Here is a 57,671-nt window from a genome sequence, read left to right as displayed (position 1 = left end):
TTCTACTGTACTACGCGCATGCATCGCACCGATATCAACGAACGCAGTTTTCTCTAATACATCAACAAATACAGGGGAAATATTTTCTAGGCTTAATGCCCCAACACCAAAACCACCATGTCCATCTGTTGAGTCATTCTTCACGATATTAAAACCGATTTTTTTCTTTTTCTCTGTCATATGTAAATTCCTCCTCGCTTAATAATTATAGGAGCCCGAAAATAGGCGCAATGATACTTTGTAAAAACACTAATACATATGGAATAACAACATTGAAAATAGGTTGAATTGTGTAATTGCTAAGCGGTGTAATAACAAGAATTAATAACGCAATTGCTCCATACTTTTCATACTGTGTCATTTTCGCACGAATATTTGCTGGTGCTAAATCTTCCACAACGCGATAACCATCAAGTGGCGGGATTGGTAATAAGTTAAATACAAGTAAAACAATATTAAGCATAATAAAAATCTGGAAGAATTGACCCAGCGTATCTGCTACTGCAGGTGGAATCGCATCTAACACACCAAACGTTATTAAGCTATACCAAATTATTAAACCAATTGCACTTAAAATTAAATTACTTATCGGTCCCGCAATAGAAACTAATATTCCCGCCAGACGCGGTCTTTTAAAGTTATACGGATTAACAGGTACTGGTCTTGCCCAACCGAATCCGAGAATTAATACAGCAATCATACCGATAGGATCTAAATGAGCCATCGGTGATAACGTTAAACGTCCTTGTTTTTTTGCTGTATCGTCTCCAAATTTATATGCAACATACGCATGTGCAAATTCATGCACAGATAATGCAATAATAATCGCCATTGCTACCAATGGAATTTGTTGCAACGGATATCTAAATAACTGATCCATAACTCAACTCCTCTTCAATATGTCAAAAAAAGAAATTATTTGTTTTTTCGATTGTTCTTCCCCATAATCCGCTATAATAAGAGTGTAACTTACATAAAAGGAGCGATTGTACATGCCATACGTAACAGTGAAAATGCTAGAAGGACGCACAGAAGAACAAAAGAAAGCTCTTGCTGAGAAAGTAACAGCAGCAGTAAGCGAAACAACTGGTGCTCCTGAAGAAAACATCGTTGTTTTCATCGAAGAAATGTCTAAAAACCATTATGCAGTTGGCGGAAAACGCTTAAGCGACAAATAATCTCAAATTTTTTCATAAGAAGCAGCTCTTAGCTGCTTCTTATTTCTTTCCCTCTAACAACTCGATAATTCTCTCTTTATATTTTCCTCTTCTTCCATCTTCATAGATTAAATCATGCGGATAGAATAGTTTTTGATCCGTTCGCTTCTTACCTGTAATCGCCTCAACAATATCCGATTCACGCGAAAGCTCTCTAAGTTCCCCATTCGGCATAAGAAGTAAGATTGGTAGACGTTCTTCTTCTTCTCCTGCACGATAAAAGTCATACGGTAAGTCTGATGTTGAATCAACAACTAAATAATACTCTGGATCGAGTCCAATCTTTTTAAATAAGCTACTTAATTCCATCCAATTATCTAAACCGTGCTTATCAGTAAACTCTACATATTTAAATAGATTTCTGTTCATAAAGCGGCGGCATAAGTCACTTAAAATCGGATCTTCTTCGTCTTGCCATACTTGGAAGTAATAATACATTACGTTCTCGTCTAACTTTAAATAATCCTCTACTGTTACCTCTTCTTCAAATAAAGAATAGAAATGAACAGGATGATTTTTAAACGCATAATACTTCTCATGCAGTGATTTAGCTCGGTGTAAAATCTTCGTTAAAATAACTTCTGCACTACGTGTTACCGGATGGAAATATACTTGCCAATACATTTGATAACGGCTCATAATATAATGCTCTACAGCATGCATACCACTATTTTTAATGACAACTTGATTACCGTATGGGCGCATGACACGCAGTATACGTTCCATATCAAAGTTCCCGTACTTTACACCAGTAAAATATGCATCTCTTAATAAATAATCCATACGATCAGCATCAATCTGGCTTGAAATCATACTAATCGCTAATTTATTAGTAGATGTTTTCGCAATGACATCTGCTACCTTTTGCGGGAAATCCTTATCAACACGGCTTAACACACGATTAATTTCCGTATCACCAACGATAATCTTTTGGGTAAATTTCTCATGGTCTAACGAAAATACTTTTTCAAACGAGTGAGAAAATGGACCGTGACCGACATCATGAAGTAATGCCGCACATAAACATAATAATCTATCTTCAGCATTCCAGTTCGGTCTGCCATCAAACACATCATCAATCATACGACGAATAATTTCATATACACCTAACGAATGAGTAAAGCGACTATGCTCTGCACCGTGAAATGTAAAAAATGTCGTTCCAAGCTGCTTTATACGGCGCAAGCGTTGAAATTCTTTCGTTCCGATTAAATCCCAAATAACGCGATCGCGCACATGCACATATTTATGTACTGGGTCTTTAAACACTTTTGTTTCGCTGAGTTTGTCGTTTAAATATACCACCTTCCGACATCCCCCTTCCTTTACTACATTCTTACTTTATATTATAAACGAAATAAGAAACAGAAAGAAATGAAAGACTATATTAATTCCTGTTATATAAAGAAAAATCACTCTTACCGACGTAAAAGTGATTTTTCTTTATATATTATTTTCCTAAAACAAACTCAGCAACTTCGTCTAAGATCATTTCTTTACCTAGTGGGAAGTATCCTTTGTTTAGGTCTTCATTGCTAATTGTGAATACGTGATTGTTTTTAACAGCGTTCATATTTTTCCAAATTGATTCTTCTTGGAATTCTTTTAGACGCTGAGAACCGTCACCAGTTGTAAATACGAATAAGTAATCTGGGTTGTAATCGATTAAAGCTTCTTTTTGTACTTGTACTAGCGGTTTATCAGTTGGTGTACCTTTAACTGCTGGTAACTTTAAGTCATTAAAGATTACGCTACCGTAACCGTAGTCACCGTATACGCGGAAAGCATTTGGATATGCAGCCATTTTCATGAATGTTGCATCACCAGTTTTAGCGATGATTTTGTCATGTAATTTGCTTGCTTTTTCATCGTACTGTTTGAACCATTCTTTTGTTTCTTTCTCTTTACCGAAGATTTGACCTACTTCTTCGAATTTTGGACGCCATTGGTCTAATGGAGTTTTTAACATAACTGTTGGTGCAATTTTAGATAATTGATCATAAATCTTTTCTTGACGATTGTTTACAAGAATTAAGTCTGGTTTTGCGGCAGCTACTGCTTCGATGTTAATTTTATCGCCCCAAGCAGAACCTACTGGTTTCACACCTTCTAATTTCTTTGCAATATGTCCATCAATTTTTTCTTGTGTTGTATTTGCAGTAATAATCGGTTTCATACCGAAAATTAATAATTCTTCTGTTGAACCACTAAGGTCAGCAATTTTCTTTGGATTTGCAGGAATTTTAATTTCCCCTTTTGCATGCTGTACAGTGCGCTCTTCAACCTTCGCATCTGCTTTCTTCTCTTCTTCTTTGTTAGAACAAGCTGCAAATAGTACAGAAGTAACAACTAGTACCATTGCTAATAGTGCCATTTTAAAACTCTTCATATTCCCACTCCTTCTAGCTGTATTTCTCTTATAATTTGCATGTAACTATAAGAAACGAAAACAACATTTAATTAATATATATTTATTAATTGCTGTTTATAGCCCGTTCTAACGGGCGTTCAACTTCTCACCTATCAATAAGAAGCTCAACGTCCATTAGAAGTCCCCCTCTTTAAGAGGGGGCTACTTATGCTTTTTTACGCAATTGATTATTAATCATCGCTAAATCATATGTTAAGCAAATTGGTTTACAATTTACTGGGCATGGAACGATTTGCGCTTCAATCTCAAATACGTTACGAAGTGTTTCACTCGTCATAACTTCATCTGGCGTTCCTTGTTTCATTAACTTACCTGCTTTTAATGCAATCATATGATCAGAGAAACGAGAAGCATGATTTAAATCGTGAATAACCATCACAATCGTTCTGCCTTCTTCTTTGTTTAACTTCTTCAGTAAGTTTAATACCTCAAGTTGATGAGCCATATCTAAGTATGTTGTTGGTTCATCTAACACAAGTAAATCTGTTCCTTGTGCAAGAGCCATCGCAATCCATACACGTTGACGCTGCCCACCTGATAAAGCTTCTGCTGGACGATTTGCGAATTCTGTCATCCCCGTCACTTCAAGTGCCCAATGAATGTAGCGATAATCCTCTTCTTTCAATGTTCCAAATCCTTTTTGATGAGGAAAACGTCCATATGAAACAAGTTCAAACACAGTAAGGCCTGTTGGCACTTCTGCAGTTTGTGGTAAAATCGCCATTTTCTTTGCGATTTCTTTCGTTGGCTGTTTCTCAATTGCTTTTCCATCAAGATAAACAGTACCTCGTTTTGCTTTCAAAATACGAGAAGCCGTTTTTAATAATGTAGATTTCCCACAACCATTTGGTCCAATAATCGTTGTAATTTGCCCTTCCGGAATTTCAACTGTTAATCCATCTATAATTAACCCTTCATTATAGCCAACAGATACCGCATCAACTGCTAAAGTTGCCATACAAAAAGCCTCCCTTTATTTTGTCCTCATAAGTAAATATATGAAATATGGTGCGCCAATTACAGAAATAACAAGTCCGACCGGTATTTCTGAAGTTGGTAACACACTTCTTGAAATTACATCTGCAAATAAAAGTAAGAACGTTCCTATTAATGCAGCCGTTGGTAACATAATTTGATGTTTACCACCAACAAGGCGTCTCGCTAAATGAGGAGCCATTAAACCGATAAAACCGATTCCGCCCGCCACTGCAACAGATGCACCAGCTAAACAAACTGCAATAAATAATAATTTACGTCTTTCCTTTTCTACATTTACACCAAGGCCAACTGCTGTAGAGTCGCCTAAATTCATTACATTTAATATGTGCGCTTTACTAATGGCAAGTGGTAAGAAAATAAGCATCCATGGGAGTACACTTAATACGAACTTCCAATCTGTTCCCCATAAACTTCCTGCCAACCAAATCGTTGCAAAACGGAAGTCGTTAGATGTCATCTTCATAGAAAAAATTAAACTAACAGCACCAAATCCGGCTGCAACAGCGATACCAACAAGAATTAATCGAGTTGATGAAACGCCGTCTTTCCATGCTAGTAAATAAATAATAACCGCTGCCAATATCGCCCCAACTAGTGCGAAGAATGGAAGGATAAATACAGATAAAAGTGTACCTGTTCCAACTTTTCCGAAGAAAAAGTAGACGAATACAACAACTGTTAATCCCGCTCCAGCGTTAATACCAATAATACCTGGATCAGCAAGTGGGTTTCGTGATAACCCTTGCAAAATTGCACCTGACATAGCTAGTGCAGAACCAACTAATATAGCAATAACCATACGTGGCATACGAAATTCAAATAAAATAACAGATTGATCTTCTGCACCTAATCCAACCAATGACTTTAATACATCCATCGGAGGTATTTTAAATGTTCCTGTATTTAAGCTTACTAAAAATACAGCAACGATTAATCCTACTAAAATCGTTAAAATAGAAACGTTCTTTTTTGTTAAGACGCTCGTCCTCACATTTTCCCTCTCCCTTCGTTACGTGCTAAGTAGAGGAAGAATGGAACTCCAATTAGCGCTGTAATTGCTCCAATTGGCGTTTCAAATGGTGGATTAATAACGCGAGATAACATATCTGCACATTCAATTAACAATCCACCTAAGACCGCAGAACATGGAATAACCCATCTATAATCTGAGCCTACAAGGAAACGAGTCATGTGTGGAATTACAAGACCAACAAATCCAACCGATCCTGCCATAGAAACCGCAGAACCCGTTAATACAAGAACAAGTACTGTTCCAATGAATTTAATTAATGTAGTATTTTGACCTAGCCCAATCGCAATTTCTTCACCAAAGCTTAAAATGGTAATATATCTCGACATCATAATTGCTATAATGAGACAAACAAGACCAATCGGTACTAACATATTAATACTTTGCCATTTCACTCCGGCAACGCCGCCTGCATTCCACATACTCACCTCTTGGGCAAGATTGAAGTACAATGCAATTCCAGATGAAATTGCCCCTAATAAAGCACTAATTGCAGCTCCAGCTAAAGCTAATTTCACAGGTGTTAATCCACCTGGTGAAGAAGACCCAATACCATATACAATGCTTGCTCCAAACGCAGCTCCAATAAAAGATGCGATAACAAACATTAAATAAGGTGAATTAGGGAAGAATGCATACATAATTGCAATCCCGAATACAGCACCATCTGTAATCCCCATTAACGATGGTGATGCAAGTGGATTCCGTGTCATCCCTTGCATAATTGCTCCTGATACCGCTAAAAAGGCACCTGCAACTACGCCCCCTATCGCCCTAGGCATGCGAAGTTCTTGAATTACGTTATGATGCGTTATAGACCCATCAAACTGAAATACAGCTTGCCAAACGGTCTTTAAACTAATATCTGCAGCACCAAACGAAATAGAAACTGCCATGCTTAAAGCTAACAAAATTGTGCCTGCTATTAAAATAATAGAGGCAACGAGCGGTCTGCTCTTAATCTCTTTAACATTCACATCTTGCTGTTCTATACTCCTTGCGCTCGCTTCCATCCCTCAACCATCCTAGCCAACAACATATATTTAATAAAATGAAATTTATTCTCAAATAGTAATAAAAAAATTAGATGAATTGATATTTTCCTGATAATGATTCTCAGAATCAGACACTTTCTATTTTACCTACCGCTTCAAAAGGCTGTCAACCATTATTTTGAAATACGAATCCATACAAAGCGCTATCTTATGGACATAAAAAAGAAGAGTAATCTATTCACTCTTCTTCTTCTTACTTATTTAACTTTGCTTCAATTTTTACAATTAATTCGTCTTCTGTTGGAGCCGCAACTGGACGATTATTTACAAACGCGAATGATTTTTTACGACCAGGGCCACAGTAAGACTGACATGCAACCTCAATCGTTGCACATGAATCTACTTTTTTTAACTTCGGAATCAGCGTTTTAACGTTCGTCGCCTGACAATCATCGCACACACGAAATTCGTTTCCCATTATATATAACACTTCCTCTATTTTAAACTTTTCACAAGTACATTTAAAAATAAACACTAAATGGTATTTTACCGCTCTTTGAAGCTTGTTGCAAGTCTCCGAACATAGCTCTATTCCTATATAAGGCTACATATTATTTATATTTTCTCCTTCAAAAGCTTCCACCATTCATAGCAAAAATTTCTTCTCTTCATCGAAATCTACCATATTTTTAAAAGCTTTGTATAAAAGCTTTTTTTTTTGCCCATTATAAAAATAGGAAGTTCATAAAAAGAAAGGGAGTTGAATCTATGAAAGTAAGACAAGATGCTTGGACAGACGAGGACGATTTATTACTTGCTGAAACGGTGCTTCGCCATGTTCGAGAAGGAAGTACCCAATTGAATGCATTTGAAGAAGTAGGAGATCAGTTAAACCGCACATCCGCTGCTTGTGGTTTCCGCTGGAACGCTGTCGTTCGTTATAGTTATGAGCAGGCTCTTCAACTAGCAAAAAAACATCGTAAAGATAAAATGCGTGCTGCAAGCGGCGAACAGGCAAAAAAACGCCTACTTTATACACCACCAGCTTCAGAAGCGGTAGATGATTATGAAGAACTAGTACCATACGAAACAGCTGTTCAATATAAAGAAGCTATTCCATATCAAGAGCCGACTGTCCCTGCTCCAAAAAGCTCAATAACAATGCAAGATGTTATTTACTTTTTACAAACAGTTGGATCTTCAAATATAAAAATAACAGCTCTTGAAAACGAGAATACGAGATTGAAACAAGAAATTAAAGCGCAAATCTTGCGAAATGAAGAACTAGAAAAGAAACTAGAAAAATTAGAACAACAATCTCATACTGTACAAGAAGATTACGAAACACTTATGAATATTATGAACCGAGCTCGTAAATTGGCAGTAATGGATGATGAGGAACGTCCCCAAACCTCTTTCCGAATGGATCGAAACGGTAATTTAGAAAAAATTGCAGAATAAAAAGGATGCATGCAATGCATCCTTTTTATTCTTTCACTTCAAAATCCCCCTTTATCCTGCTATTTGTGGGCAGTAAAACTCCTTTTTTTATTTTTTGCTATAATAGAGATTGTCATTTTAAAGATAAGGGGTTAGTTATATGAGCAATTCCCGTTCGATTTTATCTCAGCCAGAGTGGCGTATTGTGGATCAGTCTAGTTTAGGACCAACATTCCATGCACTTCAGTCATTCGCAATGGATGACACTTTATGTACAAGCATCGGAAAAGGTCAATCCGCTGCAACAATGCGTTCTTGGGTTCATCACAATACAATTGTTCTTGGCATTCAAGATTCGCGCCTACCACATTTAGAAGAAGGTATTTCCTTTTTAAAAGAAAACAACTTCAATGTTATCGTTCGTAATTCCGGCGGACTTGCGGTCGGACTTGATGAAGGTGTTTTAAACGTATCACTTTTATTCCAAGAAACAGAAAAAGGTATCGATATTGATCTTGGGTACGATACGATGTGGCATTTAATTAAGGAAATGTTAAAAGATTACGATGTTACTATCGAGGCAAAAGAAATTGTTGGTTCTTACTGTCCTGGTAGCTATGATTTAAGTATTCGTAATCAAAAATTCGCTGGTATTTCACAGCGCCGTATTCGCGGTGGCGTTGCTGTACAAATTTACTTATGTGCGACAGGAAGCGGTTCTGAGCGTGCCGCACTCGTTCGTGATTTCTACAACGTAGCAATTCAAAGAGAAGAAACGCGATTTACGTACCCTGAAATTGTACCGAGTACGATGGCTTCACTCTCTGAATTACTTGGCGAAACAATTACAGTACAAGATTTAATGATGCGCCTTTTAAAAACGCTGCAACAATTCGCTCCAAAGTTAACACCATCTCAACTAACAGTAGATGAAATTCCTTTATACGAGACGAATTTACAACGTATTATTGATCGCAACAATAAGGCACTTGGTTTAGAAAAATAAAAAAGACCACCCACATTTCAAAAGAAATAGGGTGGTCTTTTTTCATACTAATTCATTACAGAATTAAAGTGCTTGAGCTGCCGTAATTAAAGCTAACTTGTACACTTCTTCTTCGTTACATCCACGAGATAGGTCATTTACAGGCATGTTTAAACCTTGTAAGATTGGTCCTACTGCTTCGAAGTTACCTAAGCGTTGAGCGATTTTGTAGCCAATATTACCAGCTTCTAGGCTTGGGAATACGAATACGTTAGCATCACCTTTAATTGTAGAACCTGGAGCTTTCTTCTCAGCTACAGATGGTACGAATGCAGCATCGAATTGGAATTCTCCATCTAAAGTTAATTCAGGAGCCATTTCTTTCGCAATGCGAGTTGCTTCTACAACTTTTTCTGTTTCTGGAGATTTCGCAGAACCTTTTGTAGAGAAGCTTAACATAGCAACGCGTGGGTCAATGCCGAATAGTTCAGCAGTTTTCGCACTTTCGATACCAATTTCAGCTAAATCTTGGCTGTTTGGTGCAATGTTAATTGCGCAATCAGCGAATACATACTTCTCTTCTTCACGTACCATGATGAATACGCCTGAAGTTTTTGTAACGCCTGGTTTTGTTTTAATAATTTGAAGTGCTGGACGAACTGTATCAGCTGTAGAGTGAGCTGCACCACTTACTAAACCTTGTGCTTTGCCCATGTATACAAGCATTGTACCGAAGTAGTTTTCGTCTTTAAGGACTTTGCGAGCATCTTCTTCTGTTGCTTTACCTTTACGGCGTTCAACGAAAGATGCTACCATTGCATCCATTTCTTCATATGTAGCTGGGTCATAAATATCAACGCCTGCTAATGTTAAATTCATGCTAGCAGCTTTTGCGCTAATTTCTTCTTTATTACCAACTAAGATTGGTTTTACTAACTCTTCTTTTGCTAAACGCTCTGCAGCGCCTAAAATTCTTTCATCAGTTCCTTCAGGAAGTACGATAGAAATGCCTTTTCCTTGAACTTTTTCTTTTACTGTTGTAAATAAGTTGCTCACGAATAAACCCTCCTACATATGTTAAAAAAACTCTATCTTTAAGAATACTGCTTTTCTTCTATATTTTAAACTTATAGCTCCCAAAAAATAGATAAAATAAAAATGATTATATTTTCATAAAATTCAGCCGAAAAATATGTCCTACTTAAGCCTTATTTTCTCCCGTTTTCTAATAAATATAAATGTGACATTTTTATGTGCCGAAACTTTATATAGATGATTTTAAAACTATATATGCTATAGTTAACGTGTAAAATATCATTAACTGAGGTGAATAGAATGAGTGAAGCAACAACAACGTTAGATGGCTGGTATTGTTTACATGATTTACGTTCTATTGATTGGGCAGCATGGAAAACATTATCTAGTGACGAACGCGGACAAGCAGTGTCTGAATTTTTAAATGTCATTGAAAAATGGAACGAAGTAGCTGCTGCGAAAAAAGGCAGTCATGCAATGTATACAGTTGTTGGTCAAAAAGCAGATATTATGCTGATGATCTTACGTCCAACAATGGAAGAATTAAATGAAATCGAAACAGAATTAAATAAAACAACATTAGCTGAATATTTAGTTCCTGCATATTCTTACGTATCTGTTGTTGAACTAAGCAACTACCTTCCAGCTGATGAAGATCCATACCAAAACCCACAAATCTTAGCTCGCTTATATCCTGAGTTACCAAAAGCAAATCATATTTGCTTCTATCCAATGGATAAGCGTCGCCAAGGTAATGACAACTGGTACATGCTTCCTATGGAAGAACGTAAAAAAATGATGTACAGTCACAGTAAAATCGGTCGCCAATACGCAGGGAAAGTACGCCAAGTAATTTCAGGATCAGTCGGATTCGACGATTTCGAGTGGGGCGTAACATTATTCGCTGACGATGTTCTTCAATTTAAGAAGCTTATATATGAAATGCGCTTCGATGAAGTAAGTGCTCGTTACGGTGAATTCGGTACATTCTTCGTTGGGAACATTTTACCAGACGAAAAAGTAGAGAAATTTTTACACATATAATAATGAAAAAGGAACGAATTTCGTTCCTTTTTTTATTATCCTCTATATTTCTTCTCAAAAAACTCCTTTTCTCTGCAAATTTGAACAAAAATCGACAAATTCTTTTCAAATTTCTTGTAAGATTGTAACCTTTTCACATCCAAATTTATGCTAAAATGGTACGAGCTATATGCTAATAACGATGCGAAGGTGATAATGTATATGAAGAAAATCTTGTCTATTTTACTAGTGTTTCTATTGTCAATTTCTTCCTTAGGAGTAACAACATCCCATGCGGAAGAAAAAATACATATAGAGGCAGCTGCTGCACTTCTATTTGATGCAGATACAGGAAAAATACTGCATGAACAAAATCCAGATGAATTACTAGCTATCGCTAGTATGTCAAAATTAATTGTTGTTTATGCCGTATTAGAAGCAATTAAAGAAGGAAAAATCACTTGGGATACGAAAGTAAACATTTCTGATTACGCTTATGAAGTTTCACGTAATAATGAATTCTCTAACGTACCGTTCGAAAAGGGACGCCAATATACTGTAAGAGAATTATATCATTCTATCGTTATCTTCTCTGCGAATGGATCTAGTATTGCTTTAGCAGAATTACTTGCAGGCAGTGAGAAAAACTTCTTAAATCTTGCAAATGAACATGCAAAAAAACTAGGGTTAAAGAAATATAAATTTGTAAACGCTACTGGGTTGAATAACGCTGATTTAAAAGGGAAACATCCTGAAGGAACTGATCCGAATGGAGAAAACTCTATGTCAGCTCGCGATATGGGTATTCTTTCAAAAACAATTATTACAAAGTATCCAGAAATGCTAGAGGATACAAAACAAAGATTTAGAAACTTCCCAGATAATCATCCGAAACCAATTCGTATGGAAAACTGGAACTGGATGTTACCAGGTGCTGCTTTCGCTTATGAAGGAGCAGATGGTTTAAAAACAGGAAGTTCTGATACTGCTGGATATGGATTCACTATTACAGCAAAACGTGGTGATTTACGCCTTATTTCAGTTATTATTAAAACAAAATCAATGGATGAGCGTTTCACAGAATCTCGTGCATTAATTGAATATGGGTTTAATAGCTTCGAAAAACAGAAATTAAAAATAGATAAAAATAACAAAATTTCTGTAGTAAAAGGTAAAGAAGACTACGTAACAGTTACACCAGAAAAAGAAGTGACAGTAGTTACCGCAAAAGGTAGCAAAGCACCTTACAAAATTTCTACCGAAGCGGATAAGTCACTCGCTGAAGATGGACATTTAGTTGCTCCTATTAAGAAAGATGCAAAGGTCGGTTCCATCGTTTTAGAACCAACTGATAAATACGGATTTTTAGATGGAACTAAAAGTATGAAAGTTGCTGCAAAAACGACAGAAGAAGTAGCAAAAGCAAATTGGTTCGTATTAACAATGCGTTCCGTTGGTGATTTCTTCTCAAACTTATGGTCCAAAATATTTTAATGATAAAAAGCTAGCACACGCTAGCTTTTTTATTTTCCTCTCTCAATGTAAAACTTCGTTTGGTTGTCATATCCGAGTCCTTTTTCTCATACGTATGAACTAGTAATTGTTCCACACTTCATCTAGAAAAAACCTCTTCCCAAAGGGTATTCCAAAAAGAGAGGTGACACATAATGGGTGTTATTGCTTATAACGAAGAAGATGTAAAGTTATTAGCTAGACTGATGCGTGCTGAAGCCGAAGGAGAAGGGCAACAAGGAATGTTAATGGTCGGAAACGTTGGGGTAAATCGTGTCCGCGGAAATTGTTTAGATTTTAAAAAAATACGTAATTTACGTCAAATGGTTTATCAAAATCCTGGTGGTTTTGAGGCAACTCAAAAAGGGTATTTTTATCAGCGAGCGAGAGAGCAAGATATCGCATTAGCAAGACGGACCATTCAAGGACAACGTTTTTGGCCCGCCAATTTTGCCTTATGGTTCTTTAGACCTGAAGGTCCTTGCCCGCCAACTTGGTATGACCAACAAAATTCTGGACGTTTTAAAAAGCATTGCTTCTTTCAACCATCTGGAGAAGATTGTCCTGGCGTATATTAAGGAATGAAAATGAGGAGGGATTTTTGAATGGCACAGCAACAAAACCCATACTACGGAACAGGTTTTTATCAACCATCTGGAACTTATGTACAACCGCAACAAATGACTGCACAACAACAGCAACAGCAGCAAGCGATGCAACAACAAGCTGCTCAGGCTCAACTTGCAGTTTCTCAAGGTATGTTACCACTAGAGCAATCGTATATTGAAAACATCCTTCGTTTAAACAAAGGCAAGCCGGCTACAGTTGTAATGACTTATGAACGTGGTAGTTCGCTTGGTACACAATCTTATACAGGGATCATCGAGGCAGCTGGCCGTGATCATATCGTAATTAGTGAGCCGAAATCTGGAAAGCGCTATTTGCTACTAATGATTTACTTAGATTATGTAGAATTCCCAGGAGAAATTGCGTATTTACCTAGCCAACAAGCAACTTATGCTCCAAGACCATAAAAAAAAGCTGGCAAATGCCAGCTTTTGTTTTTTATAACCCTTTTACAACTGCAGTTCCGACTAAAATCCACGCCACAATAAACGCTACACCACCGAGAGGTGTAATTGGGCCAAAGAATTTAATACCTGTTGTACTTAATGCATAAAGACTGCCTGAGAACATAATAATCCCAGCTACCATAAACCAACCCGCAGCGCTTAAAAGTGATGATTGCATTTTGTCCATTAATAAAGCAACTACAAATAAGCCCCCTGCATGAAACATTTGATATGTAACGCCCGTCTTCCACACTTCTAACATTTTTGCAGAAATTTTATTTTCTAAACCATGTGCTCCAAAAGCCCCTAATGCAACGGATAATCCCGCTGCAATGCAACCTAGTAAAAAGAAAATTTTCATCTTAATTCCCCTTTTTTACTTTTATCATAAGCAATTTTTTCATATAAGCCAAACGATTGTGCTTTTAAAAGTCCAATAAAGAGTTACCGTTTGCATCATCTTCTTTTATATATACTGGCTCTCCAGAAATCGGCATCACCGGCTGAACTGTTGTCATAGGCTGAGATCCGATTATTTGTGATTGAACTTGTGGTTCTCTATAAGTATGGGATTCAACTTGTTCATCTAATAATAAATCACATAATGCTCGCACAACTAATAAATGTTCTTTAGACTTTTGCCCTTCACTACTTTTTGCCTTTGCAATTTCATTCGCCATTTTATTTAAAATCTTGTCGCTAGATATTTGCATTCCTTATCACCTCGTACTTTGTAATTCTTTCTCAAATTGCCCCAGTTTCTCTACTGAACCAAATACTATTATCATATCACGTTCTTGCAGTTTTTCCTGCCCCGTTGGATTATGAATAATATTTCCATCCCTTAAAATAGCCAAAATTGTTACATCAAATTGATTTCTCACATCACTTTCTAGTAACGATTTATTGACTAAGATAGAATCGTTTCCGACTGAAATTTCTTCAATTACAAATGATTGTTCTATTCCATACAGTACTGTATCAATATAATGAACTGTTAGCGGATTCGCAATACCTTTTGCAATATGAATTCCTGCCATACTAGATGGATTAATGACCTTATTTGCACCAGCGCGTCGTAATTTCTCTTCTGTTTCTGGCTTTTCAGCTCTTGCTACAATTTTAATTGCATCGTTCAGTCCCCTTGCTGTTAATGTAATAAATACATTTTCAGCATCGTTTGCTACGATAGCAACTAGACCCGCTGCCTTCGAAATTCCAGCGTTATGTAACACTTGATCTTCCGTTGCATCCCCGTGTACATATAAAAGTTTTTCCTGCTCCAATATACTTTCATCTTTATCCACAACTACAAATGGCATTTTCTTTTCCTGCAATTCATGTACAACTTGAAGCCCTACTCTACCGCATCCACACACTATAATATGATTTTCTAACTGTGCTATTTGTTTATCCATCTTCTTCCTCCGCACTGCATGAAATAAATTCCCTTCAATAAGCATAGCTGCTACTACCCCAATTGCATACGTAACGATACCGACGCCAATAGGTATAATAAGAAGAGCAAAAACTTTTCCCGCCTGCGTTACAGGAACCGCATCTCCATATCCAACAGTTAATACAGTAATCATCGTCATCCAAAATGCTTGAAATAAACTAATCTCTTCAATTGTCATAAATCCTAGCGTTCCTAGAATTACAACAAAGGTCATACATACAACTGCTATCCATAATTGCTTACGTGCATTCATATTATGTTTCAACTCTTTTCTCTATCTACAATCTTTGCCAGAGGAAATGAAATACGTATATACTAGAAACGGAATCTATGAAAGAGGTCGATATAATGAAGATATTTCTTTCTGCCTTGCAATGGGCACTATTTATTTTAGCTGGAAGTCTTATTGTACCAATTAGTGTCGCAACTAGTTACGGTCTTGATGGCGCTGAAGCCATCGCATTTGTACAAAGAACATTATTTGTTCTCGGATTTGCTGGTCTCTTGCAAGCTATATTTGGGCATAAACTTCCTATTCAAGAAGGTCCTGCAGGCCTTTGGTGGGGAATTTTCTCCCTTTATGCAAGTTTAGGCGTCGTATTATTTGGATCAAGCAATGAAACGCTTAAGGTCCTCCAGTACGCTTTCCTATTAAGCGGAATCATTTGTATTATTCTTAGTGTTTTTGGACTTATCGATAAACTAGTTCGTTACTTTACACCGACAGTAATTGGAACATATTTATTCCTTCTCGTCGCACAACTTAGTGGTTCCTTCTTAAAAGGCATGTTTGGTCTTGATGGACAACACACAGAAGTACAGGCTAACGTATTTATTCTTTCACTCATTGTTATTTTACTATCTTTTTTCATTATGAAGCTACCTATTATTGGACAATATTCCGTTCTTTTCAGTATCGTCTTCGGCTGGATATTATTCGCATGCTTCGGATTATCTAATCCAGTAACACCTGTGACAGATATAATTCGTCTTCCATCTCTATTTGTTTTCGGAATGCCTCGCATTGAATGGAACATGGCAATTACAGTAGTTTTCGTCACACTACTACTTCTAACAAATATGTTAGCAAGCATTCGCGTTGTACAAAAGGTTGTTTCTAAATATGAAAAAGATTCCGCTCCAAATCGCTTCAAACAAGCTGGCATTATAACAGGAATAAATCAATTACTAGGTGGTCTATTTTCAGCCATTGGTCCTGTTGCCATTTCTGGATCAGCAGGATTTATCGCAACGACAAATATTTATAAACGCCTTCCATTTATGTTAGGATCAAGTTTTATCATTCTTGTTAGTATATTCCCAAAGATTACTTCATTCTTTGCAGCAATCCCCGTTGCAGTTGGGTATGCTGCGATTTACCCTGTATTTGCAAGCATGATTGGTCTCGCTTTTCGCGAATATAACACTGTACAAAATAAAGAACAATTATTTAAAGTAGCAGGTCTTTCAATATTTACAGGAGTGGGAGTTATGTTCATTCCGGCAGGAGCATTTTCTACGCTACCACCATTTTTAGCATCATTTTTAAGTAACGGTCTCGTTCTTGGGTCTGTTATGGCTATTTTGCTGGAAATACTATTTTCTCGTTCGAACGAAAAGCAATTATCGTAAATTGGAAAACTTCCATTATTGCACTCTACCTTTAGAGTTGTTACGATAATGATAAAGTGAAACTTTAATCAGTGGGGTTTTTGTTCATCCCCACTGATTATTAGCCTTCACCAATCGGGCGTTTACGGGCAGTTAATCTCCCACCTAACTTCTTTGCTCCAGCTAAATTTTGAGGTGGGAGTCTTACTGCCCACAAATAGCGGGATAAAATATCATGGGCAACACGCTCATGATATTTTATACTAACAATGCAGAACCTTTCTTATCTTCATGCAAAGAGGTTCGATGTCTCACTATATATTCCCCAATATCTTCATAAAAATTTATTTCTATTCCAACAAAGAAAGGAATTTTCTATATGACTTATAAAATGATTGTTTTAGACTTAGATGATACTTTATTACGCGATGACCATACCATTTCACCTCGTACGAAAGAGGCTTTAATGACAGCACAAGAGCAAGGAGTTAAAGTTGTACTGGCTTCTGGGCGTCCAACATTCGCAATGCGTGCGATTGCAAAGGAACTACATTTAGAGGAATACGGAAGCTTTATTCTTTCATTTAACGGTGCAAAAATTATTAACTGCAAAACGGATGAAGAATTATTCAGCAGTACATTATCTCCTGAAATCGTTCACAATTTATATGATATTAGTAAAGAAGAAAATGTATGGATTCATACATACATTTGTGACGATATTATAACTGAAGAAAATAACTCTTATACCGAAATTGAAGGTCAAATTACTGGTATGCCAATCGTAGAGGTAAATAACCTTAAAGATGCTGTACAACAACCAGTTGTAAAAGTTCTAATGGTAGAAAAGCCAGAACACTTACAAGTGGTAGAAACAAAGCTACAAAAACAACTAGAAGGCCAATTAAGCGTTATGCGTTCAAAACCATTCTTCTTAGAATTTACTGAATATGGTGTTACAAAAGGAACAAGCCTAAACCAACTAATCCAAAAACTTGGTATTAAGCGTGAAGAAGTTATCGCAATGGGTGATAGCTATAACGACCAAGCTATGATTGAATTTGCTGGTCTTGGCGTTGCAATGGGCAACGCACCAGATGATATTAAAGAAATTGCGAACTACGTGACAGATACAAATATGAACGATGGTGTTGCAAAAGTTGTAGAGAAATTCGTTTTAAAAACGGAAGTACTTGTTTAATATTTTCATTCATAAAACCTATTTGAAGTCAAATACTTCAAATAGGTTTTTATTTAAATTACAATGCTTTTGTGACTATATTTTGAACTTTGCACTATTCTCGTAGTGTAAACTTTCTTTTTGTATATAATGGAACAAAATAGACTATTTTATTTTGGAAAAGAATACAAATTTACTATATACAAGCATGCGTTAAAGGAGGCTACTTCATGTTATCTACACCAATCGGACGATTAAGAGCAATCGGCTTAGTTGAGGGGATTTCTTTCCTATTACTATTATTTGTAGCAATGCCATTAAAATATTTCGCGGGGTTTGCAACAGCCGTTAAAATTACAGGTATGGCTCACGGAGTTCTATTTATACTATTTATCTTTGCGGTAATTCAAGTAACAATCGTACACCGTAAATCAATTTTATGGGCACTTGGCGCACTTGCTGCATCAGTTATCCCATTTGGTACTTTTGTACTAGATGCAAAACTAAAAAATGAACAGTAATAGTAAAAAGGTAGTTAACAATTGTTAACTACCTTTTTTGCGTTTATATATTTAGAATTTCCCAATCAATTTCTCTTTCACCCATATTATCTAAAATCGTATTTACTTTAGAATACGGTTTACTGCCAAAGAAACCACGTCTTGCTGATAATGGACTTGGATGCACGGATTCAATAATATGATGATTCTTATTCGTAATTAACTTTTTCTTCGCCTGTGCATGGCGTCCCCACAATATGAAAATAACCGGCTTTTCACGTTCATTTAATAGCTCAATTACGCGATCTGTGAAATGCTCCCATCCTTTTCCTTTATGAGAATTCGCCTCACCTTGACGAACGGTTAATACAGTATTTAATAATAATACTCCTTGCTCCGCCCACTTTACTAAATAACCGTTATTCGGAATTTCATAACCATATTCATCTCGAAGTTCTTTATACATATTTAACAATGACGGTGGTGTTTTAATACCAGGTTGTACAGAAAAGCTTAAACCATGCGCTTGATTCGGTCCATGATATGGATCCTGTCCTAAAATGACAACCTTTGTATTTTCATAACTTGTATACTGAAGAGCGTTAAAAATATCTTCTACCTTTGGATAAACAACATGTGCACTGTACTCTTCTTTCAAAAAATTAGCTAGCGTACAATAATATTCTTTCTCAAATTCGGGTGCCACTAATGGCCCCCAATCATTCTTTAAAACTGTTTCCATACTTTCACTTCCTGTCCAATTAATTCACCATATCCTGCTTTGTAAATACCACAAACGAAATAATAAGGGAAACAACTGCCCAAACAGTTAAATTCATTAAAGAAAATCCCATCGATAAACCTTGTAATGCAGGTAATTTTCCTGATAAATAATCCGTTAATGATAAATTCACACTAAAAATATATTTCGCGCCTTCCCAAGATGTTGCGAATGAGCTTAAAATGCCCCCTGCAATTAATGCGGCTAGCATAACACCCATACCAGCTGGTGTATTACGAATTAAAACCGAGACCATAAATGATATAGTTCCGACAACGATAGCAACAAACCAAGCTAATCCATACGCCATTAAGATGTATTGCCACTGCGGAATAAGATGTACAAAATTCGTATTTAATGTCTCCTTATCAATGACGAATCCTGTTAAAACAGGCAAGTTCCATCCAGAGTATCCAAATACAAGCCCGGATAATACGTAAGCAAACAAACCTACAAGAAGCAGTATGAGTGAAATGAAAAATAACATCGTCACGTATTTACTAAGAAGTATTTTCCAGCGCCGGATCGGCCGCGTAAGTAACATCTTCATCGTCCCATCACTTCGTTCTCCTGAAACAATATCAATAGCGACAATCATTACAAGAAGCGGAATAAACAATGTAATTCCTTGCTCAATAAATGCTCTTACAAAAGTCGGTGCGCCCGGTGCCATCGGGTTAATATCATGATCTAAATAATATTGTTGTTGCTCCACTCTTACCTTTAGCCAATCACGCCATTCGTCTGGCAACCTAGAGTTATTCAAACGGTTCTGTGAATCAACAATTTGTTGTTGTAATGAAACTTTCCAATCCGTTGTACCGAGTCTTTTTTGCGTCGTTTCTATTTCACGATACTGAGCATACACAAAAAGTGGGATCAAGATTGCTAAAATAAGCATGACAACAAAAATACGTTTCTTACGATAAATTTTCTCCGATTCATTTAAAACTAGATTCGCAAATTCACGCATGCTGCTCACCCCTTGTGAGTTCAATAAATAAATCTTCTAGCGTAAATACCAGTTCCTTAACGCTATGCACATCTATCCCATTTTCTACAAAGAGTTTATTCCAACTACTTATAGATGCAATATCCATGCGGCATAGTAATCGGTCACCTTCTATACTCACTTCTCTTACTTCCTCAGCATCTTCAAGCATATTTTTCGCCTTAGAGATCGGTGTAACAATCCATTCTACACGATCACTTGCTGTTTTAATTAACTCTTCAACCTTGGCAACTGTTATCATTTTTCCTTTATGAATAATAGCAACACGATTGCATATCATTTGTACTTCACTTAGCAAGTGACTTGAAATAAATACACTCATATTTTCTTCTTTCACAAGCTTATGTATAAATTCCCTAAGTTCTCTAATTCCAGCTGGGTCTAAACCATTTGTTGGCTCATCTAATATGAGCAATTTGGGATTTCCAAGAAGCGCCTGGGCAATTCCAAGGCGCTGTTTCATACCGAGTGAGTATGTTTTTACCTTGTCGTGAATTCTTTCATCCAAATGAACCATTTGAGCAATTTCAAGAATACGTTCATCTGATATACCACCTAGCATACGGGCAAATTGTTTTAAATTTTCCCATCCAGTTAAATATGTATACAGTTCTGGGTTTTCAACGATACTCCCTATTTGACGCATCGCTTCTCTGAAATTTTCCTTAATAGAATAACCACCGATAGAAATCGTACCTTCTGTTTCTTTAATCAACCCAACTAACATTCGAATTGTAGTCGTTTTTCCGGCACCATTCGGCCCTAGGAAGCCAAACACTTCCCCTTGTTTTACATCGAAGGAAATATTCTCTACAATTGTCTTCTTTCCAATTACCTTCTTCACGTCTCGTACGGAAAGTATCGTCGTCATTTTACCCCTCCTTGTTCTAGTTTTAATTTACTCGCAACATTTTGAACTAATCGGTCTGCCATATATGTATACCCTACTTCATTCGGATGAAAATGATCGGAGTATAATAAATCTTTCCCGCGATTTTGGAATAAATCAAATGTCGGTGTAATATATACATTTTTAGCATTTAGCGCTAATTTCTCTAAAGATGCATTCCAGTCTACAACGATGTTTGAAGAACCTTTTAAATCTTCTACATCTTCAAAAGGATTGTATAAACCAAGCCAAAAAATAGGGCTATCTGTATTTAACTTACGAATTTCTTCTATTATTTTCTTCGCTTCACTTTGGAATGTCGCTGTATCAGGACGGTATGTTTCTAAATCTATCTTTCCAAGCGATTCCCAACCTGGAAATAAATCATTTCCTCCAATTGTTAAAACGATTACATCTGCTTGCTTAATTGAATATTGAGCACCACTACTCTCAATTTGTTTTAATAAGTCAGGCATTTTTGCACCACTAACAGCTAAGTTTGTTAATGCAACCTTTTGCTTATAATCTTTTTGTAAATCCTCTTTCATACGCCCAATATAGCCAATTCCTTCTTTATCACCAACACCACGTGTTAATGAATCACCTAAACTAACTATTTGTAACGTTCCCGTTTTCTTTTTCTCTTTTGCCACTACATCGGTCTTTTTTATTAAATTTGAAGCTTTCGGATTTAATACATCATTTACACCTGAAACAAAGCCATATGCAAATAAACAGAAAGATGCAATTGTAATGAGTAGAATTACTTTTACTACTTTTGATCCCATATCAAAACCCCTTTTAGCCCTCATAGATTGTCCATAATTATACCAAACGCAATTTTGAAAAGCGATTTTCACACCTTCTCCATTAAGTTGTTTCTCTATCTACTAACCCTGGTAATAACTCTACATGCTTCACATCTAATTTCTCTTCATTAATCTTTTCATATAATAATTCAAACGCTTTTATCCCGACATTTTTACTAGGATGCGAAATCGTCGTAATACCTAATATATCTGCTACCTCTTGATCATCACATCCGATAATCGTCATATCTTCTGGAATTTGAATTCCTTGTTTTTTCGCTTCTGTTACCATTCCCGCTGCAATATGGTTACAAGACACAAGAAACGCTGTTGGTTTTACAGACATACGAGCCCATTCCCTGACTACATTACGCCCATCTTCCACCGTAAAACAGCCCTTAAACTTCCATGTTTCTAACGGTGTTACGGCAATCTGTTGAAGCGAATCCTCATACGCCTGTTTTCTTCTTTGACTATTAATGCTATTACTTCTTCCAATGCAATATCCAATGTGTGTATGGCCAGCATCTATTAAGCTTTTCATACCACGCGAAAAAACTTTATAGTAATCAATATGTACACTTGAAATGTATTTTGAATCTATTTCTTCACACATAACAATTGGACCAAATTTCGTATATTCTTCAAGCTTCTCCTTACTATTTGCTCGGGAACATATAATAACCCCATCAAGCTTTTTCATTTTTAGCATATTTAGAATTTCTAATTCTCTTTCCTCACTATAATTCGTCTGACAAAGCATCATATTATAATTTTTCTGTGCTGTTTCCTTTGATATTCCCTCAATAATAGCGCTATAATATTGATCATTTACATGCGGCAATAAAACACCGATTACATTAGTTTTTCCTTTCACTAAATGAATTGCATTTACATTTTGCGTATAATTTAATTCTTCTATAATTGCCAAAATTTCTTTTCGTTTCTGTTCATTTACGTACGGATGATTATTAAGTACACGCGAAACTGTTGAAACAGATACCCCAGCGAGTTCAGCAATCTTTCTTATATTCGTCATCTCATTTCCCTCTTCTCAAAAAAATTCTCCCTTGACCTGGTAAGCTTTTCACAATATATCCTTTCCTAGCAAATACATTTTGAAAGGATATACAACTATGCTTCGATTCAAATTAGAATATATATTTTTCATTGGCGGTTTACTCATTCTTGCCATCGGTATTAATATGATGACGACAATTACTTCCTTTGGACTTAGCCCTTATGATTCCTTCTTTATTGCACTATATCAAAATTTCGGCATAAGTATTGGTTTTTGGATTTTCATGATTAACTTTGTTTTTACCCTTATCGTACTCTTTTGGGACAAAAAACAAATTACAATCGGCACAATTGTAACGATGATTCTTATTTCTCTTTTTGTTGATTGGGTTAGTTCTATTACAACTATTATGGACGCTATCCGCTCTCTTCCAAAATATATAACACTTATTTGTGGAAATCTATTCATCGGAGCCGGAATCGGCCTTTACGTCTCTACAAACCTTTGCGCAGCACCCCAAGAGGCTTTCGTTTTAACTGTTGCTGAGAAAAAGAAATGGACATTTAGAAGAACAGAAATTTCATTAGCTTTTTTATTTTTAACATTAAGCTTCTTATTGGATGGGCCAATCTATTTTGGAACAATTATCTTATCCTTTACAACAGGTTGGATTATTCAAGCATTTATTCAAGTTGGTACGCAAATTTTAAATGAAAAAAACCTATTAAGCAAGCCGCTTAATAGGTTTTTTTCATTTTATCCCGCTATTTGTGGGCAGTAAAACTCCCACCTCAAAATCCAACGAATACAAAGAAGTTAGGCGGGAGATAACTGCCCCTAAATGCCCGCTTGGTGCGGGCTGATAATCAGTGGGGGATGAACAACCCCCCCACTGATTAAAGTTTCACTTTATGATAAGAGATACTACTTAGCATCTCCTTCAATTCGATAGTTTGCTTTCAAACAATCTATTTCTTCATACGATTGCAATGTATGTAGAATGTAATCGTAATCTGCAAGAGAAGCACGATGCGTTACAATTACGATTTCTGCTTTCCCTTTCTCTTCAAGCGGCATTTGAATAATCTTTTCAAAGCTAACACCGCGCTCTGAGAACAATGACGTGATTTTTGCAAACACACCAATTTCATCTTTCACATGTAGTCTTAAAAACTTTTTCACAACAATTTCATCTGGTTCTTTTAATACTTTTTTATACTGAGGAGATACCGCACTATTTCCGTTTACACCTAACCTAATATTTTGCATTACAGCAACTAGATCCGACACAACAGCTGTCGCTGTCGGTAAGCTTCCTGCTCCCGGTCCATAAAACATCGTTTCTCCTACCGCTTCACCATACACATACACAGCATTATATTCATTTTGCACTGCCGCAAGAGGATGTGTATTTGGAAGTAACGTTGGTTCAACTGTAACCTCTAATTTTTCACCATCTCGCTTTGCAAGACCAATTAATTTAATTGTATAGCCTAAGCTCTTACTATATTCAATATCTTCTGCTGTAATAGAAGTAATTCCTTTTACCTTCACATCCCCAAGCTCTACATTTGTAGAGAAACCGAGAGTAGCCAAAATCGTCATTTTCCTTGCTGCATCTAAACCTTCTACGTCTGATGTTGGATCTGCTTCTGCAAATCCAAGCTGCTGAGCTTCTTTTAACACGTCGTTATATGCTCTCCCTTCGTCTGACATTTTCGTCAAAATAAAATTTGTCGTTCCATTTACAATTCCCATTACTTTCGTAATAAGATCTGAAGAAAGTCCTTCTACGATGCTTCGTAAAATCGGAATTCCTCCGGCTACACTTGCTTCATAAAACAGATCAGCCTTATTATCCTTTGCTACCGCTAATAATTCCGCTCCGTGTAACGCCATTAAATCTTTATTTGCAGTCACAACGTGCTTCCCACTTTGTAAAGCTTGTAAAATATATGCTTTTGCATCATCAATGCCGCCCATTACTTCGATGACAACATCAATATTAGGATTATCTAAAATTTCATTCACATCTTGTGTTAATAGAGTAGAAGGTACTTCTACCTCTCTCTCTTTCTCAATGTTTTGCACTAGTACTTTCGTTACTTTCACAGGACAACCTACTTGGTGTATGAGTCGTTCTTGATGATCTGTAATAATACGAACTACACCGCTACCAACTGTCCCAAGACCTAATAAACCAACTTGAATTTCTTTCATAATACTGTCCACCCCTCAAAAATTGTGTTTAGATGAAATTATATGAGTAAAAAATCTGAAAAACAATGTTTTTTGAACATTCGGAAAAATATAAGTTAATCTTTACAAAGAAAACGTTGCCACGTGTTACACAATCTTTTTTTATAATACATAAGGGGTTTCTTGATACACGTAATAATTCAACCAATTAGAGAATAATAAATTCCCATGACTTCTCCACCTAACAAGCGGCTTCTCATCTGGATTATTATGTTTAAAGTAATTTCTTGGCACATCAATATTTAATCCTTTTTGGCAGTCCCGTTCGTATTCTTGCTTTAACGTATCACAACTATATTCACTATGTCCGAGTGCAAAAACTTGCCTTCCCTCTTGCCCAATAACAAGATGAACACCCGCTTCTTCAGAATTGGCTAATAACGTTAATTCTTTTACGTTTTCAATATCGCCCTCTCGTACTTCTGTATGACGAGAATGCGGAGCAAAAAATACTTCATCAAACCCTTGTAACAATTTCACATGTTGCTCACGAACCTCATGTTCAAATACACCAAACATTTTTTCTGCAAGAGGATACTTCGGCACACCATAGTGATAATACAAACCCGCTTGTGCCCCCCAGCAAATATGAAGCGTGGATGTTACATTCGTTTTTGAGTACTCCATAATACGCCCAAGCTCTTCCCAATAATCTACTTCTTCAAAAGAAAGAGTTTCAACTGGGGCTCCTGTAATAATGAGTCCATCAAATTTTTCATCCTCAATATCACGGAATGTTTTATAGAAGCTCGTTAAATGGTCCTGCGCTACATTACGAGACAGATGTGATTCCATATGAAGTAAATGAACATCTAATTGCAGCGGTGTATTTCCAATTAGACGCAGTAATTGCGCCTCTGTTTCTTGCTTTGTAGGCATTAAATTTAATATAGCAATTTTCAAAGCACGTATATCTTGCTTTTCTGCTCGCTCCTTCGTCATTACAAAAATATTTTCCTTCTGTAATACTTTGCGAGCTGGTAAATCTTTATCAATTATGATCGGCATGTTGTTTGCCTCCGACTAGCGCTGCTTCTAAATCTGCAATAATATCAGAAACATCTTCTATACCAACCGATAAACGAATTAAATCAGATGTAACACCAGCTAAACGCTGATCTTCTGCACTTAATTGTCTGTGCGTCGTACTAGCAGGGTGTATGACGCAAGTTCTTGCATCAGCTACATGCGTTACGAGCGTTGCCAGTTTTACATTTGCGATAAATTCTTTTGCTGCTTCTAATCCGCCTTTAATACCGAATGTTAAAACTCCACTAGCACCCTTTTTCAAATACTTTTGTGCTAATGAGTAATTTTCATTACTATCTAATCCTGGATAATTTACCCACTCAATACGATCATGATTAGCAAGCCACTTAGCAACAGCGAGAGCATTTTCGCTGTGACGCTCCATTCGTAAATGCAATGTTTCCAGGCCAATATTGCTAATATATGCATTGAATGGGCTCATACAGTTTCCATAGTCTCTTAATAACTGAACGCGTGCTTTCACAATATAAGCTGCTGCCCCAAAATTTTGAACATAGCTTACGCCGTGATAACTCGGATCCGGTTCAACAAGCTCAGGATATTTTCCATTCGTCCAATCAAAGTTTCCTCCGTCAATAACAATGCCACCTAAAGAGCTTGCATGACCATCGATATATTTCGTCGTTGAATGAACGATAATGTTCGCCCCATGTTCAAACGCCTGGCATAAATAAGGCGTCGCTAATGTATTATCAACGATAAAAGGTACTTCTAATTCTTTTGCTGCCGCTGAAAGTTCTTTGAAATTCAAAACGTTCATTGCTGGATTTCCTAGCGATTCTGCATAAACGAGTTTTGTCTTATCATTAGCAAGTGCCGCAATTTCATCTGCTGTTAAATTGGGATTAAAGAACGTAACATCAATGCCAAGCTTACGTAAACTTACTCCAAATAAATTAAATGTTCCCCCATAAACTGTTGAAGAACAAAGAAGATGGTCTCCACTACTACAAATATTTAAAACTGCCAGCATAATGGCCGCCTGCCCAGAAGCTGTCGCAACAGCCCCTACACCGCCTTCTAAATCTGATAACTTTTGCTCAAATGCAGCTAAAGTAGGATTTCCAATACGCGTATAGATATAGCCTTCTGCCTCTAAATTAAATAGTGCCGCTAAATCATCTGAAGTATCGTATTTATACGTTGTACTTTGATAAAGTGGCAAAACACGTGGTTCACCATTCTTTGGCGTATAGCCACCTTGCACACAAATTGTTCCTTTTCCCCATGATTCTCCCATCTCTCATTCTCCTTTCTTTTATCCCGCTACTTGCGGACAGTAAGACTCCCGCCTCAAAATTCAGCGAATGCGAGGAAGTTAGGTAGGAGATAACTGCCCGATTGGTGAAGGCTAATAATCAGTGAGGGAGGGACAAAACCCCCACTGATTAAAGTTTCACTTTATGCAAAATAAAAAACTGCCCCTTTCCTGAAAACAAGAAAGGAGCAGTTTGAAAACACGCTCTAAAGGCTCTTTCTTATCTCTCAGGATTATTACCTGCAGGATTTGGCACAATTCCGTTATACGGCTGTTGCCAAGGTTTCGTCGGGCCTGTCCCTCCACCTTTTCTTGATAAGACTATGCAATTACCGTTGATTTTATAGCAATATTTTCCTAATGTCAATTGGTTTTTCTGAATGTTCTAAATTAAACGCGAAAACTTTAATATAAACAACAAAAGAAATATATTCCATATTCATTTAAAAAAGACCTTTTAAAAACCTCGATCAATATATAGAATTAAATAAGTAGTTTAAGCGTATAGGTTCAAGATTCTCACGAGACTTCAATATATTGAATAAGCCAACCTCTCAAAAAGATACTATATATATTCAATTCATTTCACACTAGCATATTTAATCCTTTCTACATTAAAACTTACATAACGGAGGTATAACATGACAAATAAAAAAGACATGCACTATATAATCGTTCTATATGGCATTCTTTTAGGTTCTATAGTAGGAGCTACAGTCTGGTTATTTTTAGTTACGATAAATATCGGAATTCACTTTATTTGGGGATACTTACCTACTATTTTCTCTTCTCCCCCTTATTACACCATTTGTGTAACAATTATCGGTGGTATCCTCGTTGGTTTAACACAAAAATATTTCGGCACATATCCACGTCTCATGCCCGAAGTGATGGCTGAATATAAAAAAACAGGTAGAATTGAATACACTTTTGTACATAAAGCTACTTTAACTGCGCTTATCGTTTTAATATTTGGAGCTAGTTTAGGCCCAGAAGCAGCACTTGTTGGAATTATCGGTGGACTTTGTACATGGGTAGGAGATCGCTTTAAATTTGCTTTAAAGGGAATGAATGAACTAACAGAGGTTGGAATTGGTGCTACTTTAAGTGTAATTTTTAATGCACCATTATTCGGTTACTTAGCCCCGAATGAAAATGAGGGTGAACAAATTAACGAATTTTCTAAAGGAAAAAAAGCAATTGTATATTTAGCTACCACTTTTGCTGGTTTTTCCGTTTATTTATTGCTTAGTAAACTCGATAATCGTGGATCCTTTATTGTTGATTTCGGGGAAGGTTCCCTTTCTCTTAATGAATGGATCGCCTTTCTACCACTTGCTAGCATTGGTGCTATAGTTGGTTTCTTTTATTTCAAATTAGAATTCACATTAGAGAAATTAATCCACCCCTTCAAGGAATACAAGGTATCACTTGGAATTATAGGCGGTATTTTATTGGGAGTTACAGGAACTTTTCTCCCGTACACGTTATTTTCAGGGGAACATCAATTAAAAGATTTAGTCGTTGAATGGAGCCATTTATCCTTCTGGGTACTACTTCTTTCCGGGGTTTTAAAATTATGTATTACTGCCGTTTGTTTAAATACGGGTTGGCGAGGCGGACATATTTTCCCAATTATATTTGCTGGATCAAGTATCGGATACGCTATAGCTTCTATTCTTCCTATAGATCCAATCGCATCTGTGGCCATCGTAACAACAGCAATTTCAAGCTATGCGTTACGAAAGCCAATAGCTATAACCTTGCTATTACTTATGTTTTTCCCGCTCAATTTACTATTACCAATGCTTGGAGCAGCAGCGATTGGTAATGCATTTCCACTTCCTAAAAATCCGGCGAGTGCGAGGGAGTTAGGTGAGAGATAACTGCCCGTAAAAGCCCGATTGGTGAAGGCTAATAATCAGTGGGGGATGGACAAAACCCCCACTGATTAAAGTTTCACTTTATTACACATGCTGCTTTAATAGCGCGTATAACCCTTCAAAACTATGCACTTCATATGTTGGCACAATCTCGCTATTATTTGGTTTCTTTTCTGGATTAAACCAACAAGTATCAATTCCCGCTACATATCCACCTTTAATATCGGCACTTAACGAATCCCCAATAATGAGCCCTTCTTCAAAAGCAAAATTAGGAATCCTTTCAAAAACATAATCAAAATACTCTTTCATCGGCTTTTGGAATCCCGTATCTTCAGAAACAAAAATATCTTTAAACAATGAATGTAATCCTGCATTACGTAAACGTTTATCTTGCGTCTTAGAAATACCGTTTGTCACTATATATAAATCATACTCACTTTGAATTCGATTTATAAATTCAAATGCACCTTGCATGAGTTGATTTCCTTCTTCTAAGTAGCTACGATAATTATTTTCGAATAATATCCCATCTACTTCTTCCCCGTACTCTTTAAACAAAATCGAAAATCGTGTATTTACGACTTCATCACGGTTCATTTCACCTTCTTCAAAAGCATCCCAAAGGCTTTTATTAATTTTTTTATACTGCGCTTCAACCTCGCTAGTTAAAGGAATCCCTTTCTCTTCAAAGAGCATACGTAACGCCACTTTCTCCGCCTTCTGAAAATCTAACAATGTATCATCTACATCAAATAGCAATGTTTTATATTTTTTCATAAACCCCTCACACTCTCTTTTCTACAAAAACAAATTTACATAAATCGTATCATTCTTCCTTGTAAAAATAATAGGAGATATCTCATACTACAAACAGGGGTGAAAATATGAAAATCAGTAAAAATGAGAAAGAAGTTTATCAATACATGCAAATTCATCAATTCCATACTCTTTTTTCCTTTCATGTCTTACCATTTGTAGAACTACATTCTTTTCAAAAGAAAGAGATGATATGTAAGGAGGGAATCGATCTCCCTTATCTCTATTACTTAATTTCCGGGAAAGCAAAAATATATATGAGCCATAAAAATGGGAAAGTCTCTTTAATTAATTTTATTCAAGCACCTTCATTCATTGGGGAATTAGGATTAATTGGCGTAGAATCTGTTACGAAAGCGGTTGAGGTGATTGAAGATTGTATTTGCTTAGCGCTCCCTCTTAAAGATTGTCAGCATCTTTTATTGCAAGATGCTACCTTTCTACAGAAACTATGCAAATTTATTGGAGAAAAAACAATTACCCGAACAGAAAATTACGCCAAAAACTATAGTTATCCGTTTGAAAACCGATTAGCTGCGTTTATTCTATTAACGGAACAAAATAATTGCTATACCGAAAAACATACTGAGGCCTCAGAATACTTAAACGTCAGTTACCGCCATCTTTTATATGTATTAAACCAGTTTTGCCAGCAAAACTATTTAAAAAAAGAAGGCCGAACATATTATATACAAGATCGAAATCAATTAGAAAAACTTGCTGACGAGCTGAAAATATAAAAAACAGCATTAACATAAAAGTTAATGCTGTTTTTTGAGTGGCGATTATAATTTCAATTAAAATTTGCTTGCTACTTTAGCTGCTTCTTCAAGACCTGCAGTAATGATTTCTTCTGCTTTATCTGGGAATTGGTTATGTCCCTCGATAACTACCGTTTCCATGTTTGTTGCACCGAAGAAGCCCATCATGCTTGCTACGTATTTAACAGCCATTTCCATTTCAGCTGCTGGTCCTTCAGAATATACGCCGCCGCGTGCATTTAATAACGCAATTTTCTTATCTCCAATAAGTCCAACTGGACCTTCCGGTGTATATTTAAACGTTTTACCAGCACGATTTAAATAATCAATATACGTGTGTAATACGGCTGGAATCGTTAAGTTCCATAATGGGAAACCGAAAACAACTTTATCAGCTTCTAAGAATTGATTTAAATACTTATCAGCAACTGCTACTACTTTTGCTTCTTCTTCTGTTAAATCAAATCCTCTGCTTGCTTTGAATGTACCATTAATCATGTCTACGCCTACATATGGTAATTCTTCTTTATATAAATCAAGTTCTACTACTGTATCATTTGGATGTGCTTCTTTATAGTTTGCTAAAAATGCCTCGTATAATTTCACACTTACTGCTTGTTCCGCTGGGCGGTTGTTTGCTTTTACAAATAAAACTGTTGCCATGATTCTTTTCCTCCTACTACTCACTCTTATGTTGTTATATATTACTTACGAAAAAGGGTTACTCCCTTGTAATTATTGTTGCTTACAAATACATTTTATCTTTATATCAAGACAATTTCGTCCTCACATAGACGTATTTTTCCATAAAAAAAGTCCACCTTCTAAAGGCGAACTAGGTCTTACAACTTTAGTCTTATACAATTCCATTTTTCACTGCATATAATGCTGCTTGTGTGCGATCTGATAAATGTAACTTACTCAAAATACTACTCACATGAGCTTTTACCGTTTTTTCCGTAATAACTAAAACAGAGGCGATTTCTTTATTACTCATCCCTTTCGCTAATAGCTGCAATACTTCATTTTCTCTCGCTGTTAACACATCCACTTGAACGGAAGGTTCTTCTTCTTTCTCTTCCTCCGGTAATGTTTGAGAGAGAAGAGCATTTGCTATCTCCGGATGTAATTGAATATTACCTTTATACGCACTTCGAATAGCTTCAACAAGCTGGTCTGGTTCTACATCTTTTAAAATATAACCACTCGCTCCAGCTTTCAATGCTGGCAATACATGAGCCTGATCAGAAAAACTAGTTAAGACAATTACTTTCACGTTTGGATATTCTTTTTTAATACAAGCTGTCGCCTCAATCCCATCCATCTCAGGCATATATAAATCCATTAGTACAACATCAGGATTTGTTTCTCCTACTTTCACTAACGCTTCTTTTCCATTATTGGCTTCCCCAACTAATTCAAAATCTTCCTGTGTACTTAGAAAAAACGCTAATCCTTTTAAAACGACTGTATGATCATCAACTAACAATACTTTTATTTTCACAAACTTCCCTCATTTTCACATCATAATGGTACATTTACTTTTACACTTGTTCTTTTCTTATCACTTACAATTTTAATTGTTCCACCAACTAATTCTACTCTCTCACGCATCGTAGTCATACCAAGTGATTTCTTCTCTTTTATATCCTTTTCTTCAAAGCCGTTTCCTTGATCGATTATTTCTAATGATACATTTTTCTCCGTCACCTTGAAATAAATCGTCGCTTCTCGTACATTCGCATGCTTACTTACGTTATTTAAAGATTCTTGTCCAATTCGCCAGAGCGCTTCCTCTACTACGCGTGGCAAATCACGAACACCAGTAACCTGTTCCCGAATTTTCAATCCCAAACTTTCGCCATATTGCTTTAGAGCTGGTAATAACCCTTTCTCTAATCCTGCCGGACGAAGCTGCCAAATCAAGGTCCTCATTTCTTTCAAAGCACCTTGCGCTAGTTCACGCATCTCATACAAAGAACTATCTACCTTTTCATTTTGGCCTTTTAAAACAGCTTCAGCACCCTTCGTCATAAAAGTTAATGAAAATAATTTTTGTGATACAGAGTCATGCAAATCTCTAGCTAAACGATTACGTTCTTCCATTCGTACAAGCTCTCGGCGTTTTTCATTTAACCTTAAGTTTTCTATCATTAATGATATATGATTTGCTAAAGCCTGTACTACATCTATCGTATTTATATCAAATTCTCCATTATTAGAACTTACACTTAATGCGCCAAATATATGATTTTGAATATGTATTGGAATGGCAATAACTGCACTATTAGGATGTGCTATATTACTAACCTGACTCTTTAACAAAACAGGTTCTTCTTTTTCCAGCGCTTCCTGTGCCGCTAACTTCAAATCTTCTTGCAGCTCATCCATCTTATAAGAAGCCCTTACAGCAAGTTCATTTTCTTCTCTAATGAAGAATACAACTTGCTCCCATAGAAATAATTTCCCTATTTGTTCTACAATCCCCTCTGGCAATGCATTAAATTTATGAATCGCCCTTAAGGCTTGAATAAAACGCTCCAATTTCACATAATAATGCGCTCTTCGCTTTTCATTTTCATATAGTTTTGCCCGCTTTAAAGCCGTTCCAATTTGGAACGCAACGGATTGGAGTAGTACTAATTCTTCTTCCGAAAAATGTGTTTTACCTGGACTTGCTACATTTAATACGCCAAACTTTTCTCCTCCAGCTTTTAAAGGAACCGTAGCATGATGAAGAATTCCTTCCGTATCTCCCCAATTATATTCAATTGCATTATTAATTCTTTTACATTCAATAATATTAACAGCTCGTTTTAATTTTCCATCTACAAAGCCTCGTAAACACCAACACTCACCTTCACACATCGGACGTTTATTTTCATATGTAAGTGCCTCTGGTAATTGGTAATCGATTAACTTCGTATACTTCCCATTTTCATCCGCAAGAAAAATCCATCCTGTCGTTAAACCTGTTACACTTAGTAATTTTTCTAGGACCGCTTGCAATACATGGTAGGTATCATTTGAGGTATTCAACGTTTCTGCAATCTCTTTTAATATAACTAATTCATTTGTACGATTATCTCGAAACATATCAAGTCTCCTACATACAAGATTTTAAATCGCTTCTCAAGTAAATCATCTACTTTTCACTTTGTACTTATTCGTAACATTGATATAATAGTGAAAACATAGTTTTCATTATATCACTTGAGGGGGCTTTCATAATGACATTAAATAAGGCACTTACAATCGCTGGTTCTGACACAAGTGGCGGTGCTGGTATACAAGCAGATTTAAAAACATTCCAAGAACTTGGCGTATATGGAATGACATCTCTTACGACAATCGTAACAATGGATCCACATAACGGTTGGGCACATAACGTATTCCCAATCGCGGCGTCTACATTAAAACCACAATTAGAAACAACAATTGAAGGTGTTGGCGTAGATGCTTTAAAAACAGGTATGCTTGGATCAGTAGAAATTATCGAAATGGTTGCGGAAACAATTGAAAAGCACAATTTCAAAAATGTAGTAGTTGATCCTGTTATGGTATGTAAAGGGGCGGATGAAGCGTTACACCCTGAAACAAACGACTGCTTACGTGACGTTCTTGTTCCAAAGGCATTAGTTGTAACGCCAAACTTATTTGAAGCGTATCAATTAAGTGGTGTGAAAATTAATTCTCTTGAGGACATGAAAGAAGCTGCAAAGAAAATCCATGCTTTAGGTGCTAAATACGTACTAATTAAAGGTGGTAGCAAACTAGGTACAGAAACTGCTATTGATGTATTATATGATGGTGACACGTTCGATCTTCTAGAATCAGAAAAGATTGATACGACAAATACACACGGTGCAGGTTGTACATATTCTGCTGCAATTACAGCAGAACTTGCAAAAGGAAAATCTGTGAAAGAAGCGGTCAAAACTGCAAAAGAATTCATCACAGCTGCAATTCGTCATTCATTCAAAATTAACGAATATGTAGGACCAACACATCACGGTGCATACCGCAAATTCGTTGCACAGAAAGAGCTTGTCTAATAATAAATTAAAAAACATACTAAAACCGACAGAGCATTCATTGTTCTGTCGGTTTTAGTATGTTTTGCAAAAATTCCTTAAAGTACTCCCCGAATTCCTATGATGCTGAACTAACTTGATTTCTACCATTTCTTTTTGAATAATATAATGCATCATCCGCTGCTTGAATAAATTGCTCAGGTGATTTTTTATACTCTGAAATCCCAACAGAAACTGTAATTTTAATTTTTTCCCGTTTTTCAGTTGGAATGGGTGCTTTTCAACAGCTAATCGAATTTGTTCCCCTATACGAGTTCCAAATGCTAATCCCTTTTTTGGTAACAACAGGGCAAACTCTTCTCCACCCTTTCGAAAAACCAAATTAGAAAATGGTCCATTCTCTAACAAAATACGCCCTACTTGTTTTAACACTTCATCCCCAGCAGGATGACCGTATGTATCATTTACATACTTAAAGTGATCAATATCAATAAGTAATAAACAAAGTGAATCATTTTTCATATGCTTGTTACCAATATGGCGATTCATCTCTAAATCAAATTTCCTTACATTCCCTAGATTCGTTAATGCATCTATTGTTGCATAATGCTTCATCATTTGAAATAATTCATTTGATTGCAATACGTAACTTGCACTTACAAATGTGATGTATGCCGCTACAATACAACAAACTAAATATAATGAAACCACATACATATCCTTAAATAAAATATAAAGTGGCAGTATTAAAATAGACAAACTGTACACATTAAACCATATCCATTTTGTAAATAAAGAAATTTCCATTCGCCAAATAAGGGTAATGCCTATCCCTATTGCCACGATAGTATAGCAAGCCAATTCCGAGGCTAAAGAATACTCAGTAAAAAATACCCGCGTTATTAAAATGATTATAACTGTTATACTACTAGCTATTGGGCCACCAATTATAATTGCCAAAACAACAGCTAAATAACGTAAATCCAACATAATATCTTCAATATGTACACCAAAATGCATCAACAATATACTCAATATTCCCGTTAAGATACCGACCAAACATTTCTGCCAAAAAGAGAATCCTTCTTTTAATGGCTTATCTCTTAAAAGCTGAGCACCCACAAAGATAAAGGAAAGAATAATTGTCATATTTACAAATAGATCTCTGAACATAAAATAATCTCCCTACTTTTTCTTTTCCATCTATCCCTTTCTATATGCTATTGTATTACGGAATCCCTATAATTCCCAATATTTTTTATTTTACTGTTCCACGTGGAACAGCAAAATAAAAAGGAGACGAAATTTCGTCTCCTCCATTAGCAACATCGTGATATCTTTCCGCCTTTTGCATTAAATCTAGCTTCTTGTGCCTCAGCAAAAAATTGCTTTTGACATAGAATTTCCTCTTCTGGATGATGCACTTTCATATGATTTACATACGTTTCATAACTCGGAACTCCGACAAGTAGACTAATAAATTGCTTTCTCTTTCCCCATACGTTCCGTAAACTTTTAAGCATAGTTCCTCGACTCACTTTCATCTCTTGGAATATATGGTGCCTCTTTTAACGGCATTGGCTTATTTCTTAATACTTGAATCCAAATTCTAAGTGCAGAAATTAACACAGCAATTACAACTATCATAAAAATCCCACAAAGTGTCGCATCAATATAGTCATTAAAAATAATTTGCTTCATTTGCGCAACGTTTTTAGCTGGAGCTAATACCTTTCCATCATCTAATGCCCCTTGGAATACTTTCGCATGTGATAGAAATCCTATTTTAGGATTTTCATGAAATAGCTTTTGATAACCAGCTGTCATGGTTACAATAAGCAATCCGACAGTTGGAATAAGTGTCACCCAAACATATGCTTTTTTCCCCATTTTGAACAAAATTGTCGTTCCAAGTAATAATGCAATACCTGCTAACATTTGGTTTGCAATACCGAAAAGTGGCCATAGCGTATTAATTCCACCAAGAGGATCTACCACCCCTTGATATAAAAAGTACCCCCATCCTAGTACACATAGTGTTGTAGCTATCACATTTGCTAATGTAGAATCTGTTTTCGCAAACGGCTTATATACATGACCTAAAATGTCCTGAATCATAAATCGCCCTACACGTGTTCCAGCATCAATCGTTGTTAAAATAAATAGTGCTTCAAAAAGAATGGCAAAATGGTACCAAAATGCCATCATCGCCGTTCCACCTATTACTTGTGAAAATATATGTGCCATACCAATTGCTAATGTTGGTGCGCCACCTGTACGTGATAAAATGGTCTGTTCTCCGACGTTAACAGCAAGTTCTTTTAATTCATTCGGTGTAATAGCAAATCCCCACGAAGAAATAACTTGAGCCGCTTGTGATACATCTGTTCCGATCAGTGCTGCTGGACTATTAATTGCAAAATAAGTTCCTGGTGTTAATACACAAGCTGCAATCATAGCCATCGCTGCTACAAATGATTCCATTAACATTGCCCCATAACCAATTGGCTGTGCATGACCTTCTTGCTCAATCATTTTCGGCGTCGTACCTGATGAAACGAGAGCGTGGAATCCAGAGACAGCACCGCAAGCTATTGTAATAAATAAGAACGGAAATAAATTCCCCGAGAAAACAGGGCCTGTGCCGTCAATAAACTTAGATACTGCCGGCATCTTCAAATCTGGAGCTACAATTAAAATACCAATTGCTAATCCAAGTATCGTTCCTATTTTTAAAAATGTACTTAAATAATCACGTGGTGCAAGGAGCATCCAAACTGGTAATGCCGATGCAATGAATCCATATACGATAAGCATAATAGCAATTGTTTCGCCACTAAAAGTAAACATACTTGCAAGTGTTGGATTTTCTGCTACATACTGTCCACCAATAAGCGATAGGACTAGTAGAACAATACCAATTACTGATCCTTCCCCTACTCGCCCTGGTCTAATGTAACGCATGTAAACTCCCATTAAAATAGCAATTGGAATCGTTGCTGCGATTGTAAACATTCCCCATGGGCTTCCAACAAGAGCCTTCACAACTACTAAAGCTAATACTGCTAATAAAATTATCATAATACCTAAAATACCAATCATTGCAATTAATCCTGTAACAGGACCAATCTCATCTTTAATCATTTCTCCTAATGATTTACCGTTACGTCTCATTGAAGCAAATAAAATTACAAAATCTTGTACAGCTCCAGCAATAACTACTCCAACAATAATCCAAATTGTCCCGGGTAAATAACCCATCTGCGCCGCCAAAATCGGGCCTACTAAAGGACCTGCCCCTGCAATCGCTGCAAAGTGATGGCCAAATAAAACCCATTTATTTGTCGGAACATAATCCTTCCCATCGTTTAATGTATGAGCAGGTGTTTGCCTATTATTATCTAGTCCGAAAACTTTCCTCGCTATAAATCTACTATAAAAGCGATAAGCAATCGCATACACTGATACAGCAGCAACTAATAGCCATACAGCATTAATTGTTTCACCTTGAGATAAGGCTATTACACCAAAAGCAGATGCTCCTACTGCTGCAATAACTCCCCAAAGTAAAATTGACTTCAACGTTTTCACATACAATCCCCCCATTACTACTTCTTAGTGGAGATTGTACTAAATTTTCTGAATATTTAAGTTGAATCCTCCTTATCATGAAGGATTTCTAGTTTATCATGTTAAAATTCTCTCATTACTTGTCATAGTTCAATTTTATTTCGAAGTCGTTTTACATAATTACGACTTACTGGAATCGGTTGCTCATCGTACCCGTCTAAATACAAATTATACGTGCCATTATAATAAGGTTTAAGTTCTTGTACATATAACATATTAATTAAATAACTTTTATGTACACGTAAAAAATCGTATGCATTAAGCTTATTTTCTAATTCCTGAAGTGTATATGTTGAAATATAATGATTATTCGTTGTATAAATTGAAACTGTTTTATTTTCCTTATTTTTACTTACATATATAATATCTTCTGGAAAAATATATCTAATTCCCTCATGGCCTTCTATCGGCAGTTTACGCAAATGGCTCTTTGCCTTCTCACTTTTTTCTTTCCCCATTTTATATAAAATGAATTGTAAATCTTCTTCACGAAATGGTTGCAATAAATAATAAAATGCTTGGAAACGAAAAGCTGTAATTGTCTCTTCTATATCCTCACCAATAAAAATAAATTTTGTATAACAATTCACTTCTCGTAACAAGCTCGAATATTCAAAACCAGTGCCGTCTACTAGTTGCGAATTTAAAAAAACAAAATCAGGTGTATGTTTTTTCATTATTAGCAAAGATTCTGTTCCGGTTCTCGCTTCAAAACATTCTACATTTCGAATGTTCTCAGTAAAGTACTCAACTAATTTTCTTCGCTCTTCTGTCTCTTCCATGATAAGTAAAATTTTCATTTATCCAACCACCTAATTCCTTTGTCCATATGTCTTGTTGTATACATTCGCTTTAGTAAGAAACAATCCCTTTTTCTTACTATACCATTATTTATCTAAAAAAACAGAAAAAAGGAAACCACTTTGGTTTCCCCTTTTCTTTTATCCCGATTAGTGCGTGCTAATAATCAGCAGGGAATGGACAAAACCTCCACTAATTAAGGTTTCACTTTATACCAATTCCTGCTGCTTCGTTTCTTTCCCAAGTATAATCACAGCAAGTGCCCCAATTAAAATTGATCCACAGAAAATCGTAAATATTAGCGATAGTGAAGCTTGTGAAGCAACTAAATATCCTACTAATAGTGGTCCAAGAATACCCCCAATACGTCCAAATGCCGCTGCCATTCCTGCACCTGTACCGCGAATAACTGTTGGATACTGTTCAGGTGTGTAAGCGTATAATGCACCCCAAGCACCTAAGTTAAAGAAGGATAATAACATACCCGCAACTATTAATGCTGTTAATGAATCCGCGATTCCGAACACATAAGCACTACATGCTGTACCAATTAAATACGTAACCAATACAAATTTACGACCAAGACGTTCAATAAACCATGCTGCTGTGAAATATCCTGGTAATTGAGCTAATGTCATAATAAGTACGTACTGGAAACTTTTTATTAAACTAAAACCTTTCAGTACCATTACACTAGGTAACCAAAGGAACATTCCATAATAGGAAAAGACAACACAAAACCATAAAATCCATAACATAATTGTCGCTTTACGATACTTCCCAGACCAAACCGATTTTATATTCTCAATAATGGATGGCCTTTTTTCAACCTTTTGAAACCTTGGAGAATCGGGTAAATTCCATCTTAAATATAAAGCATATAAAGCCGGAACTGCACTTAATACCATCGCAACTTCCCAACCGTATTTAGGAATCACAAAGTACGAGATAAGAGCTGCAATTAACCAGCCACCAGCCCAAAAGCTTTCTAATAGTACAACTATTTTCCCACGTTCGTGCGCTTCAACACTCTCTGATACAAGGGTAGATGCAACTGGGAGCTCTCCGCCGAGTCCCATACCAATTAAAAAGCGTAACACAAGGAACATTGTGAGTGTCGTCGTTAAGGCTGTTAAGCCACTACCAATAGAAAACAGTAATAATGTAATAATGAAGACCGATTTCCGTCCTATTTTATCTGATAGTACCCCAAAGACAAGCGCTCCTACAGCCATACCAATTGAGTTAATACTACCTATCCAACCCATCTCTTGAGTACTTAATCCCCAATCTTTTTGCAACGCCACTATTACAAATGAAAGCATTCCAACATCCATTGCGTCAAATAGCCATCCAAGCCCTGCTATACCAAGTAGCTTTCGCTTCGAAATTTCTTTTACCTTGCTCACAAGAAGTCCTCCTTACACAGCTGTCTTTACACATCATTTTACATGTGTGTATTGTATAAGTAAAATACTTTCGTGTAAAAAATTCTCCTTCATCATTCCCCCAAAGTAAAATGTTTATCCCGCTATTTGAGGGCAGTAAAACTCCCATCTCAAAATGCAGCTGGAGCAAAGAAATTAGGTGGGAGTCCGGCTGCCCGTAAACGCCCGATTAGTGAGGGCTAATAATCAGTGGGGGATGAACACCCCCTACTGATTAAAGTTTCACTTTATCAAAAATAAACAAATAAAAAAGTAGCGATGTTCCGCTACTTTTTTGAACGCATTACTTCTTTTAAAAACTCAGCTAGTACTAACTGACGACGCCAGCGTGTTGGATTACTACATAATCTGTAAAACCACTCTAAGTGAATAGCTTGGATCCATTTTGGCGCACGTTTTACCTCTCCAGCCCACACATCTAAACTACCGCCTACTCCAACAGCCATTTTCGTTTCTAAACGATGCTTATTGTTTTGGATAAAGTTTTCTTGTCTTGGGAAGCCCAGCGCAACAAGTAATAGATCTGGTTTTGCTTCTTGAATACGAGAAACAATATTCTCTTCTTCTTCTTGTTTAAAATACCCATCTTGTGTACCCACAATAGATACAGCCGAATATGTCTTCGTTAAATGATTAGCTGCAGCTTGTACAACATGTGGTTTTGCACCTAATAAGAAAACAGATACTGGTTTATTCTCTTCTGATAACTTCGCAAATAAATTACACATTAAATCGAAACCTGCTACACGTTCTTTCACAGGTGTACCAAGCATACCACTTGCTTTTACAACCCCAATACCATCAGGTGTAATTAAATCTGTATTTAATAATGTTTTACGGAACTTTTCGTCCTTTTTTGCACACATAACAATTTCAGGGTTTGCTGTTACTACCTGAAAAGTATGAGTTCGCTCCAATTCTAGTTGTTCCTTTAAATATTGGACCGTTTCATCCATTGTCATTGTAGAAAAAGGAACGCCTAGAACATCAACTGTTTGTACTGCCATAATTAACTATCCTCTCTATTATTAAAGGTTTTTCTCTATTAATCGCTTATATGTCTCTTTCGTATCTTCATATAACTTTTGTAGTGAGAAGTTCATAGTAGCATGTTCGTAAATATGTTTTCCCATTGCTGCTAATTCTCCTGTTTTCCACTTATCATATGCCTCTTCTAATGCCGACGCTAATGCTTTTCCATCACCAGTTGGCACAATCCACCCGTAAGTTTCATCTGCGATTAACGGCTCGATTTCTCCCGCCCTAGTCACAATTGATGGTACACGTTGATTTGCTGCTTCTAATAAAACTAACGGGAATCCTTCGCTATGGGAAGTTAATAAATTTACATGTGATGAAGCAAATAATTGTTTCACATCTTGACGGTGCCCTAAAAATTCAACTTTATCATTAATTCCTTTTTCAGTAGCTAACGCCTTTAACTCTCCTTCTAACGGCCCGTCACCAACTAATAATACTTTAATCTTCTCCAATTTTGTTTGTTGTAACGCATCGAATAAAACTTCATGTCCTTTAACAGGATGCAGACGTGCTACTTGGATTGCCGTAAACACATCTTCATCAATATTAAACATTTCCTTTTTATTATAGCCAGCTGCTTTTTCCTGATCATATTCAATACCGTTATAAATAACATGCATCTTTTCATTTGAAATCCCTAATGCCGCTAAGCTTTTTTTCAACCTATTCGTTACAACAAAAAATAAATCTATATTTTTTAAAGCTTTTAAATTTAACTTAGTAAAAATCCAACCTTTTAGGCCTTGTTTAGTAAAGTCTTGAAATGGATCACTATGAATTGTCGTTACCCATTTTGCCACGAATTTCTTTTTCATTAAAGAAACAAAGAAATTTGCCCTAGGACCATGTGTATGAACTACATCAAATTTTTCTTTATTAATGAATTCACTTATGTTTTTTAAAATGGATAAATCATAGCGAGATTTTTGTGAAAACACATGAACTTTTATCCCTAGCTCTCTTGCTTCTTTCGCAACAATTCCATCTTCAAATACTGCTAATTCTACTTCACCATCCGGAAACTGATCGAGCAGTGAAATAATATGTGTTTTTCCTCCACCATCTTCTGCTCCTGCATTCATATGCAATATCCTCATATTTTTTCCTCCTTTAAATCCTCGCTACATTTCCATCTATCTTTATTTTACTGTACTAAAAAATAAAAGCTAACAAAAGTTAGCTTTTATTTTTATCATTCAATTTCTAGATCTACAATTAGATAAGCTAACACCACTACAAAGTAAATACCCACTCCTGGTGCTGTCAAAATATGTCCTGCAATGTACGCAATGCCTAGTGCTAATAATAAGCTTGCTGAAATCATTCCATATTTTATATTAAATATTTCCTTAAATCTTGTAACAAATGCTAGTAAGATTCTTAAGCCGTAATAAATAAATGGAATCATCATTAATGCAAAACCAATAATTCCGAAATCATAAAACCAATCATGGAAGTCCATTTCTATTAACTTCGGATCTGGCTCTTTTTGTTCATTATACTTAAAGTTACCTGCGTAACCCATTCCTAATAATTTTTGTGACATTGGCGCTTCCTTAAAGAATTGCTTATGTCTTTCTTCATATACTTGACGTCCGCTGAAAATAAGATTTTCTTGATTTTCTTTCTTTTGCTCTTTCTCAACCTCTTTTTTAACTTCCGCTTCTATCTTTGCTTTTTCTTCCGGTTTTTCAGCTTTATGTTGTTTTTCTTCTTTTTCTTTAATTTCTTGTTCTTTTTTATTTTCTCTTTAATTTCTTGTTCTTTCTGCCCTTGTTGTGCTACATTTTGTTCTGATAAATAGTTATTATGAATACCCATATTTTGTGCTAATGGTGTCTTTTTAAATGTTCCAACTACACCAGCTAATAGGACAATAGCAATTAATGCATTAAGTACAAGAGCTTTTTTGTTTGGATTTTTTCTATCAAATAATAATTGTAGTACAATAATCCCGATTGCTGCCGCTAACGTAGCACCAATTGAGCCCATTCCTACCTTCGTTCCAACTTGAATTAAAGAGTAAATCATTAACAGCGATGGAATCCAATATAAAACATGTTTCACGCTCTTTGTTTTTTGAATAGAATATAGTACCACAATAGGGAAAATAATAGCTAAGATTGACCCAAGTTCATTACCTGCATAGAACCATCCTCGGGAACCAACTTTCATCCACTCATAACTTCCAAAATCTGTAGAAGTTGTAATAGAAATAACCATAACAGCATTAATAATTAATGTTGAATACACAATGTTATTTCTAACTTTATCGCTAATATTTACTGTCTTCTTCAGTGATTTTAAAGCTAAAATGTATGAGCCAAGCATAATATATATATACAATGCTTTTCCAATGAATTTAACTTCTTCTGCGAGTACAATAGGACTCTTGATTAACTTGTTATTAATAAATCCTATTCCTAATACAACTCCTAGTAATACAAGATAAATCAAAAACTTCCTATTTTCTCTTTCTTTTGCCTGAATTAAAATATAAATGCCACCCATTGCCATAATGAGGAATCTTACCATAATTCCAACTGTCGCATTTACTTTTAATAACTCAATGCTAAGAGACGTTAATAAATCTAAAACAGGCTGTAAAATAATAAAAAAGAGCAAAAAATGCTCAAATCTAACCCTAGCTTGATTTGCTAACATTCCAAGACCTCCATACAAAATCTTCACATTATCTTTTAATCATAGTTTTATACTGTTTAAACACACCTAGCAATTATAACATAACTCATATTTAAATTGAGAACTATTTTTCCTGCCGAAACTAGTCAAATCCAGCATTATTAGTAACCGAAAACATTGTCCTTTAGCTATCCTTCCCTATGCCTATAAAAACTATCTAACACATATGCACTTATTTTCGACAGCACAAAAATATTTTTTTATCATTTTATACAGATGTATAAAACGGACTTCTCCTATTGCACCACCCCTCCAACTAAGCTACATCAAAAAAACTATGCAATGAATCTTCCCGTACTTTTTTGCTTTACTTCATTGCTACTTATCAAGCATTTTCAAACGCTTTCTTTAGCTATTTCATCCATTTTTCTACATGTAACGAAAAGTAATTGTTATTTCCAAAACTTTAGTGTATATTTTTTCTCTGGAACATCTTTAAGAGGAAGGAATTAAAGCCATGTTATTAATCGATATATTTACGTTTCTTGGCATTATCGCCGCTGCCATTTCTGGTACATTAGTTGGTTTGAAAAAAGATCTAGATTTATTTGGTGTCCTTTGTTTAGCTGTAGCTACTGCGCTCGGCGGCGGTATTATTCGTGATATTATGATTGGTAACCTGCCTCCTGTCGCATTTGTAAAACCCATTTACTTTTTCGTAAGTGTACTATCAGCATTATTCACATGTATGTTTTTTGAGCGTATTAATAAACTTCAAGTTGTTATTATGCTTTCTGATGCTGTTGGTTTAGGTGTATTTACAGCTATTGGTGCAAATGCAGCAATGTCACATCACGTTGACGCCTCGTTTTTAGTCGTTTCAATGGGAGTTATTACAGGTATTGGGGGCGGTATTTTACGCGACATTTGCGCTCAAGATATCCCGTATGTATTCCGAAAAGAAATATATGCAATTGCTTCTATTTTAGGAGCAGTTAGTTTCCTAATTACACATGCAATGGGGGCACACGTCTTAGCTTTCTATGTTTGTTTATTAGTAACATTCGTTATTCGTGTAGTCACCGTAATATATAACGTACATTTCCCAGTTTTCTTTAAAACACATGCAAAAATTAATAAGGGCCATTAAGAGAATTCCACATAGAATTCTCTTAATTTATATACAATTCTACATACTATAGAGTAATTATATATAAAAAATTGAAAATGAATTAGAAACTATCCCACAAGTAATGAAGAGTATTCAAGACGATTCCTCGAAAATGGCCTTAACGGCGGATATTTTACAACTTGAACTAAACCGATAAGGCGAGTCGATACAAAAAAAGAATCCGAAATGGATTCTTTTATTTTCTGAAAAATATTTTTTGGCAATAAAAATAACTCATATAAACACCAAAGCTTTGTAAAATAAACAAAGCTGGCATAATAATATTATAGTATGCCATATCTACTTGAAAGAGCCTTAACGATACATATCCGGTAATTAATAATACAAACAACATATATCCTTCATTTTGCTGTTTCTTAATTAGAAAATGTAATAAAGCTATGGCCATAAACAGTGTCACCACTATATATATAAGCTTTTCACATTTAAAAAGAATAGAATTTATTCCCTCATCTGAAAACTGGCTAATAACTGGTTTTAACAGGTTAAATCTTTCTACTTCCATTTCTTTTAACTCTTGATCAATGTGCTCTTTTACACTTTGATTTTTAGATGTTTTTTCTTCATTTTGACTTTTTCCAATTAAAACAGATTGAACATAATTCTGATTAGAAATCGTATACTGTGACATTCCCATCATCTTGATACCATAGCTCACACCAAAATGAGTACTATAAAACAGAATAAGTATTCCTATCATTTTTAATAGTACTTTTTGTTTCGCCCCTGATTGAAATAATTCAATTAACAGCACATATACAGCTATAAAAACAGGTAAAAATAACCCCACTGGAAAAATCATATTGCTAAGCGCAAATAAAATGGCTGAAATTACCCACATATAAGGATGATCCAATCCTTTATATAAAAGTATGTAACAAGCACAATAAAATAAAAATATTGCGAGTGATTCCGCCGTTAATACCGAACTCATAAATATATTTGGAATGTATAAAGCATAAAACACGGACGCAATACGACCACACTCTTCTCCAAATACCATTGACGCAATGCGATAAATGAAAAATGCAGTTCCTGTACAAAATAAAATATTAAATAATTGCAAAGCGAATACCGTATCACCAAATATACGAATGATGATCGATTCATAAATAATAAAAGGTAACTGCGCTACATTCTCTATATTATTGCCAATTGCAATCTGCTTTGCAGACTCATACATAGCTTTCATATCACCTATTATTGGACCATCTACAAATAGAACTGTGATAAATCTTACAACTATAGATACGCTTATAAGAAAAATAAGAAATTGTTTATCTGTGAAACGATATTGCAAAATCGATGCCACTAACAAAATAAGAATAACAAAAATCACTAATACGATTGTTATACTTGTTGTACTTCCCCCAAAAAATTGCTTACTTGTTTCAAAAGCCGACCAACAACTATAAACAAAAAATGCGAGCATCGCACCAATCGTTATTTTACTGAAGAAAGACGAAAAATTTGTTTGTATATGATTCATATGTCCATTGCACCTCTACTTCCATTTATAACAAAACGATTCTATCATGAATAGGCACAAGGTTAACAGGAAATTTCTATGACAAATACATGGTCATTACTTTTTCACTTGCAATGTAAGCGAATCCTCTTTTACACTACATTTTAGATAAAATAAATTTTCTTTCAGTTACATGAATACAAATACAGAAGTTTAACTAATCATCTTTTAGAATACACTTTACTTCATTAAGTATCTAATATGAGTACTCCACTTACACATTTCATTCTGATTGAAAACAGACTATAGGGGCTGAATATATGGAAAAGAAATTCATGCGAGAATCAAAAGCAATTAAAACAACACGTGTTTTTCCGAACGATTTAAATAATCACCAAACACTTTTCGGGGGAAAATTATTAGCAGAAATTGATAGTATTGCTTCAATTGCAGCTGCGAGACATAGCCGCAAACATTGCGTAACAGCATCTATCGATTCCGTTGATTTTTTAACTCCAATTCACCAAGCAGATTCTGTTTGTTATGAAGCATTTGTATGTTATACAGGGAAATCTTCAATGGAAGTTTTCGTAAAAGTAATTGCAGAAAATTTATTAGCAGGCGAGCGTAGAATTGCTGCTACTTGCTTCATTACATTTGTGGCAATAAAAGATGGAAAGCCTTCGTCCGTACCACAAGTACTCCCTGAAACTAAGGAAGAACATTGGTTACACACAACCGGTTTAGAACGCGCGGAAAATCGAAAAAAGGGACGTTTAAAAAGTAAAGAGATGGCTGAAGTTTTAACTTTAAGTAAGCCTTGGAATATTTAATATAATCTTCTCATCATACATGCACAGGTTCTTCCTTGCATGTATTTTTTATTATAAAAAATACTATCGCTTGCCTTTGTATTCAGTGGCCTCCTCCTAAAATCACCCATCAGTTTTTCCTTTATTTTCTTATACTTTTAATGGTATATTAAGTAAAGTTGTTTATAAATAACCATAATATAGTTAAATATGTAAGGGGTGGTGCGGTAATGTCTATCGAAGTACCAATTTCAATACCAAAAACTTTAATTATTATTCCAGCCTATAATGAGGAAGAAGCAATTGCAGATACATTAACAAGATTACTAGAACTAAAACAACATTTTACAGCGTTAAGCATTTGCGTTATTAATGATGGCTCACAAGATAAAACAGCTCAAATCGTAAAAAATTTCCCTGTTCATCTTATTAATCTACCATATAATCTAGGCATCGGTTCAGCTGTACAAACTGGCTATAAATATGCATATGAGAATGGATATGATATTGCAATTCAGTTCGATGCTGATGGACAACATAATCCGGATGATTTATACAAAATTATACAGCCTATTGCTGAAGGCCAATGTGATATGGTGCTAGGTTCACGCTTTACAGAAAAAACAGCTTACAAAGGTAGTATTTCAAGAAGAATCGGTATTTTTTATTTTACTGCCCTACTGAAAGTGTTAACGAAACAAACATTTATGGATCCAACTTCTGGATATCGTGCTATTAATCGAGAAGTAATTACGATTTTTGCACACAATTATCCAAAAGATTATCCAGAGCCAGAAGTCCTTATTCATTTAAAAAAGAAAAAACTTCGCATTAATGAGATATCTGTAAATATGCAAGAGCGACAAGGTGGACAATCTTCCATCACACCTCTTAAATCTGCATATTACATGATTAAAGTAAGCCTTGCTATATTGATGCAAAAAATCGTGAAAGGTTGATAGTGAATGCATATAATTACCTTTTCATTCATCTTTATTTTGTTATTATTCTTCTTAATTATTAATTCTATCCGTCGCGGGGCTTTAGAAACAAAATATGCTATTTTGTGGATTTTTGTTTGTGTTGCAATGGCTATTTTAAGTTCTACTGATAAAATTATAAATTGGATTGGAAAACTATTAAAAGTAGAATATCCACCATCCATTTTATTCTTATTTGGATTATTATTCTGTTTCATCTTAATTTTTGACCTAACAAGAAAAATTTCTAAGCTACACCATCAACTTGTAACATTAACGCAAGATTATGCATTATTAAAGCAAAAATTAAAAGTAGCGCAAACTGAAACAGATAGCGAATAATTTTTTCTATTTAAATACTAACAGATACAAAAAGCACCTTGATTCTTCTAAGATTCAAGGTGCTTTTCATTTCAAACTATTTGTTTCTAATTAATAGTTTACTAATTTTCATAACCGTTGCCACGGTTCCTACTCCAATTATAATAAATAAAAATGGGATTAATGGTAATGCATATCTTTCATATGCGGCATAAAAACATGTTAAAGCTGTTTGCAGTAAAAGAATTGACCATAAAAATGTAGTCTCTCTCCACCTTTTTAAAAGGAAGATAAATGAAAGTATTGTACATATTAAAAACATCGTCTTAATAAAATTATGTATTTCATTCATATCCTTTGCAGAAACATTGAATACTTCAATATTATGCTCTATAGAATAATACGGTTTTTTCCACATAATTTCTGGCTTCGAGATTAAATAACTCTCTATCATGGCATTCTTATCTGTTTTCCACCATTCTTTCATTCTATCTTTCGCTATTTTTTCTTCTAATTCCATAAATTCATGTGCTTCCAGGTTAGGGTACTTTGCGTGTAATTCCACTTCAAGTTCTGCCATATTCTTACCTTCTGGGTAACCTTTCCCTTGATACGTTCCAAGTAATAACGGATTCCCTGCCCCAGCAGTTAGTGGAATAAATTTATCAAATTGAATGTAATTGCGGGCCCACCATGGTCCAAGTACGATAAGTCCTATCCCTATACTTATAATCGCTTGCTTCATCATAACGCGGAATGGATAGCGTTTCATTAAGAGATATATAAATAATGGTATTGGATATAAAGCGACTTGTACGCGTAAGTACAATGCTAAAAAGTAGAAAATTAATACAATTAGAAAATGTTTCGTTTTATGAGTATCAGCTAATTTTAAGCTCCAATATAATAATCCCAATGAAAAGAATAGAAACGGTCCTTCTGTTAAAGTTAAATTTTCCATAACAATCTCTGGAGGATACACAGCTAATAAGAAAGCACCTATTAATCCTGCAGCGGGATTCAATAAATAAGTACCAATCTTATAAGTTAGTAAAATACTAAGTACCCCTAATAGGATAATAATTAATTTAGCTACAAAAAGGCCTTCATTTCCATTTCCAAAAAAGTAAAACACAGTAGCTAAAAACGCTGGAAAACCTGGCATAATATGAATAGTTGGTTTATCCGGCTCATGATATGTTAACATTCCTGTTTCCAATAAAATAGTTGCCGTTTTTTGATAACCTATATCATCGCTAGCTATAGTTAAATCTGCACCATGTGTTTGTAAAGTTGCAAAACGAAGCGCAAAACCGACTATCATAATAATCCCTAAAAGGATTACATTAGATTTGCGAGTAAATCGCCTTAACATCTCATCTTCTCCCTTCAAATACATAATTTTCAAATTATATTTCTATATTTTTACAAGGCAATATATTCTATAATAAATACTTTTTATACAAAGTACAATAATAGAAAGTTGATTTACAAAGTTTATATGCGTTAAACTGATACAGATGTTCTTGTAATCTTCTTCCTTTCAAAAGGCTTGTATATATGGTGCAAGACATAAAAAATTTGAGGAGATAAAAATTCTATGATGGAACAAAAACAACTTGTTTCTGTTGTCATACCCCTGTATAACACAGAAAAATATATTGAAGAAACGATGCAGTCAATACTGGATCAAACATATAAAAACATTGAAATTGTAATTGTAGATGATGGAAGTAAAGATCAATCACCTTCTATCGTAAAAAATCTTGCAGAAAAATATCCGGGTCAAGTAAAATACGTTCACCAAAAAAACCAAGGTGTTTCAGTAGCTCGTAATACAGGGATTGAAAATGCTAGCGGAGAATACGTCGCTTTCCTTGATAGTGATGACTTATGGCATCCAACTAAAATTGAGAAACAAATCGAGAGTATGCATAAAAACAACATGGACGCGTGCTATTGTGGTTATATGAATTTCTACGAAGAAACAAGCGAAAAGGTTGAGCATATAACAAACTTTATTAAAGGTGATATGGCAAAAGCATTCTTAACACACCAAGTTGTTGCTCAAACAAGTACTTGGATTTTCAAACGCTCTATCGCAATGAATCATGATATCCGTTTTACACCAGGATGTAGCTGGGGAGAAGACTTGGAGTTTTTATTTAAACTAATGAGTGTGACAAATGTATGCTATGTCGATGAATACTTAACATATTATAGAATCTTATCAGAAGGAAATCTTTCTTCTAAATATAAAGATTACGAATTAAAAACAACTAAAGAACTGGAAGTATTCAATCGTATGAAAGACTGGGTACATAATAAATCTCAAGACTTCATTACGAAAGACCCTCAGTCACTTATTGAGATTGTTGAGACTTATTTATTCCCTTATACAGTTATCAATAATGCTTGTATATACATTAAAGAAAACTCTCAGTTAGATAAGTCCCAAGTTCAATTAATCAAAAAAGATATAAAGAAATATTGCCGTAAAATCTATTCAAAAAACGGAAAGCGTAGTAAAAAACTATATGCAATGCTTTGGTTTGTACGAATTAAATTTCTGTTTTCTTAAACCGAAAATATAATACTATTCTCCCTTTCCATAAACAAATCAAACTTACAAATGGGACGAATCGTGTCCTAAAGAATAGAAAGGTCTTTTTCCATGAAAACAAATAAAATCCTTAAAAACGCCTCCTACCTCTTTGTAGGAAATATTACTGTTCGATTTGTACTTGCTATTGCGACGATTTTCTTTGCAAGATATGTTTCACCAGGTGAGTATGGTATGTTTACAACTGCATTAGCAGTTTCCGCTGTTATTTGTTATTTTACAGATGCAGGTTTAACACATACGTTTATGCGTGAAGGAACGAGAAGTGATGCTAACATTAGTGTGCTAATCAGCAGTTATTTACGCATTCGTTTAGTATTAGCTATCGTAATTTCCGTACTCTTCGCTATTTTTGCTCAGTTCTTCTATGCTGATGCTTACTTACGTGCCATGGTATATTGGGTTGTATTACCGACCATGTTTGGAGCAACTTTACAAGGTGTTGGAATGGCTTATTTCCAAGTAACAGAACGTATGCAATTCACAGCGATTATTTCTGTAATACAAGGTGTCACAGCTGCAGCTGCGCTTCTACTAGGAATGTCATTTAAATGGTCACTTATGATGGTCGCTGCCATGTACGGAATATCTAGTCTTGTAACAGGAGTCATCGCCTTTATAATGGTACTCCGCCATACAACAGTTCATAAAGGCTGGGACAAAGGTATTTTAAATCAATTGCTGATTTTCACAATCAATGGCATTATCATTATGCTCTTACCACAGTTAGGGCCTATTATATTAGAAAAAGTTTCAACGTATGAGCAAGTTGGATTCTTTGGCGCTGCATCGAAAATACCCGCTGTACTTTATCAAATACCAGGTGTAATTGCAGCAGCCTTTTATCCAAAGTTATTTGCTTTTGGAAATGAAAACAATATTGATGAACATAGAAAACTATCTCTGTTTGAATTAAAGCTTATGTCTTTCTTAGGAATGGGAATTTCTATCCCATTTATCGCTGATCCAAGCTTTTGGATTGTTACTTTATTAGGTGAAGAGTATGCACCAGCTGGTGATGCCCTTGCAATTTTAGCCTTTATGGTTATTTTACAATCTATCAACTATCCACTTGCTGATAATTTAACGACAATTGGTCAACAGTGGAAGCGTGCGACAACGATGGGAATTGGATTAGCTGTCGCTATCATAAGTTACATCGCATTAGGCAGCCAATTTGGAATGATGGGAGCTGCGGCAGCTGCGATCATTACCGAGATTACATTATTAATCGGATTTACTTTATTCGTTCGTAAAGGTTTTTCATTACTATTCAAAGGAATAATATTCAATGCACTAGCGTTTATAATCAGTTACGCAATATACCGTACAGCATTAATTAACTTACCGCCAATAATAGCTTTAACACTTACTGGTATATTGTACGGTATTATCGGTCTTGCCATTGACCCACAAATACGTGGATTGATTTTAGGATTTATAAATAACAAGCTGGCTCGAAGATAAATAAAAATAAAAACTTCAAATTTAATTTGAAGTTTTATTTTATCTTCTTCACCTAGAATGAGCCCTGTTTTCAATCTATATCTTAAATTGACTTGCCTTTCTGGAATGATTATACTTGGAAACGAACAGCCCTAGATGTACAACACCTAGTATTAAAGCAATTCGCAGTTAATCTTCTATACAAACATTAACTCGTTACACCATAAATTACACAACAGAAAACTTTATTACTACCGTTAAAAATCGTCGATTCATCCATAGTTTTTCTTCATTATAAAACAATATCTAAATATGGAGAATACGGATTAAATCTTAATAATTGTATTGAGGAGGCTTATTCATTTAATGACTTCAGAGGTAAATAAAAGAACATTTTTTACTAAAAGCACACTTATTATCATTCCATTATTAATAATATGTGCATTTGCTTTTCATTACTTTTTCTTAAAATCAGACAGTGTATTTTCTAGTACGGGAGATGCATTATCACAATTCAGCTTCTTTACATTCCTTTTACAACATGCATTTAAAGATGGGAATTTATTTTGGTCTTGGGATTATGGCTTAGGTGGAGATTTATTCGGGGAATTTAGTTATTACTATAGTACAGCACCATTTTTCTGGCTTACGCTTCTACTTCCTAAACTAAATTTTGACCAAATCTTTGAGATGAAGCTATATATGAGTATTTTAAAAAGTACATTAGCGATGTTATTCATGTATGGTTCTTTACGTTATCATAATAAAACTATTTTTTCTTCTTTCATTTCTGCCATTATATATGGAGGATGTGTGACTTTTATTCGCCATTCTTTATTATGGGATTTCATGGCAGATGCTATAGTGTTTTTACCTTTAGTAATATGGGGATTAGATAAATATATTTTAGAGCGAAAAAAGGGATTATTCCTGCTTGCAACAGCACTTATGCTTGCATCAAATTTCTATTTCGCTTTCATTACTAGTATTTTCATCTATATTTATGCCTTTTTCCAATATTTTGCTACACAGCAGAATAAAACAATTAAAACATTTATAACTTATTATATTAGAATTATTTTCCTATATTCTTTATCACTAGGTTTAGCCGCTGTTTGCTTTATACCATCTGTAAATGGGGTATTTAGTTCAGATCGACTAGCTACAAAATTTACTATTCCATTATTTTTTGAAGATACGTTTTATAAAAACTTAATGGAAAGTATCTTTTTCATTAATAATACAGAGGATTATCAGCTCGCATTCCCAGTTTTCATCCTCTTCCTTATTACAAGTGCGCTTCTAATACGCAATAAACTTGTCACAAATAAGTTACTCTTTACTGGGTTTATGTTAGTTCTATATATGCTTCCATATACGTATTCCGTATTTAATGGCTTTTCCGCTATGCAATACAGATGGTTTTACTTATTTGCATTTGTAGTTGCGCAAACTGTCGCCTACATTTTAGACTGGATGCTACTTAACAAAAAGAAGGTTAACTCTTTAATAGGTCCTTTGCTAGCAACAGCACTATTTATTTACGCATTCTATAGAAAAGTAAATATAAACGAACAACCGCTAGAAACGATTGATAAAATTTTAATTGGCACTACTGCTTTATCTATTATTACAATATTACTATGGCGCTATTTGTCAAAAGTAGCTTTACAGTGTTTCATTATATTAAATGTACTGGTCAATGTAATATGTATTAATTACGTCTATTCAGATATTGCTCTTAGTAAACACTTTAATCAAGCAGGCGCAACAAAAGAATCATTACATGGTCCAGGTCTCGATAATAAGGATGAAATTGACGCAATTCGTTACATACAAAATCAAGATAAAGATTTTTATCGAATTATCAACCCAAACAATAATTATAAGAATACACCGATGCTGCAAGGTTATCATGGCACAAGTACTTATCAAAGCTTAGTCAATTATCATGTTCATGACTTTATGAAGAATAAGTACAATGTTTTCCAAGGATATGATAGTCCATCTATGTTCTTCCAGTTAGATAAACGACTATTCCTTGAGAACATGCTAGGGGTAAAATATTATGTATTAAGTGAAGGTGCTAATAAAACTGATATTCCGTACGGTTATAAGTATTTACAACAAGTAGGTCCTTACAACATTTATAAAAACGAATTTGCACTGCCATTAGGCTATGTATACGAAGCTGGAATAAGTGATGAAGAATTTTCAAAACTTAATTTCGCTGAGAAAGATCAACTTTTATTAGATGCTGTAGTTGTAGATAACGTTGGAAGTCTTCCATTAAAACAATTTAATACAAAACAGCTAGATTCAAAACAAATTAAGATTAATCCAAATAAAATTAAGTGGGAAAATATAGAGAAAGACAAAGATATACTCACTGTTCATGAAAATGGGCGTATAATAGTACCTGTTGATAATAACGATATGTTAGGTGATCTCCTTGTTGAAATTAAGATTAGAAATATAAACAAGGAATCATTTGGGGTTACTGTGAATGACAAATCTATGATAAAAGGTAATGAAGATGGAGCTTATGCTTACCCGTTAGAAAGATTTGTTTATAACTTAGGAAAAGATGCGAAGCCAACCGAGCTAATCATTTCTATCCCTACTCCTGGTCAATACGAGTTGAAAGACTTACAAGTCAACAGTACCAACTATAAAACTGTCCCGAAAAAAGTAAGTACTTTAAAAGAAAATAGCCTACAAAATATTTACTATAAAGGTAACTATTTAAAAGGTAATATTAATTCTACTAAGGATGGATTACTATATTTATCTGTACCGTATAGTAAAGGATGGTCAATAAAGGTTGACGGTAAAGAAACTGAGTTTACGAAGGCTAATTCTGCCTTTATTGGTGTTCCTATTTCCAAAGGGCAACATGTAGTTGAAATGAAATACGTCACACCTTATTTCAAAATGGGTCTCGTTATTTCTATCATTTCATTTATCATTTGTATCTCGCTTCTAGTTCTCGGAGATAAGGATCGATATACAAAATTTAAAAATCGTTTTAAAAAAAGTTAGTAAAATAGAGTGAAGTAAAAGTTGAAGATAATTGCTTCAACTTTTACTTCATGCCCAGTTTAAAATTACATCTAAGGAGGTCCTAACATGACCCTTTCAATAGTAGTACCTTGTTATAATGAGGAGAAGGTACTTCGAGCTTTCTATTCAGAGACTTCTCTTGAAATTCATAAGCTAACTACTGATTATGAATTTGTTTTCGTCAATGATGGAAGTAAAGATAAAACATTAGAGATTCTACGTGACCTAGCCAATTCAGACTCAAATGTGCATTATATATCATTTAGTAGGAACTTTGGAAAAGAAGCTGCCATGCTTGCCGGTCTAAAGTACGCTGCAGGCGACGCTGTGGTTATTATGGATGCTGATCTACAACATCCACCCGAACTAATAAAAGATATGTTAGACGGCTATAATAACGGCTATGATCAAGTAATTGCAAAACGAACTAGAACAGGTGATTCACCAGTACGCTCTTTCGTTTCTCGCTTATATTATAAAGTCATGAATAAATTCGTTGATATTGAGCTAGTAGATGGCATCGGTGATTTTAGACTTTTAAGTAGAAGTGCAGTCGATTCATTACTATCTCTAACTGAATACAATCGTTTTTCAAAAGGTTTATTTTCTTGGATCGGTTTCAAAGAACACATTATTGAATACGAAAATGTATTACGTTCTGACGGAGAAAGTAAATGGACTTTCTCTAAGTTATTAAATTACGGGATAGATGGTGTAATTTCGTTTAACAATAAACCATTACGATTATCTATATACCTTGGATTATTAACAACCCTTTTAGCTGTTTTATATGTAATCACTACGTTTATTCAAATTACCGTTAGCGGTGTTGATGTACCAGGGTACTTTACATTAATTTCTGCCATATTATTTATCGGTGGTATTCAACTCATTTTCCTTGGAGTTATCGGCGAATACATCGGTCGTATTTATTATGAAACAAAGCGTAGACCACATTTCATAGTAGCAGAAAAAAAAGTTGTAAAGTCAAACAAAAAGCTTAGTAAAAAAGTCTTCTATAAATAAGAAGTAACTTTTAACTTATTGTATATTCTACAAAAACTAAGAACGTAAAATAAATTACTTGTAAAAATAATAACAATTTGTAAATAGATAGCATTATACGAAAGAATTAGT

The 57,671-nt window shown here is 35.2% G+C and carries 54 protein-coding genes, 2 pseudogenes and 1 riboswitch (1 of these 57 running past the window's edge); of the genes and pseudogenes, 22 read left to right on the top strand and 34 right to left on the bottom strand.

Features of this window, described 5'->3' with window-relative positions; genetic code table 11:
* Both CDB3_RS23690 and CDB3_RS23685 read right to left on the bottom strand, forming a co-directional pair.
* Window positions 1-180 carry the start of a YwhD family protein gene (locus tag CDB3_RS23690; RefSeq protein WP_128856172.1) on the bottom strand. It extends 330 nt beyond the left edge of the window, so only the first 180 of its 510 coding nucleotides appear in the window; it begins with the start codon at window positions 178-180; its stop codon lies beyond the left edge, outside the window.
* A 25-nt stretch (window positions 181-205) separates the two neighbouring features.
* Window positions 206-880 carry a site-2 protease family protein gene (locus CDB3_RS23685; RefSeq protein WP_070145628.1) on the bottom strand — a complete coding sequence of 225 codons (675 nt, stop codon included), beginning with the start codon at window positions 878-880 and terminating at the stop codon, window positions 206-208.
* Between the two features lie 112 nt (window positions 881-992).
* Here CDB3_RS23685 and CDB3_RS23680 point away from each other — a divergent pair, with 112 nt between their 5' ends.
* The gene (locus CDB3_RS23680) at window positions 993-1,178 is read left to right on the top strand and encodes a 2-hydroxymuconate tautomerase (RefSeq protein WP_001147171.1); all 186 of its coding nucleotides are present in this window, start codon (window positions 993-995) and stop codon (window positions 1,176-1,178) included.
* Window positions 1,179-1,217: 39 nt separating this feature from the next.
* Here the strand turns inward: CDB3_RS23680 and CDB3_RS23675 are convergent, their stop codons facing one another.
* The 6 genes from CDB3_RS23675 to CDB3_RS23650 form a co-directional block, all read right to left on the bottom strand.
* Window positions 1,218-2,522 carry an HD domain-containing protein gene (locus CDB3_RS23675; protein WP_071744032.1) on the bottom strand — a complete coding sequence of 435 codons (1,305 nt, stop codon included), beginning with the start codon at window positions 2,520-2,522 and terminating at the stop codon, window positions 1,218-1,220.
* Window positions 2,523-2,667: 145 nt separating this feature from the next.
* Window positions 2,668-3,606, bottom strand: a complete 939-nt coding sequence (locus CDB3_RS23670; RefSeq protein WP_128856171.1) for an ABC transporter substrate-binding protein — start codon at window positions 3,604-3,606, stop codon at window positions 2,668-2,670.
* Between the two features lie 187 nt (window positions 3,607-3,793).
* Complete coding sequence (locus CDB3_RS23665) at window positions 3,794-4,606, bottom strand: ABC transporter ATP-binding protein (protein WP_000212073.1); 813 nt, start codon at window positions 4,604-4,606, stop codon at window positions 3,794-3,796.
* A 15-nt stretch (window positions 4,607-4,621) separates the two neighbouring features.
* Window positions 4,622-5,638, bottom strand: coding sequence for a FecCD family ABC transporter permease (locus tag CDB3_RS23660; RefSeq protein WP_128856170.1), 1,017 nt, complete (start codon window positions 5,636-5,638; stop codon window positions 4,622-4,624).
* Window positions 5,635-6,690, bottom strand: coding sequence for a FecCD family ABC transporter permease (locus CDB3_RS23655; protein WP_000388282.1), 1,056 nt, complete (start codon window positions 6,688-6,690; stop codon window positions 5,635-5,637). Before CDB3_RS23655 ends, CDB3_RS23660 begins: the two co-directional genes overlap by 4 nt.
* A 235-nt stretch (window positions 6,691-6,925) precedes the next feature.
* Window positions 6,926-7,150 (bottom strand): YuzB family protein, encoded by a 225-nt coding sequence (locus CDB3_RS23650; protein ID WP_000526075.1) that lies wholly within the window; start codon window positions 7,148-7,150, stop codon window positions 6,926-6,928.
* A 290-nt stretch (window positions 7,151-7,440) separates the two neighbouring features.
* On the opposite strand from CDB3_RS23650, the gene CDB3_RS23645 reads away from it, so the two are divergent.
* Both CDB3_RS23645 and lipL read left to right on the top strand, forming a co-directional pair.
* On the top strand, window positions 7,441-8,133 hold the full coding sequence (locus CDB3_RS23645) for an RsfA family transcriptional regulator (RefSeq protein ID WP_128856169.1): 693 nt from the start codon (window positions 7,441-7,443) through the stop codon (window positions 8,131-8,133).
* 139 nt (window positions 8,134-8,272) lie between these two features.
* Complete coding sequence (lipL, locus tag CDB3_RS23640; protein WP_128856168.1) at window positions 8,273-9,118, top strand: octanoyl-[GcvH]:protein N-octanoyltransferase; 846 nt, start codon at window positions 8,273-8,275, stop codon at window positions 9,116-9,118.
* Between the two features lie 63 nt (window positions 9,119-9,181).
* On the opposite strand, the gene pta is transcribed toward lipL, so the two are convergent.
* On the bottom strand, window positions 9,182-10,153 hold the full coding sequence (gene pta / locus CDB3_RS23635) for a phosphate acetyltransferase (RefSeq protein ID WP_128856167.1): 972 nt from the start codon (window positions 10,151-10,153) through the stop codon (window positions 9,182-9,184).
* Window positions 10,154-10,432: 279 nt separating this feature from the next.
* On the opposite strand from pta, the gene hemQ reads away from it, so the two are divergent.
* The 4 genes from hemQ to gerQ all read left to right on the top strand — a co-directional run bounded on the left by hemQ (window position 10,433) and on the right by gerQ (window position 13,701).
* On the top strand, window positions 10,433-11,176 hold the full coding sequence (gene hemQ / locus CDB3_RS23630) for a hydrogen peroxide-dependent heme synthase (protein WP_128856166.1): 744 nt from the start codon (window positions 10,433-10,435) through the stop codon (window positions 11,174-11,176).
* A 195-nt stretch (window positions 11,177-11,371) separates the two neighbouring features.
* Window positions 11,372-12,649 (top strand): serine hydrolase, encoded by a 1,278-nt coding sequence (locus CDB3_RS23625; protein ID WP_128856223.1) that lies wholly within the window; start codon window positions 11,372-11,374, stop codon window positions 12,647-12,649.
* A gap of 173 nt (window positions 12,650-12,822) precedes the next feature.
* Window positions 12,823-13,245: a cell wall hydrolase CwlJ gene (gene cwlJ, locus CDB3_RS23620; protein ID WP_002198736.1), complete on the top strand. Its 423-nt coding sequence runs from the start codon at window positions 12,823-12,825 to the stop codon at window positions 13,243-13,245.
* A gap of 27 nt (window positions 13,246-13,272) precedes the next feature.
* A complete protein-coding gene (gerQ, locus tag CDB3_RS23615; RefSeq protein ID WP_128856165.1) occupies window positions 13,273-13,701 on the top strand; it encodes a spore coat protein GerQ in 429 nt (142 codons plus the stop codon).
* A gap of 31 nt (window positions 13,702-13,732) precedes the next feature.
* Here gerQ and CDB3_RS23610 read toward each other — a convergent pair whose 3' ends face one another.
* The 3 genes from CDB3_RS23610 to CDB3_RS23600 form a co-directional block, all read right to left on the bottom strand.
* Window positions 13,733-14,101: a DUF423 domain-containing protein gene (locus tag CDB3_RS23610; RefSeq protein ID WP_097831425.1), complete on the bottom strand. Its 369-nt coding sequence runs from the start codon at window positions 14,099-14,101 to the stop codon at window positions 13,733-13,735.
* A 64-nt stretch (window positions 14,102-14,165) separates the two neighbouring features.
* Complete coding sequence (locus tag CDB3_RS23605) at window positions 14,166-14,453, bottom strand: YwdI family protein (protein ID WP_097831424.1); 288 nt, start codon at window positions 14,451-14,453, stop codon at window positions 14,166-14,168.
* Window positions 14,454-14,459: 6 nt separating this feature from the next.
* Window positions 14,460-15,452 (bottom strand): potassium channel family protein, encoded by a 993-nt coding sequence (locus CDB3_RS23600; protein ID WP_128856164.1) that lies wholly within the window; start codon window positions 15,450-15,452, stop codon window positions 14,460-14,462.
* Window positions 15,453-15,547: 95 nt separating this feature from the next.
* Between CDB3_RS23600 and CDB3_RS23595 the strand changes: the two genes are divergently transcribed.
* The 3 genes from CDB3_RS23595 to CDB3_RS23585 all read left to right on the top strand — a co-directional run bounded on the left by CDB3_RS23595 (window position 15,548) and on the right by CDB3_RS23585 (window position 18,511).
* The gene (locus tag CDB3_RS23595; RefSeq protein ID WP_128856163.1) at window positions 15,548-16,831 is read left to right on the top strand and encodes a purine/pyrimidine permease; all 1,284 of its coding nucleotides are present in this window, start codon (window positions 15,548-15,550) and stop codon (window positions 16,829-16,831) included.
* A gap of 358 nt (window positions 16,832-17,189) precedes the next feature.
* A complete protein-coding gene (locus tag CDB3_RS23590; protein ID WP_128856162.1) occupies window positions 17,190-18,011 on the top strand; it encodes a Cof-type HAD-IIB family hydrolase in 822 nt (273 codons plus the stop codon).
* A gap of 209 nt (window positions 18,012-18,220) precedes the next feature.
* Window positions 18,221-18,511 carry a DUF3817 domain-containing protein gene (locus CDB3_RS23585; RefSeq protein WP_071770537.1) on the top strand — a complete coding sequence of 97 codons (291 nt, stop codon included), beginning with the start codon at window positions 18,221-18,223 and terminating at the stop codon, window positions 18,509-18,511.
* Between the two features lie 43 nt (window positions 18,512-18,554).
* On the opposite strand, the gene CDB3_RS23580 is transcribed toward CDB3_RS23585, so the two are convergent.
* The 5 genes from CDB3_RS23580 to CDB3_RS23560 are packed head-to-tail and all read right to left on the bottom strand — an operon-like array spanning window position 18,555 to window position 23,020.
* Complete coding sequence (locus CDB3_RS23580; protein WP_128856161.1) at window positions 18,555-19,232, bottom strand: uracil-DNA glycosylase; 678 nt, start codon at window positions 19,230-19,232, stop codon at window positions 18,555-18,557.
* 19 nt (window positions 19,233-19,251) lie between these two features.
* Window positions 19,252-20,244 (bottom strand): DUF2705 family protein, encoded by a 993-nt coding sequence (locus tag CDB3_RS23575; protein ID WP_128856160.1) that lies wholly within the window; start codon window positions 20,242-20,244, stop codon window positions 19,252-19,254.
* On the bottom strand, window positions 20,237-21,154 hold the full coding sequence (locus CDB3_RS23570) for an ABC transporter ATP-binding protein (protein ID WP_128856159.1): 918 nt from the start codon (window positions 21,152-21,154) through the stop codon (window positions 20,237-20,239). The genes CDB3_RS23575 and CDB3_RS23570 overlap by 8 nt, the downstream gene beginning before the upstream one ends.
* Window positions 21,151-22,032, bottom strand: a complete 882-nt coding sequence (locus CDB3_RS23565) for an SGNH/GDSL hydrolase family protein (RefSeq protein ID WP_128856158.1) — start codon at window positions 22,030-22,032, stop codon at window positions 21,151-21,153. Before CDB3_RS23565 ends, CDB3_RS23570 begins: the two co-directional genes overlap by 4 nt.
* A gap of 10 nt (window positions 22,033-22,042) precedes the next feature.
* A complete protein-coding gene (locus CDB3_RS23560; RefSeq protein ID WP_128856157.1) occupies window positions 22,043-23,020 on the bottom strand; it encodes a LacI family DNA-binding transcriptional regulator in 978 nt (325 codons plus the stop codon).
* A 97-nt stretch (window positions 23,021-23,117) separates the two neighbouring features.
* Between CDB3_RS23560 and CDB3_RS23555 the strand changes: the two are divergent.
* Window positions 23,118-23,743: pseudogene (locus CDB3_RS23555) on the top strand (YczE/YyaS/YitT family protein).
* A gap of 183 nt (window positions 23,744-23,926) precedes the next feature.
* Here the strand turns inward: CDB3_RS23555 and CDB3_RS23550 are convergent.
* The 3 genes from CDB3_RS23550 to CDB3_RS23540 form a co-directional block, all read right to left on the bottom strand.
* Window positions 23,927-25,222 carry a homoserine dehydrogenase gene (locus CDB3_RS23550; protein ID WP_097831414.1) on the bottom strand — a complete coding sequence of 432 codons (1,296 nt, stop codon included), beginning with the start codon at window positions 25,220-25,222 and terminating at the stop codon, window positions 23,927-23,929.
* Between the two features lie 141 nt (window positions 25,223-25,363).
* Window positions 25,364-26,269, bottom strand: a complete 906-nt coding sequence (gene metA, locus CDB3_RS23545; RefSeq protein ID WP_128856156.1) for a homoserine O-acetyltransferase MetA — start codon at window positions 26,267-26,269, stop codon at window positions 25,364-25,366.
* On the bottom strand, window positions 26,253-27,551 hold the full coding sequence (locus CDB3_RS23540) for a bifunctional O-acetylhomoserine aminocarboxypropyltransferase/cysteine synthase (protein ID WP_098268603.1): 1,299 nt from the start codon (window positions 27,549-27,551) through the stop codon (window positions 26,253-26,255). Before CDB3_RS23540 ends, metA begins: the two co-directional genes overlap by 17 nt.
* A 235-nt stretch (window positions 27,552-27,786) precedes the next feature.
* Window positions 27,787-27,891: riboswitch (SAM riboswitch) on the bottom strand.
* 319 nt (window positions 27,892-28,210) lie between these two features.
* On the opposite strand from CDB3_RS23540, the gene CDB3_RS23535 reads away from it, so the two are divergent.
* Complete coding sequence (locus CDB3_RS23535; RefSeq protein WP_128856155.1) at window positions 28,211-29,455, top strand: chloride channel protein; 1,245 nt, start codon at window positions 28,211-28,213, stop codon at window positions 29,453-29,455.
* 81 nt (window positions 29,456-29,536) lie between these two features.
* Here CDB3_RS23535 and CDB3_RS23530 read toward each other — a convergent pair whose 3' ends face one another.
* On the bottom strand, window positions 29,537-30,232 hold the full coding sequence (locus CDB3_RS23530; protein ID WP_128856154.1) for a YjjG family noncanonical pyrimidine nucleotidase: 696 nt from the start codon (window positions 30,230-30,232) through the stop codon (window positions 29,537-29,539).
* A 107-nt stretch (window positions 30,233-30,339) separates the two neighbouring features.
* On the opposite strand from CDB3_RS23530, the gene CDB3_RS23525 reads away from it, so the two are divergent.
* Entirely contained in the window at window positions 30,340-31,011 is a 672-nt protein-coding gene (locus tag CDB3_RS23525; protein WP_128856153.1) for a transcriptional regulator YeiL, read from the top strand.
* A gap of 57 nt (window positions 31,012-31,068) precedes the next feature.
* Here CDB3_RS23525 and CDB3_RS23520 read toward each other — a convergent pair whose 3' ends face one another.
* The 3 genes from CDB3_RS23520 to CDB3_RS23510 all read right to left on the bottom strand — a co-directional run bounded on the left by CDB3_RS23520 (window position 31,069) and on the right by CDB3_RS23510 (window position 34,128).
* Window positions 31,069-31,695: an FMN-dependent NADH-azoreductase gene (locus tag CDB3_RS23520; RefSeq protein WP_128856152.1), complete on the bottom strand. Its 627-nt coding sequence runs from the start codon at window positions 31,693-31,695 to the stop codon at window positions 31,069-31,071.
* A gap of 193 nt (window positions 31,696-31,888) precedes the next feature.
* The gene (locus CDB3_RS23515) at window positions 31,889-32,536 is read right to left on the bottom strand and encodes a response regulator (protein ID WP_097831407.1); all 648 of its coding nucleotides are present in this window, start codon (window positions 32,534-32,536) and stop codon (window positions 31,889-31,891) included.
* Window positions 32,537-32,556: 20 nt separating this feature from the next.
* Complete coding sequence (locus CDB3_RS23510; RefSeq protein ID WP_097831406.1) at window positions 32,557-34,128, bottom strand: GAF domain-containing sensor histidine kinase; 1,572 nt, start codon at window positions 34,126-34,128, stop codon at window positions 32,557-32,559.
* Window positions 34,129-34,262: 134 nt separating this feature from the next.
* On the opposite strand from CDB3_RS23510, the gene pdxK reads away from it, so the two are divergent.
* Entirely contained in the window at window positions 34,263-35,087 is an 825-nt protein-coding gene (gene pdxK / locus CDB3_RS23505) for a pyridoxine/pyridoxal/pyridoxamine kinase (protein WP_128856151.1), read from the top strand.
* 54 nt (window positions 35,088-35,141) lie between these two features.
* On the opposite strand, the gene CDB3_RS23500 is transcribed toward pdxK, so the two are convergent.
* The 8 genes and pseudogenes from CDB3_RS23500 to CDB3_RS23460 form a co-directional block, all read right to left on the bottom strand.
* A complete protein-coding gene (locus tag CDB3_RS23500; RefSeq protein ID WP_483861150.1) occupies window positions 35,142-36,239 on the bottom strand; it encodes a diguanylate cyclase in 1,098 nt (365 codons plus the stop codon).
* 146 nt (window positions 36,240-36,385) lie between these two features.
* Window positions 36,386-36,589, bottom strand: coding sequence for a YbdD/YjiX family protein (locus tag CDB3_RS23495; RefSeq protein WP_128856150.1), 204 nt, complete (start codon window positions 36,587-36,589; stop codon window positions 36,386-36,388).
* On the bottom strand, window positions 36,582-38,657 hold the full coding sequence (cstA, locus tag CDB3_RS23490; protein ID WP_128856149.1) for a carbon starvation protein CstA: 2,076 nt from the start codon (window positions 38,655-38,657) through the stop codon (window positions 36,582-36,584). The genes CDB3_RS23495 and cstA overlap by 8 nt, the downstream gene beginning before the upstream one ends.
* Before the next feature lie 122 nt (window positions 38,658-38,779).
* Window positions 38,780-39,496, bottom strand: a complete 717-nt coding sequence (locus CDB3_RS23485; protein WP_098328161.1) for a LytR/AlgR family response regulator transcription factor — start codon at window positions 39,494-39,496, stop codon at window positions 38,780-38,782.
* Window positions 39,497-39,706: 210 nt separating this feature from the next.
* Window positions 39,707-40,906 (bottom strand): MFS transporter, encoded by a 1,200-nt coding sequence (locus CDB3_RS23480; RefSeq protein ID WP_097831400.1) that lies wholly within the window; start codon window positions 40,904-40,906, stop codon window positions 39,707-39,709.
* 305 nt (window positions 40,907-41,211) lie between these two features.
* Window positions 41,212-41,952, bottom strand: coding sequence for a WecB/TagA/CpsF family glycosyltransferase (locus CDB3_RS23470; RefSeq protein ID WP_097831399.1), 741 nt, complete (start codon window positions 41,950-41,952; stop codon window positions 41,212-41,214).
* A 21-nt stretch (window positions 41,953-41,973) separates the two neighbouring features.
* Window positions 41,974-43,083 carry a glycosyltransferase family 4 protein gene (locus tag CDB3_RS23465; RefSeq protein ID WP_128856148.1) on the bottom strand — a complete coding sequence of 370 codons (1,110 nt, stop codon included), beginning with the start codon at window positions 43,081-43,083 and terminating at the stop codon, window positions 41,974-41,976.
* A gap of 95 nt (window positions 43,084-43,178) precedes the next feature.
* Window positions 43,179-44,650: pseudogene (locus tag CDB3_RS23460) on the bottom strand (O-antigen ligase family protein).
* Window positions 44,651-45,146: 496 nt separating this feature from the next.
* Between CDB3_RS23460 and CDB3_RS23455 the strand changes: the two are divergent.
* Window positions 45,147-45,779 (top strand): trimeric intracellular cation channel family protein, encoded by a 633-nt coding sequence (locus CDB3_RS23455; RefSeq protein WP_097831396.1) that lies wholly within the window; start codon window positions 45,147-45,149, stop codon window positions 45,777-45,779.
* Window positions 45,780-45,996: 217 nt separating this feature from the next.
* Here the strand turns inward: CDB3_RS23455 and CDB3_RS23450 are convergent, their stop codons facing one another.
* Window positions 45,997-47,310 carry an ArnT family glycosyltransferase gene (locus tag CDB3_RS23450; RefSeq protein WP_128856147.1) on the bottom strand — a complete coding sequence of 438 codons (1,314 nt, stop codon included), beginning with the start codon at window positions 47,308-47,310 and terminating at the stop codon, window positions 45,997-45,999.
* Window positions 47,311-47,609: 299 nt separating this feature from the next.
* On the opposite strand from CDB3_RS23450, the gene CDB3_RS23445 reads away from it, so the two are divergent.
* The 3 genes from CDB3_RS23445 to CDB3_RS23435 all read left to right on the top strand — a co-directional run bounded on the left by CDB3_RS23445 (window position 47,610) and on the right by CDB3_RS23435 (window position 49,423).
* On the top strand, window positions 47,610-48,122 hold the full coding sequence (locus CDB3_RS23445; RefSeq protein WP_002144630.1) for an acyl-CoA thioesterase: 513 nt from the start codon (window positions 47,610-47,612) through the stop codon (window positions 48,120-48,122).
* A gap of 209 nt (window positions 48,123-48,331) precedes the next feature.
* The gene (locus CDB3_RS23440; protein WP_000021473.1) at window positions 48,332-49,060 is read left to right on the top strand and encodes a glycosyltransferase family 2 protein; all 729 of its coding nucleotides are present in this window, start codon (window positions 48,332-48,334) and stop codon (window positions 49,058-49,060) included.
* Between the two features lie 6 nt (window positions 49,061-49,066).
* Complete coding sequence (locus CDB3_RS23435) at window positions 49,067-49,423, top strand: DUF2304 domain-containing protein (RefSeq protein ID WP_097831394.1); 357 nt, start codon at window positions 49,067-49,069, stop codon at window positions 49,421-49,423.
* Window positions 49,424-49,499: 76 nt separating this feature from the next.
* Here CDB3_RS23435 and CDB3_RS23430 read toward each other — a convergent pair whose 3' ends face one another.
* Window positions 49,500-50,777: a glycosyltransferase family 39 protein gene (locus tag CDB3_RS23430; protein WP_128856146.1), complete on the bottom strand. Its 1,278-nt coding sequence runs from the start codon at window positions 50,775-50,777 to the stop codon at window positions 49,500-49,502.
* A 225-nt stretch (window positions 50,778-51,002) separates the two neighbouring features.
* On the opposite strand from CDB3_RS23430, the gene CDB3_RS23425 reads away from it, so the two are divergent.
* The 4 genes from CDB3_RS23425 to CDB3_RS23410 all read left to right on the top strand — a co-directional run bounded on the left by CDB3_RS23425 (window position 51,003) and on the right by CDB3_RS23410 (window position 57,560).
* Window positions 51,003-51,983 (top strand): glycosyltransferase family 2 protein, encoded by a 981-nt coding sequence (locus CDB3_RS23425; RefSeq protein ID WP_128856145.1) that lies wholly within the window; start codon window positions 51,003-51,005, stop codon window positions 51,981-51,983.
* A 93-nt stretch (window positions 51,984-52,076) separates the two neighbouring features.
* Entirely contained in the window at window positions 52,077-53,492 is a 1,416-nt protein-coding gene (locus tag CDB3_RS23420; RefSeq protein ID WP_128856144.1) for an oligosaccharide flippase family protein, read from the top strand.
* 345 nt (window positions 53,493-53,837) lie between these two features.
* Entirely contained in the window at window positions 53,838-56,513 is a 2,676-nt protein-coding gene (locus tag CDB3_RS23415) for a YfhO family protein (RefSeq protein WP_128856143.1), read from the top strand.
* Window positions 56,514-56,600: 87 nt separating this feature from the next.
* The gene (locus CDB3_RS23410; RefSeq protein WP_128856142.1) at window positions 56,601-57,560 is read left to right on the top strand and encodes a glycosyltransferase family 2 protein; all 960 of its coding nucleotides are present in this window, start codon (window positions 56,601-56,603) and stop codon (window positions 57,558-57,560) included.
* Window positions 57,561-57,671 lie beyond the last annotated feature (111 nt).

Source organism: Bacillus sp. CDB3, from assembly GCF_002081505.1.
GTDB classification, from domain to species: Bacteria; Bacillota; Bacilli; order Bacillales; family Bacillaceae_G; genus Bacillus_A; species Bacillus_A cereus_AT.
Note: the sequence above shows the minus strand (reverse complement) of the source record. Positions and strands in the feature narration are given on the sequence as shown.

What these genes read in the sequence shown, in the direction of transcription:
- CDB3_RS23685 (WP_070145628.1), bottom strand. Translation starts at nt 880, where the DNA reads ATGGATCAGTTATTTAGATATCCGTTGCAACAAATTCCATTGGTAGCA.
- CDB3_RS23680 (WP_001147171.1), top strand. Translation starts at nt 993, where the DNA reads ATGCCATACGTAACAGTGAAAATGCTAGAAGGACGCACAGAAGAACAA.
- CDB3_RS23670 (WP_128856171.1), bottom strand. Translation starts at nt 3,606, where the DNA reads ATGAAGAGTTTTAAAATGGCACTATTAGCAATGGTACTAGTTGTTACT.
- CDB3_RS23665 (WP_000212073.1), bottom strand. Translation starts at nt 4,606, where the DNA reads ATGGCAACTTTAGCAGTTGATGCGGTATCTGTTGGCTATAATGAAGGG.
- CDB3_RS23655 (WP_000388282.1), bottom strand. Translation starts at nt 6,690, where the DNA reads ATGGAAGCGAGCGCAAGGAGTATAGAACAGCAAGATGTGAATGTTAAA.
- CDB3_RS23650 (WP_000526075.1), bottom strand. Translation starts at nt 7,150, where the DNA reads ATGGGAAACGAATTTCGTGTGTGCGATGATTGTCAGGCGACGAACGTT.
- CDB3_RS23645 (WP_128856169.1), top strand. Translation starts at nt 7,441, where the DNA reads ATGAAAGTAAGACAAGATGCTTGGACAGACGAGGACGATTTATTACTT.
- lipL (WP_128856168.1), top strand. Translation starts at nt 8,273, where the DNA reads ATGAGCAATTCCCGTTCGATTTTATCTCAGCCAGAGTGGCGTATTGTG.
- hemQ (WP_128856166.1), top strand. Translation starts at nt 10,433, where the DNA reads ATGAGTGAAGCAACAACAACGTTAGATGGCTGGTATTGTTTACATGAT.
- CDB3_RS23625 (WP_128856223.1), top strand. Translation starts at nt 11,372, where the DNA reads ATGTATATGAAGAAAATCTTGTCTATTTTACTAGTGTTTCTATTGTCA.
- cwlJ (WP_002198736.1), top strand. Translation starts at nt 12,823, where the DNA reads ATGGGTGTTATTGCTTATAACGAAGAAGATGTAAAGTTATTAGCTAGA.
- gerQ (WP_128856165.1), top strand. Translation starts at nt 13,273, where the DNA reads ATGGCACAGCAACAAAACCCATACTACGGAACAGGTTTTTATCAACCA.
- CDB3_RS23610 (WP_097831425.1), bottom strand. Translation starts at nt 14,101, where the DNA reads ATGAAAATTTTCTTTTTACTAGGTTGCATTGCAGCGGGATTATCCGTT.
- CDB3_RS23605 (WP_097831424.1), bottom strand. Translation starts at nt 14,453, where the DNA reads ATGCAAATATCTAGCGACAAGATTTTAAATAAAATGGCGAATGAAATT.
- CDB3_RS23600 (WP_128856164.1), bottom strand. Translation starts at nt 15,452, where the DNA reads ATGAATGCACGTAAGCAATTATGGATAGCAGTTGTATGTATGACCTTT.
- CDB3_RS23595 (WP_128856163.1), top strand. Translation starts at nt 15,548, where the DNA reads ATGAAGATATTTCTTTCTGCCTTGCAATGGGCACTATTTATTTTAGCT.
- CDB3_RS23590 (WP_128856162.1), top strand. Translation starts at nt 17,190, where the DNA reads ATGACTTATAAAATGATTGTTTTAGACTTAGATGATACTTTATTACGC.
- CDB3_RS23585 (WP_071770537.1), top strand. Translation starts at nt 18,221, where the DNA reads ATGTTATCTACACCAATCGGACGATTAAGAGCAATCGGCTTAGTTGAG.
- CDB3_RS23580 (WP_128856161.1), bottom strand. Translation starts at nt 19,232, where the DNA reads ATGGAAACAGTTTTAAAGAATGATTGGGGGCCATTAGTGGCACCCGAA.
- CDB3_RS23575 (WP_128856160.1), bottom strand. Translation starts at nt 20,244, where the DNA reads ATGCGTGAATTTGCGAATCTAGTTTTAAATGAATCGGAGAAAATTTAT.
- CDB3_RS23570 (WP_128856159.1), bottom strand. Translation starts at nt 21,154, where the DNA reads ATGACGACGATACTTTCCGTACGAGACGTGAAGAAGGTAATTGGAAAG.
- CDB3_RS23560 (WP_128856157.1), bottom strand. Translation starts at nt 23,020, where the DNA reads ATGACGAATATAAGAAAGATTGCTGAACTCGCTGGGGTATCTGTTTCA.
- CDB3_RS23550 (WP_097831414.1), bottom strand. Translation starts at nt 25,222, where the DNA reads ATGAAAGAAATTCAAGTTGGTTTATTAGGTCTTGGGACAGTTGGTAGC.
- metA (WP_128856156.1), bottom strand. Translation starts at nt 26,269, where the DNA reads ATGCCGATCATAATTGATAAAGATTTACCAGCTCGCAAAGTATTACAG.
- CDB3_RS23540 (WP_098268603.1), bottom strand. Translation starts at nt 27,551, where the DNA reads ATGGGAGAATCATGGGGAAAAGGAACAATTTGTGTGCAAGGTGGCTAT.
- CDB3_RS23535 (WP_128856155.1), top strand. Translation starts at nt 28,211, where the DNA reads ATGACAAATAAAAAAGACATGCACTATATAATCGTTCTATATGGCATT.
- CDB3_RS23530 (WP_128856154.1), bottom strand. Translation starts at nt 30,232, where the DNA reads ATGAAAAAATATAAAACATTGCTATTTGATGTAGATGATACATTGTTA.
- CDB3_RS23525 (WP_128856153.1), top strand. Translation starts at nt 30,340, where the DNA reads ATGAAAATCAGTAAAAATGAGAAAGAAGTTTATCAATACATGCAAATT.
- CDB3_RS23520 (WP_128856152.1), bottom strand. Translation starts at nt 31,695, where the DNA reads ATGGCAACAGTTTTATTTGTAAAAGCAAACAACCGCCCAGCGGAACAA.
- CDB3_RS23510 (WP_097831406.1), bottom strand. Translation starts at nt 34,128, where the DNA reads ATGTTTCGAGATAATCGTACAAATGAATTAGTTATATTAAAAGAGATT.
- pdxK (WP_128856151.1), top strand. Translation starts at nt 34,263, where the DNA reads ATGACATTAAATAAGGCACTTACAATCGCTGGTTCTGACACAAGTGGC.
- CDB3_RS23500 (WP_483861150.1), bottom strand. Translation starts at nt 36,239, where the DNA reads ATGTTCAGAGATCTATTTGTAAATATGACAATTATTCTTTCCTTTATC.
- CDB3_RS23495 (WP_128856150.1), bottom strand. Translation starts at nt 36,589, where the DNA reads ATGCTTAAAAGTTTACGGAACGTATGGGGAAAGAGAAAGCAATTTATT.
- CDB3_RS23485 (WP_098328161.1), bottom strand. Translation starts at nt 39,496, where the DNA reads ATGAAAATTTTACTTATCATGGAAGAGACAGAAGAGCGAAGAAAATTA.
- CDB3_RS23470 (WP_097831399.1), bottom strand. Translation starts at nt 41,952, where the DNA reads ATGGCAGTACAAACAGTTGATGTTCTAGGCGTTCCTTTTTCTACAATG.
- CDB3_RS23465 (WP_128856148.1), bottom strand. Translation starts at nt 43,083, where the DNA reads ATGAGGATATTGCATATGAATGCAGGAGCAGAAGATGGTGGAGGAAAA.
- CDB3_RS23455 (WP_097831396.1), top strand. Translation starts at nt 45,147, where the DNA reads ATGTTATTAATCGATATATTTACGTTTCTTGGCATTATCGCCGCTGCC.
- CDB3_RS23450 (WP_128856147.1), bottom strand. Translation starts at nt 47,310, where the DNA reads ATGAATCATATACAAACAAATTTTTCGTCTTTCTTCAGTAAAATAACG.
- CDB3_RS23445 (WP_002144630.1), top strand. Translation starts at nt 47,610, where the DNA reads ATGGAAAAGAAATTCATGCGAGAATCAAAAGCAATTAAAACAACACGT.
- CDB3_RS23440 (WP_000021473.1), top strand. Translation starts at nt 48,332, where the DNA reads ATGTCTATCGAAGTACCAATTTCAATACCAAAAACTTTAATTATTATT.
- CDB3_RS23435 (WP_097831394.1), top strand. Translation starts at nt 49,067, where the DNA reads ATGCATATAATTACCTTTTCATTCATCTTTATTTTGTTATTATTCTTC.
- CDB3_RS23430 (WP_128856146.1), bottom strand. Translation starts at nt 50,777, where the DNA reads ATGTTAAGGCGATTTACTCGCAAATCTAATGTAATCCTTTTAGGGATT.
- CDB3_RS23425 (WP_128856145.1), top strand. Translation starts at nt 51,003, where the DNA reads ATGATGGAACAAAAACAACTTGTTTCTGTTGTCATACCCCTGTATAAC.
- CDB3_RS23420 (WP_128856144.1), top strand. Translation starts at nt 52,077, where the DNA reads ATGAAAACAAATAAAATCCTTAAAAACGCCTCCTACCTCTTTGTAGGA.
- CDB3_RS23415 (WP_128856143.1), top strand. Translation starts at nt 53,838, where the DNA reads ATGACTTCAGAGGTAAATAAAAGAACATTTTTTACTAAAAGCACACTT.
- CDB3_RS23410 (WP_128856142.1), top strand. Translation starts at nt 56,601, where the DNA reads ATGACCCTTTCAATAGTAGTACCTTGTTATAATGAGGAGAAGGTACTT.